58 protein-coding genes, 1 tRNA gene and 1 pseudogene (1 of these 60 running past the window's edge) are annotated in these 55235 nt (G+C 61.9%); 15 read left to right on the forward strand and 45 right to left on the reverse strand.

The window, feature by feature from the left end; translation table 11 throughout:
• Positions 1-162: 162 nt before the first annotated feature.
• Entirely contained in the window at positions 163-1269 is a 1107-nt protein-coding gene (locus NKJ23_RS23925) for an aldo/keto reductase (RefSeq protein ID WP_352682821.1), read from the reverse strand.
• 55 nt (positions 1270-1324) lie between these two features.
• A complete protein-coding gene (locus NKJ23_RS23930) occupies positions 1325-1753 on the reverse strand; it encodes a nuclear transport factor 2 family protein (protein WP_352624878.1) in 429 nt (142 codons plus the stop codon).
• A 114-nt stretch (positions 1754-1867) separates the two neighbouring features.
• Between NKJ23_RS23930 and NKJ23_RS23935 the strand changes: the two genes are divergently transcribed.
• Positions 1868-2806 (forward strand): LysR family transcriptional regulator, encoded by a 939-nt coding sequence (locus NKJ23_RS23935; protein WP_352682823.1) that lies wholly within the window; start codon positions 1868-1870, stop codon positions 2804-2806.
• On the opposite strand, the gene tsf is transcribed toward NKJ23_RS23935, so the two are convergent.
• The 5 genes from tsf to NKJ23_RS23960 form a co-directional block, all read right to left on the reverse strand.
• Positions 2807-3730, reverse strand: a complete 924-nt coding sequence (gene tsf, locus NKJ23_RS23940; RefSeq protein ID WP_352682825.1) for a translation elongation factor Ts — start codon at positions 3728-3730, stop codon at positions 2807-2809.
• Positions 3731-3849: 119 nt separating this feature from the next.
• Positions 3850-4647, reverse strand: a complete 798-nt coding sequence (rpsB, locus tag NKJ23_RS23945) for a 30S ribosomal protein S2 (protein WP_031211288.1) — start codon at positions 4645-4647, stop codon at positions 3850-3852.
• A gap of 204 nt (positions 4648-4851) precedes the next feature.
• On the reverse strand, positions 4852-5130 hold the full coding sequence (locus NKJ23_RS23950) for a DUF4031 domain-containing protein (protein WP_352620049.1): 279 nt from the start codon (positions 5128-5130) through the stop codon (positions 4852-4854).
• A 43-nt stretch (positions 5131-5173) separates the two neighbouring features.
• Positions 5174-6472, reverse strand: a complete 1299-nt coding sequence (locus NKJ23_RS23955; RefSeq protein WP_352682827.1) for a lysophospholipid acyltransferase family protein — start codon at positions 6470-6472, stop codon at positions 5174-5176.
• Between the two features lie 135 nt (positions 6473-6607).
• A complete protein-coding gene (locus NKJ23_RS23960; protein WP_023674927.1) occupies positions 6608-7435 on the reverse strand; it encodes a cell envelope integrity EipB family protein in 828 nt (275 codons plus the stop codon).
• Between the two features lie 138 nt (positions 7436-7573).
• On the opposite strand from NKJ23_RS23960, the gene NKJ23_RS23965 reads away from it, so the two are divergent.
• The 4 genes from NKJ23_RS23965 (at position 7574) to NKJ23_RS23980 (ending at position 10585) form a co-directional block, all read left to right on the forward strand.
• Entirely contained in the window at positions 7574-8038 is a 465-nt protein-coding gene (locus NKJ23_RS23965) for a RidA family protein (RefSeq protein WP_023674926.1), read from the forward strand.
• Positions 8039-8052: 14 nt separating this feature from the next.
• Complete coding sequence (locus NKJ23_RS23970; protein ID WP_352682829.1) at positions 8053-8781, forward strand: glycerophosphodiester phosphodiesterase; 729 nt, start codon at positions 8053-8055, stop codon at positions 8779-8781.
• Between the two features lie 40 nt (positions 8782-8821).
• Complete coding sequence (locus NKJ23_RS23975; RefSeq protein WP_352682831.1) at positions 8822-10036, forward strand: GNAT family N-acetyltransferase; 1215 nt, start codon at positions 8822-8824, stop codon at positions 10034-10036.
• Between the two features lie 117 nt (positions 10037-10153).
• Positions 10154-10585 (forward strand): HIT family protein, encoded by a 432-nt coding sequence (locus NKJ23_RS23980; RefSeq protein ID WP_023674923.1) that lies wholly within the window; start codon positions 10154-10156, stop codon positions 10583-10585.
• 93 nt (positions 10586-10678) lie between these two features.
• Here NKJ23_RS23980 and clpA read toward each other — a convergent pair whose 3' ends face one another.
• From clpA to NKJ23_RS23995, 3 genes are all read right to left on the reverse strand, one after another.
• Complete coding sequence (clpA, locus tag NKJ23_RS23985) at positions 10679-13147, reverse strand: ATP-dependent Clp protease ATP-binding subunit ClpA (RefSeq protein ID WP_023674922.1); 2469 nt, start codon at positions 13145-13147, stop codon at positions 10679-10681.
• 6 nt (positions 13148-13153) lie between these two features.
• Complete coding sequence (gene clpS / locus NKJ23_RS23990; RefSeq protein ID WP_023674921.1) at positions 13154-13480, reverse strand: ATP-dependent Clp protease adapter ClpS; 327 nt, start codon at positions 13478-13480, stop codon at positions 13154-13156.
• 274 nt (positions 13481-13754) lie between these two features.
• Complete coding sequence (locus NKJ23_RS23995; RefSeq protein WP_352682833.1) at positions 13755-14084, reverse strand: phasin family protein; 330 nt, start codon at positions 14082-14084, stop codon at positions 13755-13757.
• 298 nt (positions 14085-14382) lie between these two features.
• On the opposite strand from NKJ23_RS23995, the gene NKJ23_RS24000 reads away from it, so the two are divergent.
• Positions 14383-15771 carry an SPOR domain-containing protein gene (locus tag NKJ23_RS24000; protein WP_352682836.1) on the forward strand — a complete coding sequence of 463 codons (1389 nt, stop codon included), beginning with the start codon at positions 14383-14385 and terminating at the stop codon, positions 15769-15771.
• Positions 15772-15818: 47 nt separating this feature from the next.
• On the opposite strand, the gene NKJ23_RS24005 is transcribed toward NKJ23_RS24000, so the two are convergent.
• The 4 genes from NKJ23_RS24005 to NKJ23_RS24020 all read right to left on the reverse strand — a co-directional run bounded on the left by NKJ23_RS24005 (position 15819) and on the right by NKJ23_RS24020 (position 19299).
• Positions 15819-16517 carry a DnaJ domain-containing protein gene (locus NKJ23_RS24005; protein ID WP_352624895.1) on the reverse strand — a complete coding sequence of 233 codons (699 nt, stop codon included), beginning with the start codon at positions 16515-16517 and terminating at the stop codon, positions 15819-15821.
• On the reverse strand, positions 16517-17248 hold the full coding sequence (locus tag NKJ23_RS24010; RefSeq protein ID WP_352682839.1) for a vWA domain-containing protein: 732 nt from the start codon (positions 17246-17248) through the stop codon (positions 16517-16519). Before NKJ23_RS24010 ends, NKJ23_RS24005 begins: the two co-directional genes overlap by 1 nt.
• Positions 17249-17372: 124 nt before the next feature.
• Positions 17373-17810: a DUF1489 family protein gene (locus tag NKJ23_RS24015; RefSeq protein ID WP_352682841.1), complete on the reverse strand. Its 438-nt coding sequence runs from the start codon at positions 17808-17810 to the stop codon at positions 17373-17375.
• Positions 17811-17895: 85 nt separating this feature from the next.
• Positions 17896-19299: an L-serine ammonia-lyase gene (locus tag NKJ23_RS24020; protein ID WP_352448802.1), complete on the reverse strand. Its 1404-nt coding sequence runs from the start codon at positions 19297-19299 to the stop codon at positions 17896-17898.
• A 170-nt stretch (positions 19300-19469) separates the two neighbouring features.
• Here NKJ23_RS24020 and NKJ23_RS24025 point away from each other — a divergent pair, with 170 nt between their 5' ends.
• On the forward strand, positions 19470-20213 hold the full coding sequence (locus NKJ23_RS24025; RefSeq protein ID WP_352682844.1) for a DUF599 domain-containing protein: 744 nt from the start codon (positions 19470-19472) through the stop codon (positions 20211-20213).
• Here NKJ23_RS24025 and NKJ23_RS24030 read toward each other — a convergent pair.
• The 6 genes from NKJ23_RS24030 to NKJ23_RS24055 form a co-directional block, all read right to left on the reverse strand.
• Positions 20162-20956: a YdcF family protein gene (locus tag NKJ23_RS24030; RefSeq protein WP_352682846.1), complete on the reverse strand. Its 795-nt coding sequence runs from the start codon at positions 20954-20956 to the stop codon at positions 20162-20164. The two genes, NKJ23_RS24025 and NKJ23_RS24030, sit on opposite strands and share 52 nt — an antisense overlap.
• A 29-nt stretch (positions 20957-20985) precedes the next feature.
• Entirely contained in the window at positions 20986-22551 is a 1566-nt protein-coding gene (locus NKJ23_RS24035; protein WP_352682848.1) for an amidase, read from the reverse strand.
• Entirely contained in the window at positions 22551-23009 is a 459-nt protein-coding gene (locus NKJ23_RS24040) for a GNAT family N-acetyltransferase (protein ID WP_352682850.1), read from the reverse strand. The genes NKJ23_RS24035 and NKJ23_RS24040 overlap by 1 nt, the downstream gene beginning before the upstream one ends.
• Positions 23010-23016: 7 nt before the next feature.
• Positions 23017-23304 carry an Asp-tRNA(Asn)/Glu-tRNA(Gln) amidotransferase subunit GatC gene (gatC, locus tag NKJ23_RS24045; protein ID WP_352682852.1) on the reverse strand — a complete coding sequence of 96 codons (288 nt, stop codon included), beginning with the start codon at positions 23302-23304 and terminating at the stop codon, positions 23017-23019.
• Positions 23305-23380: 76 nt separating this feature from the next.
• Positions 23381-23797, reverse strand: coding sequence for a hypothetical protein (locus NKJ23_RS24050; RefSeq protein WP_352471669.1), 417 nt, complete (start codon positions 23795-23797; stop codon positions 23381-23383).
• Between the two features lie 24 nt (positions 23798-23821).
• Entirely contained in the window at positions 23822-24529 is a 708-nt protein-coding gene (locus tag NKJ23_RS24055) for a metal-dependent hydrolase (RefSeq protein WP_352448796.1), read from the reverse strand.
• A 116-nt stretch (positions 24530-24645) separates the two neighbouring features.
• On the opposite strand from NKJ23_RS24055, the gene ruvX reads away from it, so the two are divergent.
• The gene (gene ruvX / locus NKJ23_RS24060; protein ID WP_352448795.1) at positions 24646-25131 is read left to right on the forward strand and encodes a Holliday junction resolvase RuvX; all 486 of its coding nucleotides are present in this window, start codon (positions 24646-24648) and stop codon (positions 25129-25131) included.
• Here the strand turns inward: ruvX and NKJ23_RS24065 are convergent.
• From NKJ23_RS24065 to NKJ23_RS24075, 3 genes are all read right to left on the reverse strand, one after another.
• Positions 25098-25409, reverse strand: coding sequence for a DUF6105 family protein (locus NKJ23_RS24065; RefSeq protein ID WP_352455732.1), 312 nt, complete (start codon positions 25407-25409; stop codon positions 25098-25100). The two genes, ruvX and NKJ23_RS24065, sit on opposite strands and share 34 nt — an antisense overlap.
• Entirely contained in the window at positions 25409-25963 is a 555-nt protein-coding gene (locus NKJ23_RS24070; protein ID WP_352568709.1) for a hypothetical protein, read from the reverse strand. Before NKJ23_RS24070 ends, NKJ23_RS24065 begins: the two co-directional genes overlap by 1 nt.
• A gap of 158 nt (positions 25964-26121) precedes the next feature.
• On the reverse strand, positions 26122-27750 hold the full coding sequence (locus NKJ23_RS24075; RefSeq protein WP_352682856.1) for a DNA alkylation response protein: 1629 nt from the start codon (positions 27748-27750) through the stop codon (positions 26122-26124).
• A gap of 155 nt (positions 27751-27905) precedes the next feature.
• Between NKJ23_RS24075 and NKJ23_RS24080 the strand changes: the two genes are divergently transcribed.
• Genes NKJ23_RS24080 through NKJ23_RS24100 form a run of 5 tightly spaced genes read left to right on the forward strand, consistent with a single transcriptional unit; the run spans position 27906 to position 32363 of the window.
• Positions 27906-28868: an aspartate carbamoyltransferase catalytic subunit gene (locus NKJ23_RS24080; RefSeq protein ID WP_352448791.1), complete on the forward strand. Its 963-nt coding sequence runs from the start codon at positions 27906-27908 to the stop codon at positions 28866-28868.
• Complete coding sequence (locus NKJ23_RS24085; protein ID WP_352682858.1) at positions 28868-30154, forward strand: dihydroorotase; 1287 nt, start codon at positions 28868-28870, stop codon at positions 30152-30154. Before NKJ23_RS24080 ends, NKJ23_RS24085 begins: the two co-directional genes overlap by 1 nt.
• A gap of 58 nt (positions 30155-30212) precedes the next feature.
• Positions 30213-30800 (forward strand): glycerol-3-phosphate 1-O-acyltransferase PlsY, encoded by a 588-nt coding sequence (plsY, locus tag NKJ23_RS24090; RefSeq protein ID WP_352682860.1) that lies wholly within the window; start codon positions 30213-30215, stop codon positions 30798-30800.
• On the forward strand, positions 30797-31921 hold the full coding sequence (dprA, locus tag NKJ23_RS24095; protein WP_352682862.1) for a DNA-processing protein DprA: 1125 nt from the start codon (positions 30797-30799) through the stop codon (positions 31919-31921). The genes plsY and dprA overlap by 4 nt, the downstream gene beginning before the upstream one ends.
• A gap of 46 nt (positions 31922-31967) precedes the next feature.
• Positions 31968-32363, forward strand: coding sequence for a hypothetical protein (locus NKJ23_RS24100; protein ID WP_352682864.1), 396 nt, complete (start codon positions 31968-31970; stop codon positions 32361-32363).
• An 88-nt stretch (positions 32364-32451) separates the two neighbouring features.
• On the opposite strand, the gene NKJ23_RS24105 is transcribed toward NKJ23_RS24100, so the two are convergent.
• Positions 32452-32527, reverse strand: a tRNA-Lys gene (locus NKJ23_RS24105).
• A 308-nt stretch (positions 32528-32835) separates the two neighbouring features.
• Here NKJ23_RS24105 and NKJ23_RS24110 point away from each other — a divergent pair.
• Positions 32836-33309: a BA14K family protein gene (locus NKJ23_RS24110; RefSeq protein WP_023674898.1), complete on the forward strand. Its 474-nt coding sequence runs from the start codon at positions 32836-32838 to the stop codon at positions 33307-33309.
• Positions 33310-33387: 78 nt separating this feature from the next.
• On the opposite strand, the gene glpK is transcribed toward NKJ23_RS24110, so the two are convergent.
• The 15 genes from glpK to NKJ23_RS24185 form a co-directional block, all read right to left on the reverse strand.
• Positions 33388-34881, reverse strand: a complete 1494-nt coding sequence (gene glpK, locus NKJ23_RS24115; protein WP_352682866.1) for a glycerol kinase GlpK — start codon at positions 34879-34881, stop codon at positions 33388-33390.
• 146 nt (positions 34882-35027) lie between these two features.
• Positions 35028-36755 carry an ABC transporter substrate-binding protein gene (locus NKJ23_RS24120; protein ID WP_352682868.1) on the reverse strand — a complete coding sequence of 576 codons (1728 nt, stop codon included), beginning with the start codon at positions 36753-36755 and terminating at the stop codon, positions 35028-35030.
• Positions 36756-36833: 78 nt separating this feature from the next.
• Positions 36834-37100, reverse strand: coding sequence for a DUF2160 domain-containing protein (locus NKJ23_RS24125; protein WP_031193610.1), 267 nt, complete (start codon positions 37098-37100; stop codon positions 36834-36836).
• 173 nt (positions 37101-37273) lie between these two features.
• Positions 37274-38188: a carbohydrate ABC transporter permease gene (locus NKJ23_RS24130; RefSeq protein ID WP_352455723.1), complete on the reverse strand. Its 915-nt coding sequence runs from the start codon at positions 38186-38188 to the stop codon at positions 37274-37276.
• Position 38189: 1 nt separating this feature from the next.
• Complete coding sequence (locus NKJ23_RS24135; protein ID WP_023674893.1) at positions 38190-39056, reverse strand: carbohydrate ABC transporter permease; 867 nt, start codon at positions 39054-39056, stop codon at positions 38190-38192.
• Between the two features lies 1 nt (position 39057).
• The gene (locus NKJ23_RS24140) at positions 39058-40125 is read right to left on the reverse strand and encodes an ABC transporter ATP-binding protein (RefSeq protein ID WP_352455722.1); all 1068 of its coding nucleotides are present in this window, start codon (positions 40123-40125) and stop codon (positions 39058-39060) included.
• Positions 40126-40134: 9 nt separating this feature from the next.
• Positions 40135-41214, reverse strand: coding sequence for an ABC transporter ATP-binding protein (locus NKJ23_RS24145; RefSeq protein WP_254817350.1), 1080 nt, complete (start codon positions 41212-41214; stop codon positions 40135-40137).
• A 38-nt stretch (positions 41215-41252) separates the two neighbouring features.
• Positions 41253-42779 (reverse strand): glycerol-3-phosphate dehydrogenase, encoded by a 1527-nt coding sequence (gene glpD, locus NKJ23_RS24150; RefSeq protein WP_352682869.1) that lies wholly within the window; start codon positions 42777-42779, stop codon positions 41253-41255.
• A gap of 125 nt (positions 42780-42904) precedes the next feature.
• The gene (locus NKJ23_RS24155; protein WP_023674889.1) at positions 42905-43672 is read right to left on the reverse strand and encodes a DeoR/GlpR family DNA-binding transcription regulator; all 768 of its coding nucleotides are present in this window, start codon (positions 43670-43672) and stop codon (positions 42905-42907) included.
• Between the two features lie 128 nt (positions 43673-43800).
• Positions 43801-45213: a pyridoxal phosphate-dependent decarboxylase family protein gene (locus tag NKJ23_RS24160; RefSeq protein ID WP_352682871.1), complete on the reverse strand. Its 1413-nt coding sequence runs from the start codon at positions 45211-45213 to the stop codon at positions 43801-43803.
• Positions 45214-45274: 61 nt separating this feature from the next.
• Complete coding sequence (locus tag NKJ23_RS24165; protein WP_254817354.1) at positions 45275-46006, reverse strand: proteasome-type protease; 732 nt, start codon at positions 46004-46006, stop codon at positions 45275-45277.
• 31 nt (positions 46007-46037) lie between these two features.
• Positions 46038-46832, reverse strand: a complete 795-nt coding sequence (locus tag NKJ23_RS24170; protein ID WP_352620070.1) for a transglutaminase family protein — start codon at positions 46830-46832, stop codon at positions 46038-46040.
• A 61-nt stretch (positions 46833-46893) separates the two neighbouring features.
• Positions 46894-47835 carry an alpha-E domain-containing protein gene (locus tag NKJ23_RS24175; protein ID WP_023674885.1) on the reverse strand — a complete coding sequence of 314 codons (942 nt, stop codon included), beginning with the start codon at positions 47833-47835 and terminating at the stop codon, positions 46894-46896.
• A 178-nt stretch (positions 47836-48013) separates the two neighbouring features.
• Entirely contained in the window at positions 48014-49426 is a 1413-nt protein-coding gene (locus tag NKJ23_RS24180) for a circularly permuted type 2 ATP-grasp protein (RefSeq protein ID WP_352682874.1), read from the reverse strand.
• Between the two features lie 172 nt (positions 49427-49598).
• A complete protein-coding gene (locus tag NKJ23_RS24185; RefSeq protein WP_023674883.1) occupies positions 49599-49835 on the reverse strand; it encodes an Lrp/AsnC ligand binding domain-containing protein in 237 nt (78 codons plus the stop codon).
• 236 nt (positions 49836-50071) lie between these two features.
• Between NKJ23_RS24185 and NKJ23_RS24190 the strand changes: the two genes are divergently transcribed.
• Positions 50072-50491, forward strand: a complete 420-nt coding sequence (locus tag NKJ23_RS24190; protein WP_352455762.1) for a DUF4864 domain-containing protein — start codon at positions 50072-50074, stop codon at positions 50489-50491.
• 9 nt (positions 50492-50500) lie between these two features.
• Here the strand turns inward: NKJ23_RS24190 and NKJ23_RS24195 are convergent, their stop codons facing one another.
• From NKJ23_RS24195 to NKJ23_RS24220, 6 genes and pseudogenes are all read right to left on the reverse strand, one after another.
• On the reverse strand, positions 50501-51880 hold the full coding sequence (locus tag NKJ23_RS24195) for a glycosyltransferase family protein (RefSeq protein ID WP_352682876.1): 1380 nt from the start codon (positions 51878-51880) through the stop codon (positions 50501-50503).
• 215 nt (positions 51881-52095) lie between these two features.
• Positions 52096-53226 carry a tRNA guanosine(34) transglycosylase Tgt gene (gene tgt / locus NKJ23_RS24200; RefSeq protein ID WP_352682878.1) on the reverse strand — a complete coding sequence of 377 codons (1131 nt, stop codon included), beginning with the start codon at positions 53224-53226 and terminating at the stop codon, positions 52096-52098.
• A gap of 24 nt (positions 53227-53250) precedes the next feature.
• Positions 53251-53520: a hypothetical protein gene (locus NKJ23_RS24205; protein ID WP_023674879.1), complete on the reverse strand. Its 270-nt coding sequence runs from the start codon at positions 53518-53520 to the stop codon at positions 53251-53253.
• Positions 53516-54595 (reverse strand): annotated as a pseudogene (gene queA, locus NKJ23_RS24210) (tRNA preQ1(34) S-adenosylmethionine ribosyltransferase-isomerase QueA); the annotation flags it as partial. The pseudogene queA and the gene NKJ23_RS24205, both read right to left, overlap by 5 nt.
• Before the next feature lie 12 nt (positions 54596-54607).
• Positions 54608-55006, reverse strand: a complete 399-nt coding sequence (locus tag NKJ23_RS24215; protein ID WP_352682880.1) for a hypothetical protein — start codon at positions 55004-55006, stop codon at positions 54608-54610.
• Positions 55003-55235: the final stretch of a peptidylprolyl isomerase gene (locus NKJ23_RS24220; RefSeq protein WP_352682882.1), read on the reverse strand. It continues 280 nt past the right edge of the window; the window shows 233 of its 513 coding nt (coding positions 281-513); its start codon lies off the right edge, out of view; it ends in the stop codon at positions 55003-55005. The genes NKJ23_RS24215 and NKJ23_RS24220 overlap by 4 nt, the downstream gene beginning before the upstream one ends.

Below are 55235 nucleotides of genomic sequence, written 5' to 3' on the forward strand. Positions count from 1 at the left end.
CCACCGGGTCTTGGGGCCCACCACGAGATCGGGGCCGGGTCCTGGGGTGTGGGCCGTGGTGGGGGGCCCCCACAAACTTGGGGGGTTAACAAAACCCCCGGGCCCCGTTTTTCCCGGGCGCCCCCCGAGCCGGAAAGTTGAGATCGTGGACCGGGATAGCCGTCAGCTCACGCCGGCAAAAGTGCCTCGCATGAGCAGATCCGGCAGATAGCTTGCCGGCTTACCGCCAACCGCCTGCCCACCGGTCAGGCCGCCTTGTATTTCAGGGCCGAAGAACGAATACGGAAAGGGCGTGACCGGCCGGCTCACCGCATCGAGCCGTGCCCGAAGATCTTCGGGAATGTCGAAATCAAGCGCGCCGAGATTGTCCTTGAGCTGGTCAAGCCTGGTGGCGCCGACGATGACGGATGCAATGCCTGGCCTGTTTGCCGTCCAGTTCAAGGCGATCTGGGCCATGCTGCGGCCGAGCTGGCCGGCAACCCTCTCCAGTTCGGCGACGATTTGCCAGTTGCGATCGGTGAATTTCTGGAAACCGGGATTGGTCGAACCACGCATTGTCTCCAGCCGGCCACCATCCTCGACGATTGTATCGAAACGGTATTTTCCGCTGAGCAGGCCGCTGGCCAATGGACTCCAGACCATGATTCCGGCGCCATAGCGCGTGCCGAACGGAACGAACTCGTGCTCGATGTTGCGCTCGGCCAGCGAATATTCGAGCTGAAGCGCCGAAACCGGTTCATAGCCGCGATGCTCGGCGACGGCCTGCGCCCGGCTTGCGTACCAGGCCGGCACGTCGGACAGACCGACATGCCGGATCTTTCCGGCGCGCACCAGATCGTCCAGCGTCCGCATCACCTCCTCCGGCGGCGTCAGCCTGTCCCAGGTATGGAGGATATAGAGGTCGATGTAGTCGGTGCCGAGCCGCTTCAGCGAACCGTCTATCGCCCGCAGGATGTTCTTGCGGCCGTTGCCCCCGGCGTTCGGGTTGCCCGGTTCGGCGTTGTAGGTGAATTTGGTACTGATCACCGCCTTGTCGCGCAGCCCACGCTCGGCGATGAATTCGCCGAGCCAGGTTTCGGCCGTGCCACCGGTATAGAGATCGGCGGTATCGAAGAAATTGCCACCGGCTTCGACATAGGCATCAACCAAGGCGCGCGCGGTTTCCTTCTCCGCGCCCCAGCCCCATTCCGTGCCGAACGTCATGGTGCCGAGCGCCAGGCGGGTGACACGCAGCCCGCTGTTGCCGAGCGTGTAGTAGGACATGGTCATGGATTTTCTCCTGAAGTTTGAAAAGCGGGATTGAGGTCTTGCCTGGGATACGCAGTCAGGCCTTGGCCAGCGCATCGACCACCACCTGGAAGCGGCGCGGATCGAAATAATCGTGGTAGGCGCTGATCAGACCGCTCTTGAAGTGGAAAATCGCGATATTGCTGTTGGTGTATTCAGTGCCGCCGATCAGCACCGCGCGGTTCTTGTACTCAACGACGATCGCGTCCGAATCCGCTGCCGGATAGATGGCTGTCAGCTGCGAATCGAAGGATTCGAAATTACCGAAGAGGCCTCGGAAGGCCGCCAGGATCGCGGCCTTACCATCGATGCTGTTTCCAAATCCTGCCGGCGGGTAGAAGACAAGTATACGGCCATCTTCAGCCCAAAGGTCGCCCCATGCCTCAATGTCCTTGCGGTGCATCAGATCAAAGAATTTACGCACGGTCTCGAGATTACGGGTTCGTTCGGAATCGAGGTCGGTCATTAGACGTCTCCTTGGCTGCTCGGCGATTGCCGTGTGATGCAGCCAAAGATGCGCCCTCCTTTCCCCACCGATAGGATTGCATTATCCGAATGGACTATGCGATATCATGCATGAATGGACCGCGATCTGCTTAGCCACCTACCTATAATCGTTGCCGTCGCGCGGCGTGGCGGCTTCGCGCCGGCAGCCGCCGAGCTCGGCATGAGCCCGTCAGCGGTCAGCCATGCGGTTCGGCTGGTAGAGGAGCGAATCGGCCAGCCGTTGTTTGCCCGCACCACGCGCAGCGTCTCGCTGACCGAGGCTGGCACCGCGCTTGTCGCTGCGGCGGAGCCGGCGCTGGAAGACATTGCCGACCGGATCGAACGTATCCGCTCTGTCAAAGGCCGGGCAAGCGGACTGCTCAGGATCAACGCGCCGCGTTTGGCGCTGCCTCTGGCGCTGATGCCCATCCTGACGGCGATGGCGGAACGTTACCCTGACGTGACGGTGGAGATCGTCACCGACGAACGTCTGAGCGATATCGTCGGCGAGGGTTTCGACGCCGGCATCCGGCTGGGCGAGATGATCGCCGAGGATATGGTGACGGTGCGACTGACAGGGCCTTTCCGCAGCATCATCGTTGCCTCGCCGGCCTATGTCGGCCGGCGCGGGCGGCCATGGGCGTTGGCCGATCTCGCCGCGCACAACTGCATCGGCTATCGGCTGTTGCGATCACGTGCGCTCTATCGCTGGGATCTGTCCGATCAGGGCAAGGATATCAGCGTCGAGACACGCGGCAGCGTGGTCGTCAGCGATCCGCTGTCGGCAAGGGAAATGGCGCTTGCCGGCATCGGCCTCGCCTATCTGTTCGAGCCGCTTGTCAAGCCCGACATCGAGGCAGGCCGGCTGGTCGAAGTCCTTGGCGAGGCATCGATCGAGGAACCGGGACTGTTCCTCTATTTCCCGCGCCGCGCGGCGATGGCCCCGAAGCTCCGCGCCTTCATCGACACCGCGCAAGAAATCGGCCGGGCATCCTCGCGGATACCCGGCCGAAAAAGCCTTTCAAACGAATAGTTACTTCTTGACCGCTGCCGCGACTTCCGCCGCGAAATCGGTCTCTTCCTTCTCGATGCCCTCACCGAGCGCGAAGCGCAGATAGGCAGCGATTTTGGCTGGCGCGCCGATTTCGCTTTCGGCATCCTTCAGCGCCTTCTCGACGGTAATGTCGGGATTGAGCACGAAAGCCTGCTTGAGCAGCACGACCTCTTCATAGAACTTGCGCAAACGGCCTTCGACCATCTTCTCGATGATCGGTTCCGGCTTGCCGGACTGGCGCGCCTGGTCGGCGAAGATCGCCTTCTCGCGTTCCACTGCGGCCGGATCGAGCTCTTCGGTGGTCAGGGCCATCGGATTGGTGGCAGCGACATGCATGGCAACCTGACGGGCGAAGGCGTTGGCGGCATGCGCGTTGCCTGTCGTCTCGATGGCCACCAGCACGCCGAGCTTGCCAAGGCCGTCGGCGACCGCATTGTGAACGTAGGTTGCGACAGCGCCGTGCTCGACGGTGAGCTTGGCCGAGCGGCGGAAGCCCAGATTCTCGCCGATGGTGCCGACAGCGTCCTTGATGGTCTCGGCGACCGACTTGCCCGAGCCCGGATAGGGAGCGGCGGCAACGGCCTCGGTCTTGCCGCCATAGGCAAGCGCGACCTTCGCGACATTGGCGACGATCTCCTGGAACGCAGCATTGCGGGCAACGAAGTCCGTCTCGGAATTGACCTCGACGATCGCTGCCTCGCGGACGCCGGAATCTACGCCGATCAGGCCTTCGGCAGCGGTACGGCCAGCCTTCTTGTCGGCCTTGGAAATGCCCTTCTTGCGCAGCCAGTCGATGGCTTCTTCCATATTGCCGTTGGTCTCGTTCAACGCCGCCTTGCAGTCCATCATGCCCGCGCCGGTCAAGTCGCGGAGTTCTTTGACCTGTGCAGCCGAAATGCTCATTGTCGCCTCTTTGTCTAAATGCACTGACGCACCATCGATTTTCGATGATGCGCCTGGTGCCGGTAGCGCTTACCGCGCCAACATATTGGAAAGATGAAGGCCGCAGCCGGCCTTCGCTACTATGCTTCCGGGGTCTGGGCTGCCGGGCTCTCGGCGGCCGGGGTCTGATCGAGCGCCGGCTCGACCGGAGCCTCGACCGATGCGCCGATATCGACACCGAGCGCGCCCTGCTGACGGGCGATGCCGTCGATAGCTGCCTTGGCGATCAAATCGCAATACAGCTGGATGGCGCGGGCCGCGTCGTCATTGCCGGGGATCGGGAAGTCGATCTTGTCCGGGTCGCAGTTGGAATCGATGATGGCAACGACCGGGATGCCGAGACGCTTGGCCTCGAGAATGGCGATCGCTTCCTTGTTGGTGTCGATCACGAACATCAAATCGGGCGTCGAACCCATATCCTTGATGCCGCCCAGCGCCTTGTCGAGCTTCTCACGCTCGCGGTCGAGGTTGAGGCGCTCCTTCTTGGTCAGGCCCTGAGCCTCGCCGGCCAGCATTTCGTCGAGCTTGCGCAGGCGCTGGATGGAATTCGAGATCGTCTTCCAGTTGGTCAGCATGCCGCCGAGCCAGCGCGAGTTGACATAGTACTGGGCCGAGCGCTGCGCGGCATCGGCGACGATGTCGGAGGCCTGGCGCTTGGTGCCGACGAACAGCACGCGGCCGCCCTTGGCAACAGTGTCGGAAACCTGCTTCAGCGCCTGGTGCAGCAAAGGCACCGTCTGCGAGAGGTCGATGATGTGTATGTTGTTGCGGGCGCCGTAGATATAGGGCGCCATTTTCGGGTTCCAGCGGTGGGTCTGGTGGCCGAAGTGAATGCCAGCTTCCAATAGCTGGCGCATGCTGAAATCAGGCAGAGCCATTCTTATTTCCTTTCCGGTTAGCCTCCACGGACACAGGCATTTTTGGACTTTGTCCTCGAACACCACCGGAGGTTTCAGCCGGATTTCTCCCGGGCAGACACCAAAGTCCGTGTGTGGAATGAGCGCGCATATAGAGGGGAAGCGCGACAAACGCAAGCGTTGTGGCGTCTTGCGGCTCAGCGTGCGGCGATCAGCGCACCGGTATCATCGCCGCATCTTCCCCTTCGGCACCCGCACACGCCGGAAAACGGCGACGATCTCCTCGCGGCTGCATTCGATGGCGCCTAACCGCACTGCGCGGTCACGCTCGAACCCGGTTATGTCATAATGCGGCGCCGATGTCTTGGGCGGCCCTTGATAGGACGAGCGCTTGATGCCGAGCTGCGCGGCGAAGCGATGCAGCTCGTCAGTATCGTCTGCCAGCAGATGACACCAGCGGTGGCCGATCCATTTCCAGATCGCCGCATCGACATAGACCGCCATGAGATTTGCCGCACTCCTTCATCTTGCGCCGACCAACACGCCGCTAACGATGATAGAAGGGATTGGCATAGAAAATGAAGCCGCCGCCGGCCTCGAGTTGCGTCATCGTCCTGGTGACGGTCTCCTGCATCCGGTCGTGCAGTTCGGCGAGTGCCTCCTCGACGGAGCCTTGATAGGCGTGCAAGCCTAGCGGCTCCGGTACCCGGACATAGGCGCGGCGTGGGCCTGCCGGCTGCGGCACGAAACGGTTGATCGTATCGCGCAGCGTACCCTTGCAATAGTCGTTGCGGATCCGCTTCAAATGTTCGGCGATCTCCTCCTGCGTGATGCGCGGATTGGCTGAAGCCCACGGGCCGACACGCTGCAGGCGCTGGATTGTATCTGCCAGCGTTCGGACCTGCTTCTGGTTTTCGGTGCCGTCCATGTTCTCCCGCAGCCAGCGCCGCGACCGGCGCAAAAGCTCGGCAGTGTCGAGCGTGCCGGCGTCGACCGAGACAAGTTCGGCAAGGCGACGGCCGAGTTCGGTCAGCAGGTCCTTTTGACGTGCGTCGTACGAAGCCCGCCCATCGGACCGCAGGCCATATGCAGCCTCATCGCGCGACAGCAAGGTCGCATAGATATGATGGATGCGCTCCGGCAGCGAATCGGCGGCACGGCGTTCGATCTTCAGGCTGTGCTCGACATAGGCGCATTCCTTTGCCAGCGCTGCCTCGACATTCCCCGTGAAAGCAAGCTTCCAGATCACGGGCGCGATCCAAACCTTGAAGTCCGGATCCGTCAGGCGGCCGCGCTTCAGCGCCTCGAACCCCATTTCGACCGCGCCCGGCAGCAGCGGGGCAATGATGTTGGCATGCCAGCCGACACCGCCTTCGGGATGCAGGAGCACGCCGTGCCCCTTCAGCGCCCAGGCCACCGAATGTTCCTTGGCGGCCGCGCTGTTGCCCGGGATTTGCGCGATCAGATTGTTGGCCAACCAGAATTTCTGCATCAGCCGGCCAAGCCCGTTGACGACGCCGTGCGTGGCCCAGGATGCCGCCAGCGGGCTTACCCGCGAGACGACCTCCTTGTCGATCATCCAGTCGGTAAAGAATTCGGGATGGTTGGGCGTGATGAACGTCGCCTTGCCCGCGCCGCAACAAGCCTTCAGTCTTTGCCGGTCATTCTCCGGAAAATCGATGTGGCGGACATTGGCGACGCCGCGCAAACCGGCCAGACGGTTGAATGGCAACAGGTCGCGAAACCCCGGAACGCCGTGCAGCATGACAATCCGGTTGACGAATGTCATAGCGTTGATCAGCGTCGCATTGGGCCGCGGCGCCACAAAAACGTCGATCCTGCTCAACCTGCTCCCCCGCGGCGCATACCGTCATAAGACGTTGATAGGCAATTGCGGCATGCTCAAGTCGATGCGACTTGCCCCGCAAGATTAAGCGCTACCATCCCGGATAGCGGCCGGCGGCTTGCCGTTCACTCGAGCTTATTTAGACGGGCAGGTCTTTGGCTGATCGAACAGCGACAGATTGACCAATTTGCCGGTCATTGAGAACTCGCCATAGTCCATGACGAGATCGCGCGTGATGCCGTTCTTGTGCAGCTTGAAGCTGATCCGGTATTCCGGCACCTCCTCGCCGCCTTTGTCGGCATCATCGAAATAGGCGATGTCGACCGGCCAGTATTTGTCGGTGGCGAGCTTGGCCAGCGCCGGCGCTTCCGGATCGGCATTGTCGGCATCGGCTTGCTTGCCGACGACGACGGTGGTGGTCACCACCTTGTTGGCATCCTCAGAGCCGTCGAACAGGTTGGTTTCGTAGAAACGCTCGCCCTTTTCCGCCTTGCCGATCATTTCGACCATTTGCTGGGTCGGGAACTGGGTCGGCGCGAGTTCCAGGCTGTTCTTCTCGGGCTTGTCGATATCGACCTTGAGACCGTTGGCTTCCTTCGTTGCGGTACCCTTGACCTCCTTGTCGAGGTTCTGGTCGACAAAGGATTTGTTCACGAAGGAGAAGGTCTTGCCCTCGGCATCCTCGAAGGTGGTCATCTGCTGGTCGGTCAGCCTGGTGTTGTCGCTGGTTACGATCTGGGTCACCAAACGGAACTTTACTGTATAGCCCTCGCAAGGCGAGCCGTTGAACTCGTAGACCATGCGGCCGGTGATGCCGGTAATACCGGAACGGTCTGAAGCCTTGTCGAGTGAAATGTCGTAAACAGCACGATGCGCCTGCAGCGCAGGCACCGCAAAAGCGGGAGCCGCCCAGGAAGCCGCTGTCAAGAGAACGGCGTTGAATGCGAGGCGCGTTGCGCGCATGGGGTGCTCCGATCATCGCGGCTAATGGCAAGCCGCATGGAAAGATGGTCCAGCTTAAAAAAAGTCGTGGCGGAAGCGAGGCAAAAATAGCAATTTCGGCCCGGCCTGCGCGGCACCTTCAAGCAATAGGGAAATAGCATGAGCGAAACAATCGAAAAGCGGCTAAGCGATCTCGGCGTGACGCTGCCGGCCGCCGCCGCGCCCGCCGCCAATTACGTGCCCTATTGCCGGACCGGCAATCTGCTGTTCACCGCCGGGCAGTTGCCGCTCAAGGAGGGCAAGCTCCAGGCGAGCGGACTGCTTGGCCGCGATGTCGACACCGCGACCGGCAAGGAAGCCGCAAAATACTGTGCAATCAACATATTGGCCCAGGCTCACGCGGCACTTGGCGATCTCGAGAAAATCCGTCGCTTGGTGAAGATCACCGTCTTCGTCGCCTCGGCACCGGATTTTGTCGAACAGCATCTGGTTGCCAACGGCGCCTCGGATTTTCTCGCCGCCGTGCTCGGCGATCGTGGCAAGCACGCTCGCTCCGCCGTCGGCACCGCCTCCCTGCCGCTTAATGCCGCAGTGGAAATCGAAGCGATCTTCGAAGTCGAATGACCGGGACTGCAACCATGACCGATCTTTCCTGGCTGACCGCCCGGCCCGTCGCCCATCGCGGCCTCCACGACATGAACAAGACGCGCTGGGAGAACACCCTTTCCGCCTTCGCTGCGGCGGCCGAGCGCGGCTACGCGATCGAATGCGATGTGCACCTGTCATCCGACGGCGTCCCCGTCATCATCCACGATGGCGATCTGCGGCGGCTGACCGGCGAGGACGGCTTCGTCTGGCAGCGTACGGCTGCAGAGATCACGGCGCTGAAGGTCGGCGGCACCGCCGACCATTTGCCGACGCTGCAGCAGGCGCTTGATCTGGTCGACGGCCGTGTGCCGATGGTTGTCGAGCTGAAAGGTGCTGCCGGGCACGACGAAGGCCTGGTCGAAAGCGTCGGCAAGATGCTCAAGCATTACAAGGGCAAGACCGCGATCATGTCGTTCGACCATTGGCTGATCCGCGAGTTCCCGAAATATGCACCCGGCATACCCGGCGGGTTGACCGCCTACGGCAACGACAACCACCTGATCGAGGCGCATTTCGCCATGCTGGCGCATGACATCACCTTCACCTCCTACGCTGCCGGCGACCTGCCGAACCGGTTCGTCTCCTTCGTGCGAGAGAGACTCGGTATGCCGGTGATCACCTGGACCGTGCACGACCAGCCTGCCGTCGACCTGACCTTCAAATATGCCGACCAGATGACGTTCGAAGGATTCGAGCCCGATCTGGTACGGCTTGCCTGAGCGGGCTTGTATGGGTCCGCAGCGAGCTTAAGTAAGCCTCATGGATCAAGGGGACGACTGCGAAAGACAAACGGCGAATGCGGAGCTGTCGATCCGCATCGCCGCGGGCATCGGCGCCTTTACCAGCGCTGAATGGGACAGCCTCGGCGGCACTACACGCGGCGATGCAGAATACGGCTACAACCCGCTTGTCTCATTCGCTTTTTTGAGCGCGCTGGAAGATTCCGGCTGCGCTGTTCGGCGCACCGGCTGGCAAGGCCATCACCTCAGGCTGGAAACAGCGCGAGGCAAGTTGCTCGGAGCGGTCCCCTGCTATCTGAAGTCGCACAGCCAGGGCGAATATGTCTTCGACCATGGCTGGTCGGACGCGTTCGAACGCGCCGGCGGGCGCTACTATCCGAAGCTGCAATGCGCGGTGCCGTTCACGCCCGTCACCGGCCCTCGCCTGCTGGTCGGCAGGGGCGAGGACACCCCCGCCGTCAAGGCCGGTCTTGCGGCCGGCCTGAAGGCGGTGACGGATAAGCTCGGCGTGTCTTCCGCGCATGTTACTTTCGCGCCAGAGGACGACGTCCAGATATTGGCGGCGGCCGGCTTCCTGCATCGCACCGACCAGCAGTTTCACTTCTTCAACGAAGGCTTTTCGAGCTACGACGATTTTCTCGCTACGTTAGCCTCGCGCAAGCGCAAGGCAATGAAGAAAGAGCGGCGCGAGGCCCTCGCCGACGGCATCTCGATCGACTGGCTGACCGGCAAGGATCTGACCGAAAAGGCCTGGGACGACTTTTTCGCGTTCTACATGGATACCGGCAGCAGGAAATGGGGCCGGCCCTACCTAAACCGCGATTTCTTCTCGCTGATCGGCGAGCGCATGGCCGACGACATCCTGCTGGTCATGGCCAAACGCAACGGGCGCTACATTGCAGGTGCCATCAACTTCATCGGTTCAGACGCGCTCTACGGCCGCAATTGGGGCTGCATCGAGGACCACCCGTTCCTGCATTTCGAGGTCTGCTACCATCAGGCGATCGATTTCGCCATCTCGCGCAAGCTGAAGGTGGTTGAAGCCGGTGCGCAGGGCGAGCACAAGCTGACGCGCGGCTACCGGCCCGTGACGATGCATTCGGCGCACTACATCGCCCATCCAGGTCTGCGCAATGCAGTGGCCGACTACCTCCAGCGCGAGCGGCGCGAAGTCGAGCGGATGAGCGAATATCTGGAAGAGCACACCCCGTTCCGCAAGGACATGGCGGAGTAGGGTAGCGAGCCCAATCGCTCAGCCGCGCGGGCCCGCATGGCCGATGTCGATCGATCGTCTTGCCCGACCGGAACAGCTTCGCTACACGAGACAGCGAGCCAAGAACCGGAGCGCGCCATGGCCGAAGCAACCTACGACAGCAGCAACATCTTCGCCAAAATCCTGCGCGGAGAAATCCCTTCGCACCGCGTCTACGAAGATGACGCGGTCATCGTCTTCATGGATGTGATGCCGCAAGGGCAGGGTCACACGCTAGTGGTGCCGAAAGCGCCGTCGCGCAACCTGCTCGACGCGGATCCGGCGGTGCTTGGCCCGCTCTTCGTTCACGTCCAGAAAGTTGCGCGGGCCGTAAAGAAGGCCTTCGATGCCGATGGCGTCACGGTTATGCAGTTCAACGAACCAGCTTCGGGGCAGACCGTTTTCCACCTCCATGTCCATGTCATTCCGCGCTTCGATGGCATTCCCTTGAAGCCGCACAGCGGACAGATGGAAAAGCCTGAAGTCCTGGCCGAAAACGCCGGCAAGATACGGATGGCGCTGGCAAGCTGAACCGGTGCAACCGCTCTGGCGGGCGCCGGGCGGTTAACCGGAAGGTGTCACAAAAAAAGCCCCGTTTCCGGGGCTTTTTTACTGGCTGATTTGTCAGTTCTTACGCGGCAGTTGCGGCACAAGGCTGCGCTTGCCGCCGTCCTTACCTTTGGGCTCCGGCTTCTGCGCCACCGCCTTTTTCGCGGCGGGCTTCTTCGCCACCGCCTTCTTGGCCTTCGGCACGTCGTCCGGCTCTTCCTTCTTCGGCTTCACCGGCGCCTCGTCGGCGAGCGATTCGAGCTTCAGGCCGGTCTCGCCGGTTTCCTTCTTCTCGACGGTGACACGCACCGTGCCGCCCTTCTTGAGCTTGCCGAACAGCACCTCGTCGGCCAGCGGCTTCTTGATGTGCTCCTGGATGACACGGCCAAGCGGCCGGGCGCCCATGCGCTCGTCATAGCCCTTATCGGCCAGCCATGCGATTGCATCCTGCGACAAGTCGAAGGTCACGCCACGCTCGGAAAGCTGTGCTTCCAGCTGCATGACGAACTTCTGCACCACCTGATGGATGACCGGCACCGGCAGCGAGCCGAACGGAATGATCGCATCGAGACGGTTGCGGAACTCCGGCGTGAACAGCCGGTTGATCGCCTCGACATCGTCGCCTTCGCGCTTGGTCGAACCGAAACCGATGGCCGCGCGCTGCGCGTCGGACGCGCCCGCATTGGTGGTCATGATCAGGATGACATTGCGGAAGTCGATCTGCTTGCCGTTGTGGTCGGTCAGCTTGCCGTGATCCATGACCTGCAACAGGATGTTGAACAGATCCGGATGCGCCTTCTCCACTTCGTCCAGCAACAGCACGCAATGCGGATGCTGGTCGACGCCGTCGGTCAGAAGGCCGCCCTGGTCGAAGCCGACATAGCCGGGAGGCGCGCCGATCAGCCGTGAAACGGTGTGGCGTTCCATATATTCCGACATGTCGAAGCGGATCAGCTCCACGCCGAGCGAGGCGGCGAGCTGCTTGGCCACTTCCGTCTTGCCGACACCGGTCGGACCCGAGAACAGGTACGAGCCGATCGGCTTTTCCGGTTCCCGCAGGCCGGCCCGCGCCAGCTTGATGGCCGAAGTCAGCGCGGTGATCGCGGTGTCCTGGCCGTAGACGACGCGCTTCAACTCGATGTCGAGACCTTGCAGCACCTTCTCGTCGTCGGCGGAAACCGTCTTCGGCGGGATACGCGCCATCGTGGCGATCGTCGCTTCGATCTCCTTGATGCCGATGGTCTTCTTGCGCTTGGCTTCCGGCACGAGCATCTGCGAGGCGCCGGTCTCGTCGATCACGTCGATCGCCTTGTCCGGCAGCTTGCGGTCGTTGATGTAACGCGCCGAGAGCTCGACCGAAGCCTTGATCGCCTCGCTCGTGTAGCGAACCTTGTGGAACTCCTCGAAATAGGGCTTGAGGCCCTTCATGATCTCGATGGCGTCCTCGACGGTCGGCTCGTTGACGTCAATCTTCTGGAAGCGCCGCACCAGCGCGCGGTCCTTCTCGAAGAACTGCCGGAACTCCTTGTAGGTGGTCGAGCCGATGCAGCGGATCGCGCCGGACGACAGCGCCGGCTTCAACAGGTTCGACGCATCCATGGCGCCGCCAGAGGTGGCCCCTGCCCCGATCACGGTGTGGATCTCATCAATGAACAGCACGGCGCCGGGATAGTCCTCGAGCTCCTTGACGACCTGCTTCAGTCGCTCCTCGAAATCGCCGCGATAACGGGTGCCGGCCAGCAGCGTGCCCATGTCGAGCGCGAAGATGGTGGCATTGTGCAGCACTTCGGGAACGTCGCCCTCGACGATGCGCTTGGCGAGGCCCTCGGCGATCGCCGTCTTGCCGACGCCGGGATCACCGACATAGAGCGGGTTGTTCTTGGAGCGGCGGCACAGCACCTGGATGGTCCGGTTGATCTCGCTCTCGCGACCGATCAATGGATCGATCTTGCCGGCCTTGGCCTTGTTGTTCAGGTTGACGCAATAGGCAGTCAGCGCGTCCTGCTGCTGCTTCTTCTTGCCGCCTTCCTCTTGCGGCTCGGCCCCGCTCTGGCTGCCTTGCTCGTCGTCGGCGCCGCGCGGCGTCCGCGTCTCGGAAGCGCCGGGGCGCTTGGCGATGCCATGCGAGATGTAGTTGACCGCGTCGTAGCGGGTCATCTGCTGTTCCTGCAGGAAGTAAGCGGCGTGGCTCTCGCGCTCAGCGAAGATGGCGACGAGCACGTTGGCGCCGGACACCTCCTCGCGGCCTGACGACTGCACATGGATCACCGCGCGCTGGATGACGCGCTGGAAACCGGCAGTCGGCTTGGAATCTTCATCGTAGCCGGTGACGAGGTTGTCGAGCTCGGTGTCGATATAGGTGAGGACCGTATGCTTCAACTCGTCGAGATCGACGTTGCAGGCACGCATGACGGCCGCCGCCTCGGTGTCGTCGATCAGGGCGAGCAGCAAATGTTCAAGGGTTGCATATTCATGGTGCCGCTCATTGGCGAGCGTCAGCGCTTGGTGAAGCGCCTTTTCCAGGCCTTGGGAGAAAGCCGGCATGTTACCTCACTTCTTCTCCATCACGCATTGCAGCGGATGCTGATTCTGTCGGGCGAAATCCATGACCTGAGCCACTTTGGTCTCGGCCACCTCGAATGTATAGACCCCGCACTCGCCCACCCCATGATTGTGAACATGAAGCATTATGCGTGTGGCGGCTTCGCGGTCCTTCTGGAAAAAGCGCTCCAGGACGTGGACCACGAATTCCATGGGTGTGTAGTCGTCGTTAAGAATGAGGACCCGATACAGACTGGGCTTCTTGGTCTTGGTTTTTGTGCGCGTGATGACGGCCGTGCCGCGACCGGCCTCATTGCCGTTGCTGCCGTTCTGCATTCGCACCACGTAGCTCGTGGCAGTCAAACCTGTAATCACGTAGTCCTGCCTCTTTCGAATCCTCATGCATGCTCGACATGTAGGTGTTCGATGGACGATTTTAAGCCCTTCTGTTTAGCTGACAATATGGCTAGGTGGCCAAACTTGACCGATTTTTCAAATCGTGAAGACCGCAGGCCCCCGATTTCGAGCTGGCATGAAAAAACCCGGCCGCGCGTTCGCGACCGGGTCTGTCTTTGCAAGCCCAGGGGCCGGCTCGGAATGTTCGTCGAATTTACTTCGCCTTGGCGACGATCGATTCGAACGGCTTGCAAGCTTCCTTGGCGAGTTCGGCATAGAGATCGCCAAGCTTGGTGGCTTCGGTGACGAAGCTCTCATAGGACTGCTTGGCATAGTCGGACTGGATATCGATCGCCTTGTCCAGCGACTTGGCGGAAAAGAGCTTCTCAACAGCGGCGCTACCGGCTTCGAAGCTTTTCTTGGTGTACTCGCCCGCCTCGGCGGCGATAGCCTGCGCACCCTTGGACAGCGAGGCGAAGCTCTTCAATCCGGTGTCCGCAAATTCCTTGCCGTATTTGCTGAAATCTTCATAGGTCTGGGTCATTTCACGCATTCCCTTGAACGGTTGCCTTGGACGATAGACGCGGCTTGTCCGGGCCGCGTTGTGCAATGCGTGTAAATATATTGTGCAGTGCACAAAAATCAAGATTCCCGCGGCAATGCGGATCGTGAGCTGCCGGCAATCGCTAAGATTCGAATAAAGAGAAGCTCAATCCCACAGAAAATGGTGAACGCGGCGGTTACCATAAACGGATTGGTAACGCTGCCCGCGTTAGCGTGGCCGGAGGTGAGGCAGGACCCTTTGCCGCCTCCAAGGCAACGGAAATTCAAAGGAACTATCAGTGCGTAAGGCGTTGTCGGGCTTCGTTTCCAAATCCGCGTCCCCCCTCAAAACGATCATGATCCTCGCCATGGCGATGAGCTTCGTCGTCGCGGACGCGGCCTCATCCATGGCGGCCAAGTCGGCGGCCATCGTCATCGATGCCAAGACCGGCAAGGTGCTTTATTCGTCGGACGCCGATGACCGGCGCTATCCGGCGTCGCTTACCAAGATGATGACGCTCTATCTGACGTTCGAGGCATTGGCGAAGGGCAGGATCAGCAAGAATTCCCCGGTCGTGTTCTCGGCCAATGCCGCTGCCGAACCGCCGACGAAGCTCGGCGTCAAGCGGGGCGGCTCGGTCACGGTCGAGACCGCGATCCTGTCGATGGTGACCAAATCGGCAAACGATTCCGCAACGGCGCTTGGCGAGATGCTCGGCGGCAATGAAGCCAATTTCGCCCGCATGATGACCGCCAAGGCGCGGGCGCTGGGCATGAGGGGAACCGTTTTCCGCAACGCCAACGGCTTGCCTGATCCCGGCCAGTTCACGACCGCGCGCGACATGGCGATGCTCGGCATCGCCCTGAGAGAGCATTTTCCGCAATATTACGGCTATTTCTCGCAGCGCTCCTTTCTTTACGGGCGGCAGCGCATCAACGGCCACAATCGTCTGCTCGGACGCATCAAGGGCGTCGACGGCATCAAGACCGGTTACACCCGCGCCTCCGGTTACAATCTGGTCTCCTCGGTCTCGAATGGCGATCGGCGCATCGTAGCGGTGGTCATGGGCGGCAGGTCCGGCGGCAGCCGCGACAGCCAGATGGCCGGGTTGATCAATGCCTACATGCCGCAGGCGTCGTCGCGCGGCGGCGGCGTGCTGATTGCCAAGGCCGGCGGCGGCAATCCGATTTCAGCCTTGGCCAAGGTGCTTCTACCGAAGCATGACGCGCCGACACCGGACAGTAAGCCGGACGACGATGCCGTTGCCTCTCTTGTCGAGGAAAATGCGCCCGTCGTTGAAGAGACCGCTCCGGTCGTTCAGGCCAAGAGGGTCAAGACGACGGCTGTGTCGACGGTGGACGACGTGGCGACAGCCCGGGTCGCCGCAGCCTATGCCGAACCGGCGGCAGAGGTCGATCCTGTCAGCACGGCGTCGGTGCCATCCGGCTGGGCAATACAGGTCGCCTCTTCGCCAAAACAGGCCGAAGCGAAGGCTTTCCTCGACAAGGCGACGAAGCAGGCGCCCTCCGTTCTGACCGATGCCTCCGGTTTCACCGTCGCCTTCGACAAGGACGGTGTCACCTACTACCGCGCCCGGTTCGCTGGTTTCGGTTCGAAGACGGCTGCCTGGAAAGCCTGCAACGCTTTGAAAAAGAAGAAGATCGAGTGCTACGCCGTCCAGCAGTAAGCGGCGCGCGAAACGATATCTTTCCCGAAGTTCTGCGTCGAAGGAGACTAGTTGTGATTGGAGAGCAAGACGTCCTTGGCTTCATTGATCCGCGCCGCCAGGAAAGACGTGCCACCGATATCGGGGTGCAGGCGCTGCATCAGGCGGCGGTGCGCCTTGCGGACATCCGCCGCGGCAGCCCCCGCTTCAAGACCAAGGATCTTGTAGGCCTCCTCCTTAGTCATGGCGCCAGAACCTGGCGCAACACCCAGCCCTTCGCCACCATTCGCATCAGCGTCTTTGCGCCAGATGGGAAATCTGCCGTCAAGATACGTCTCTAGCAATTGGCGGCTCTCCGGATCGCCGGAGAGTTCGCGATAGAGTTGCTGCAATTCGGCAAGCCCCATCGAGCCAAGCATCTTGCCTTCATGGCGCCCGGCCAGCACAAGGCCTTCGAGGCCGCCGGTATCGTGATCGAGTTCCATCTCAAGCGCCGCCGTACGAACTGTCGAACGCTTGCCTGGTGCCAGTTTTGCCGCCGGCCGATTCATGCGCATGGAGCCGTACCAGGCGAGCGCAGCCGACAGGATCAAGCCGCCGATGCCCTCGCGCCCGACCAGCAGCACGGCGACGCCGACCAGCCCGAGCAGCACAGGTCCAAGCGTCCTCATGCCGCCTGCAAGCTTCGCCGGATCGGCGCGCAGGAAGATGGTGAGCATGCCGAGAAACACCAGAAGCAATGCTACAAAAGCGATAATCGCGCCCATCAGTTTCCGCCGCCCCGCAGATGCTCGATCATCAGCCGGTCCTCCGGCCTGCCCCGGTCCTCCAGTGCTTTCAGACCGCCGGTCGCAAACACGGCGACGGACGAAAGCAGTCCGGCCAAGGTCGCGGCAGCCCTCCGATCAAACCGGAACCAGGCCCCTTTCGACAGCCGCGCAATTTCCTTGAACGCCTTTTCCGCGGCGGCATCATGGCCCTCCTGAAAGACGAAGACAGGAACGCCGTGCAGACCGAGGCTGCCGGCCTTTTCGGCCAGATCATCTATGTTTTCTTCCATCGCGTCGCCGATATAGACCAGCGCGTTGACCTTGGCCGCCGCCGTCTGTTTCAGCGCATGGGCGAGCACCTTGCCGATCTGGGTATGGCCGCTGCGGCAGTCGATGCGCGTCATCAGTTGCTTCAGAGCTTCGGTATCGGTGACGAATGCGGATGAGCGGCACTCGCCAAGGCCGCGAAAATAGACAAGTTGAACCTTGAGCGCCCCGGCCTTGCCGACGGCGTCGAACATCTCGGCCTGCAGCGCACAGGCGAGATCCCAGGTCGGCTGGCGGCTCATCGTCGCGTCGAGGGACAGGATCAGCCTACCTGAACCGGTGGCGGATGCAGCGAGCGTCCTTGCCTGACGGAGAAACGCGTCGATCTCGCCGGTGCTCGATTGAGACTCGACCGGCGCAGGATTGGCCTTTGCAGACACGGGCTGCTTCTTGTCGCTCATGACATTCAAGATGTGGCGTTGTTCCCCGGCTTGCAAGCCCAGATGAGGCGACCTGGAGGACCTGTGATGATGGCACCTGCGGACAACGCTTCGGCTGGTGGTCTTGGCGTTGCGTTTCTTGGCGTCAGAGCAGGCCGAGATCGGCAAGCTCACGCCTGAGCTTCGGCGGCATCTCGATCAGCCCGGCTTTGCCCTTGCCGAGATCGGCCGGCGCGTCCGCCTGCTTCAGGTAGCGCCACCCCTGGAATGCACGGCGCGGTTGCCAGTCAGTGCGCACGACCTCGGGATCGAGGATCAGATGGCAACGGCCGATGCCCTCGTCATCGGTGAAGGGCTGGATTTCGGTGATCAACTGGCGGCATTGGACATTGCCCTTGATCACCCAGTAGAGCGAGCCGCCGTCGGCAATCTCGGCGCCACGCGTCGGCACCATGCGGGTGGTGTGGTAGTGCTCGGCCGGTTCGCCGGCGCGGCGCCGCTCGTCGAGACGGAAGGCAATCCACTCTTCCAGATCCTCGACGCTGTCACAGCCGACGCAAAGCTTTATGAGATTGAGAGACATCGTTTAAGGTTTAGTCCAGCACGCGAACGCGTCAACGGCCTGATCGACTTCTCCACAGTGGTGGTCCATGCCGCCAGATTGGCGCTCAGCACTCCACGACATTGACGGCCAATCCGCCAAGGCTGGTTTCCTTGTACTTTTCGTTCATGTCGAGGCCGGTCTGGCGCATCGTCTCGATCGCGGCATCGAGCGGCACGAAATGAACGCCGTCGCCCTTGATGGCCAGCGAAGCGGCGGTCACCGCCTTGACGGCACCAAGCGCGTTGCGCTCGATACACGGCACCTGCACCAGGCCGCCGACCGGATCGCAGGTCATGCCGAGATGATGTTCCAGCGCGATCTCGGCAGCATTCTCGACCTGCTCGGGCGTGCCGCCCATGACGGCGCACAATCCCGCCGCAGCCATTGCCGAAGCCGAACCGACCTCGCCTTGGCAGCCGACTTCCGCCCCCGAGATCGAAGCATTGGTTTTGATGATGCCGCCGACGGCCGCCGCCGTCAGCAGGAAATCGCGGATGCTGGGCTGGTCGGCTTCGGGATGGAAATGCAACCAGTAGCGCAGCACTGCGGGCAGAGTGCCGGCCGCCCCATTGGTTGGCGCGGTGACGACACGGCCGCCGGCAGCGTTCTCCTCATTGACCGCCATCGCATAGATCGACAGCCAGTCGTTGGCGAGCAGCGGGTTAGGCCGGTTCTGCTGCCATTGCTCCTGCAGCTTGTCATGCAGCATCCGGGCACGGCGGCGCACCTTGAGTCCGCCCGGCATGATGCCGTCTTGCGACAGGCCGCGCTCGATGCACCCCTTCATGGCGCTCCAGATGCCGTCGAGGCCGGCGTCGAGCTCCCCGCGCGACATCTGTGTCTCCTCGTTGACGCGCTTCATCTCGGCAATGGAAAGCCCGCTTTTCGCTGCCATGGACAGCATTTCGACGGCGTTCTTGAACGGATACGGAACCTTCTTGCCTTCGGTTGTCGCCGAGCCCCTTGCTTTCATCCGCTGCAGTTCTTCCTCGGACACTACGAAGCCGCCGCCGATCGAATAATAGACGCGCCTCAGCAGCAACCGGTCGCCGGCATCATGGGCAGAGAAGGCCATGCCGTTGGCGTGACCCGGCAGCGGCGTCTTGCGATCCAGCACAAGATCCGTTGCCGGGTCGAAACGGTAGGACGGATGGCCGGGCGGCGAAATCCGCTTCTCGGCGGCGATGCGAGCGACGATGCCGTCTGCTAGGTCGGGATCCACAGTCTGCGGCGTCTGGCCGGCGAGGCCGAGCACCACGGCACGATCGGAGCCATGGCCGATGCCGGTATAGGCGAGCGAGCCATGCAGGCTGGCCGCGATCCGGTCGACCTTGGCGCCGGCCGGGCGCGGCCAGTCGTCTCCCGCAATCTCGTCGAGAAACCGCCGCGCGGCCGTCATCGGCCCCATCGTGTGCGAACTCGATGGGCCGATGCCGATCTTGAACAAGTCGAAAACCGAAAGGAACACGTGGGCGTTTTCTCCTGGGACCCTGTTGAGATCTACATATAGGAATTCCCATGATGTTTTCCGCTGTTTTGAAGATTGCGGCGCTGCGCCTGCCGACCTTGTTTGCTCCGGCAGCGACATTCCAGCTTCGGCCATCGAAGCGTTACCGCCGCCTGTGGTAAAAGCAACGCATGAGCGATTCCTTTCACCTATCGACGTCCGACCTTGCGGCGCTGGGGTTCTTCCTTGCCGCGTGGGTGCTGCATACGCTCGCCGCCGACGGAATGCTGGTCAGCCGCATGTCGCTGACGAGGGCTATGAACGCGCAGCGCGAGGCCTGGATGCGGACCATGGCCGAACGCGAGATCCGCATCGTCGACACCGCTATCATGAGCGGGCTGCAACAGGGGACCGCCTTCTTTGCCTCCAGTTCGCTGATTGCGATCGGCGGCTGTTTTGCCCTGCTCGGCGCCTCCGATCAGGTTCTGACCGTGCTCAGCGACCTGCCGTTTGGCGCCACGTCCTCACGCGCGGCCTTCCAGACGAAGGTGTTCGGGCTGGTGCTGATCCTGGCCTTTTCCTTCTTCAAGTTCGGCTGGGCTTACCGGCTGTTCAACTATTGCTCGATCCTGATCGGCGCCGTGCCGATTCCACATGGCGAGGCGTCGCGCAATCCGGTCACCGAAACGGCGGTGTGGCGTGCCGCGCGCATGAACATGCTGGCCGGAAAGCATTTCAATTCGGGCCTGCGCGGCGTGTTCTTCTCGATCGGCTATCTCGGTTGGTTCGTCGATCCCACCGTCTTCGTGCTATCGACGCTGCTGCTTCTGGCGGTACTGGTGCGCCGCCAGTTTTTCTCGGCGGCACGGCAGGCGGTGCTCGGTCAGCCGCCCGGTCCGGGGAAAGGCCGATCGATGCGGCCCGACAGCCAATAGGCGGTGAGCCCTATCCATTCGCGGATCGCAACAGTGGTGACCTCCAGCCAGTCGCCGGGATAAGGCAAGGTGCCGATGCTTTCCTTGCCGGAAGTGCGATAGTCGACCGGCCACGGAACGGTCGAAAAGCCGGCTTTGTCGAACAGCGCCTTGGCGCGTGGCATATGGAAGGCCGAGGTCACCAGCAACCAGGTTTCGCCCGGTTTCGGCGTCGCCAGTTCCCTGGTAAAGACAGCGTTCTCGTAGGTGCTGCGGGACTTGTTCTCGAGGATCAGCCGATCGGCCGCCACGCCGAAAGCGGCAAAAAGACGCGGCGCGGTATCTGCATCGCCTTCGCCGCCGCGGAACGTTTCGATGCTGCCACCGGAGATAACGACTTTCGCTGTCGGAAAGCGCCGCGCCAGCACGACCGCCTCGACCATCCGGTCGCCGCTGGAGTTCATTTCATAGCCGCCACGCACCAAATTGACGGCGCCATCCAGACTGCCGCCAAGCACTATGATACCGTCAACCTTTTCCGGCAGCGGCGGCCTGGGGAAGCGTTCCTCCAGCCGATTGAGCATCATGGGGCCGAGCGGGCTCCATGTCGAAACCGCCAGAATGAGAAAGGCAAGAGCGCTGCCGGCGGTCGCCAACCGTCGCCGCCCGAACATCGCCGCGACCAGCCCCGCCAGCAGCAGGAAGATCGCGAGATTCAACGGCTCGACGAAGAACCCGAGAACCTTGGAGACATAGAAGAACATCCCTCACCCCCCTCAGATGAGAAACGATCTTACCACCATTTTTCCGGCTGAAATGTGCTGGCCGCCTTTTCGATGACATGGGCGGTCTGGAACAGCGTTTCCTCGTCGAAGGGCCGGCCGATCAGCTGCAGGCCGAGCGGCAGCCCCTTGGCGTCGAGCCCAGCCGGAACCGCTATGCCGGGCAGGCCGGCCATGTTCACCGTCACCGTAAAAATGTCGTTGAGATACATCTTGACCGGGTCGGCGGCCATGTCCTCGTCGGCGATGCCGAAGGCGGCGGAAGGCGTTGCCGGCGTCAGGATGACGTCGACGCCTGCTGCAAACACATTTTCGAAGTCACGCTTGATCAGGGTTCGAACCTTCTGCGCCTGTAGATAGTAGGCATCGTAGTAGCCGGCGGAAAGCACATAGGTGCCGATCATGATGCGGCGCTTGACCTCCCGCCCGAAGCCGGCGGCGCGGGTCTTTTCATACATATCGACAATGTCCTTGCCGGGCACGCGCAAGCCATAGCGGACGCCGTCGTAACGGGCGAGGTTGGACGAGGCTTCGGCCGGCGCCACGATGTAATAGGCCGGCAGCGCGTATTTGGTATGCGGCAGCGAGATATCGACGATCTCGGCACCAGCATCCCGCAGCCAGGCAATGCCTTTCTGCCACAGCGCCTCAATCTCCGCGGGCATGTCGTCGACACGATATTCCTTGGGAATGCCGACCTTCATGCCCCTGATCGGGCGGCCGATCGCCGCCTCGTAGTCCGGCACCGGCAGGTCGACGGACGTCGTGTCCTTCGGGTCGACCGAAGCCATCGACTTCAACAGGATCGCGGCGTCGCGGACGTCGCGCGCGATCGGCCCGGCCTGGTCGAGCGACGAGGCGAAGGCTACGATCCCCCAGCGCGAGCAGCGGCCATAGGTCGGCTTGATGCCGACTGTGCCAGTGAAGGCGGCGGGCTGGCGGATCGAGCCGCCGGTATCGGTGGCGGTGGCGCCGGCGCACAGGAAGGCCGAGACCGCTGATGCGGAGCCACCGGACGAACCGCCCGGCACCAGTTGGGCATTGTCCAACGTGCGCGCGGTCCTGGTGCCGCCCGCCGAAACGAAGCCGCCCTCGCCCTGATGCGTCGTCGGCATCACCACCGTGTCGAGGCGCGAACGCCGCCACGGGTTGATGACCGGCCCGTAATACGAGGTCTCGTTGGACGAGCCCATGGCGAACTCGTCCATGTTGAGTTTGCCGAGCATGACGGCACCATCCGCCCACAGATTGGCGGTGACCGTCGATTCGTAGCGCGGCTTGAAGCCGTCCAGCACATGGCTGCAGGCCTGGGTGTGGACGCCTTCGGTGCCGAACAAATCCTTGATGCCGAGCGGGATACCCTCGAGCGACCCGCCCTCGCCCTTGGCCAGTTTCGCGTCGGAGGCCTTGGCCATGTCGCGCGCCTTGTCGTCGGTGACCACCACGTAGGCATTGAGCGCCGGATTGGCTCGCTCGACCGCCGATAGATAAGCCTCGGTGATTTCGGTGGCGGTGATCTCCCTGGAGCGCAATTTGGCGCGGGCCTGCGAAATCGTCAGCTGGGTAAGGTCGCTCATCAGGCAAGGCTCTTTTCGTAAAACACCGACCACTCGGAATCGGGATAATCCAGTACCGGGCCGCAACGCGAAAAACCGGCGCGTTCGTAGACGGTCCAGGCGGCGGGATGACGGTCGCCCGTCTCCAGCACCAGACGCTTAAGCCCTTCTTGGCGCGCCAGCGCCTCGATACGCTCGACAATCTTCGCGCCGATCTTGTGGCCGCGATGCGAAGGTCGCGTATACATGCGCTTGACCTCGCCTACGACAGCATCGTGGCGCTTCAGTGCGCCGCAACCGATGGCAATGCCGTTGTCGCGGGCGATGAAGACGGTCGTGTCGCGGTCCGCCATCTGCTCGACCGTCAAATGGTAGCAATGCTCCGGCGGCGTCAGCTCCAGCAATGTGGCGTTGAGCTCCTCGACCAGCCCACGCACATCGTCCTGCAGCGGCGTCTCAGCCGCGATGTCGATTGCCATCGGCCTGCTACTCCACGACCTTCGGCACAACGAAGAAATTCTCTTCGGTCGCCGGTGCATTGGCGACGATGTCGGCTGCCTTGCCGCCGTCGGTGACGACGTCCTGGCGCTTTTTCATTGCCATCGGCGTGACTGAGGTCATCGGCTCGACGCCGGAAACATCGACCTCGTTCAACTGCTCGACAAAGCCCAAAATGGCATTCAATTCGCCGGTCATGCGCTCTGCATCCTCCTCGCTCACCGCAATGCGGGCAAGATGCGCGACGCGCTTCACGGTTTTTATATCAACGGACATGTTTGTGCCTCGGGGAAAACCAGCGCTATAGCGGCGCGGCGCGTGCCGCGCAACATGCATCGTGCCTTCAACTGCCCTATGGCATCGCCACGCCGTCGCAGAGGAAATAACTGCCGCCGTTGCCGCTCTGCTCGCCTTCGTCGGCGGCAGGCCGAACCGATACCAGGTCGATCTGCTTCGGACTCATCTGTGTCAGTGAGAGAACATCGGGAAAGACGTAGCCCGGCTCCTGGCATATAGCGGTCACCGCCCAGCTTGGTGAGCGTGTCGCTTTGGTGATCTGCAGGAATTCACAATTATATTCGATGCTCTCCAGGCCATTTGCCGACAGCACGATATTGCCGCCCTCGATCACCGTCTGCAGCGTATCCTTTTTGGCCTGCGCGCAGAGGTCCTCCGATTGCAGATAGACGCCCTCGATGAAATTTTCCGCGGCCAGCGTCGGCGACGCGGCAACCAGCATGGAAATGCAAAGAGAATTTCTCAAGCGCATCGTATCGTTCCGGACCGGCTTTCTTTACAGCGTAATCGTCTCGCCGATCTTCGGCAACGCAACTTTCACACCCGATCCATCCAGCCCGGCCACGAATTTGTCGGCGGTCTGATCGATCATCGGAAATGTGCCGAAATGAGCGGGAACGACCGTCTCGAACTTGAAGAAACGCTGGCAGGCAAGGGCTGCTACCGCGCCACCCATGGTGAAGCGGTCGCCGATCGGCACGATGCCGATCTTCGGTTCGTGCAACTCGTTGATCAGCGCCATGTCGGAAAAAATGTCGGTGTCGCCCATATGATAAAGCGTCTTGTCCTCGGGAAAGTGCAGGACGAGCCCACCCGGATTGCCGAGATAGGTATTCTGGCCACCCTCGCCCGGAAAGGACGATGAATGCAGAGCCTGAACGAAGGTGGTGGTGAAGCCGCCGCAATCGACGGTGCCGCCGATATTGCCGGGATTGATCTGCTTGTCACCGACGCCCTTGCCGACCAGGTACATGCAAATCTCGAAATTGGCGACCAGCATCGCGCCGCTCTTCTTGAGCACTTCGATGGCGCCGCTGATGTGGTCGCTGTGGCCATGGGTGAGCAACACGTGCGTGATCCCTTCGGCCGGCCCTTCCCAGCCGCCCGTCCATGACGGATTGCCGACCAGATAGGGGTCGATGAGGATTTTCGCGCCTTCGATTTCGATTCGGAATGCCGAATGTCCGTACCAGGTCAGTTTCATCAATGCTTTCCTCGATTTTTGCTTCGGTAGAGGATAGAACGCCGGCGGCGAAATTAAAGTGCCGCGCACGCTTTGCGCGTATAGGACTTGCGGCGTCGCGGTCAAAGGAAAAGCCGTTGGGCATCATCACCATCGAGGAGTTGCCGGCCCGGCTCGGCGGCGGCAAGACCCTGGCCGGTCTCGACCTCGGCGACAAGACAATCGGCATGGCGGTTTCCGACCGCGGCTTGTCGTTCGCCCACCCGCGCCCCGTCATCATGCGCAGGAAATTCTCGCTCGATGCCGCAGTGCTGCTCGCTCTGCTACAGAAGGAAAATGCCGGCGCCGTGGTGATCGGCCTCCCCATCAACATGGACGGCTCCGAAGGCCCGCGCGCCCAAAAATCCCGCGCTTTCGTGCGCAATATGGCTGGATTGACCGATCTGCCCTTCCTCTTTTGGGACGAACGACTGTCGACGGTGGCGGCCGAGCGGACGCTGATCGAGATGGATTTTTCCCGCAAGAAACGCGCCGGCAAGATCGACTCTGCGGCGGCCGCTTTTATCCTCCAAGGTGTTCTCGACCGGCTTCAGGCGCTCGGCGTCGATGCCTGGTCGAAATAGCGGTTGCGCATCGCCGTGATCCAGCCACCAATCGCCTTGCGGCGGCGAAATGCCCAGAACGCCACCAGCAGCAGCCCATCGAACACGCAAGCTTTCGCCACCATGCCCGGAATAAGCGCCGGATCAACGCCGAGCATCTGTCCATAGAGCTGGAAGACGAGATCGTGTAATTGGCGGCTCAGCATGACATAGCCGAAATTGATGTCGTTGAGCGACAGAAAGAACCAGCCCCAAAACAAGAGGAGCGGAGCCGCCCACAGCGCGAACAAGGTGCGCATCAGCGGTCATCCCTCGAATCCAGCCGGCCGGAAATGCGGGCAAGCGAGGAATTATGCGCCGCTGCCTTGGCCATGACATGCGCGGCCGCTCGGATTTCGCCGGTCCCTGGAACTGCCGCGGCAACGGTCGACCGCCGCTCCGCGAGCATCGCGACATAGGACGCCAGAAGTGCCGCCAATTGCACCGCGACAATCATGAACAGCCCATTGATGCCTTGCGCGGCGCCGCCGATGACGATCAGCGACAGCACGCCCAAGGCGGAAATGAAGGCGATTCGCGTGACGCTATCGGCGGAATCCGGGTTGGTCCTGTCGCTGGTCAGTGCTTCAACAAAGGCCCAGCAGAACAGCACCGCGACGACAAGCAGTGCCACGGCGAGCGGCGCCACAACGACGGCGTTTTCGAGATCGGCAAATCGAGTATTCTGGACGGGAACGCCCAGTACGCCAAGGGCCGTCGCCACGCCTCGATTCCCGTCGATGCAAATGAACGCCAGCAGGGCGAAAACGGCCGCCCAATGCAATGCCAGAAAAGAGCTCAGAATATGCCGCATGACGCTCCTGCTTCGCAGGGCAAAGCCGCTCAGCTGAACAATCCTTGCCTTAACCATAACATTGGGCTTTGCCACCGGCCGCCGCAATGGAAACCATTCGTTAAGGTTAACGGCCATCCACAGGGTCACGAGAGCGGCAGCGAATTGGGCGACGGCCCTTAGTTGATCGGCGGGTAGAGCGTATCGATGATCATGCGCGCATCATGGCGGGAATCGATCATGCCATAGGTATTGCGCCACTGGCCGGCGAGGCGCGTTTCGACGAAGGCGTCGGCGATCCGCCCTGCCCCCAGCCTGCGAAGCTCTGCCGCCGCCGCCGACAATGCCAATTGCTCGGTCAAGAGCCGCGCCGAGCCCTCGTCGGTTGCAGCGACCTGCATTGCCGCCTTGAGCACGCCGACGGTGCCGCGTCCGCCGGCGCCGAGATCGCGGTCGATGCCGGCCAGCACGTCATCGAACAGGCCGGGTGCACGCCCCAGCACACGTAGCACGTCGAGCGCCATGACGTTGCCGGATCCCTCCCAGATCGCGTTGACCGGAGCTTCGCGATAGTAGCGGGCGAGCGGCCCCTCCTCGACATAGCCATTGCCGCCGAGGCACTCCATCGCTTCATAGAGCAGCGGCGGCGCAATCTTGCAGACCCAGTATTTGACGACCGGCGTCATGGCGCGGGCGAAGGCCGCCTCGCCGCGGTCGCCGGCCGCCTCGTCGAAGGAGCGCGCCAGCCGGAACGACAGCGCGGTAGCGGCGGCAACGTCGAGCGCCATATCGGCCAGCACACGCTGCATCAGCGGCTGCTCGACCAGATTGGTTCCAAACACCTTGCGGTGGCGCGTGTGGTGGACGGCCTCGGCCAGTCCGGCTCGCATGATCGCCGATGAGGCGACGGCACAGTCGAGCCGCGTCAGGGTCACCATGTCCATGATCGTCTTCACGCCCGCGCCCGGCTCGCCGACCATCTCGCCGATGGCATTGACGAATTCCACCTCCGACGAGGCATTGGAGCGGTTGCCGAGCTTGTCCTTCAGCCGCTGAAAGCGGAAGCCGTTGCCGGATCCGTCGCCGAGCAGGCGGGGAACGAGAAAGCACGACAGTCCCTCCGGCGCCTGTCCGAGCACCAGGAAGGCATCCGACATCGGCGCCGACATGAACCATTTGTGGCCGGTCAGGCGATAAAACCCGCTGCCCGCGCGCTCGGCCCTGGTGACGTTGGCACGGACATCGGTGCCGCCTTGCTTCTCGGTCATGCCCATGCCGAGTGTCAGCCCGGCTTTTTCGACCGGAGGCTTTTGGCTTTGATCGTATTTGCGCGTCGTCACCCGAGGCGCCCATTCGCGAAACAGCTTCGGGCTGGCCATCAGCGCTGCCAGCGAAGCGCTGGTCATGGTGATCGGGCAGAGATGTCCGGTCTCGAGCTCAGCCGTGAGGTAAAAGCGTGCAGCGCGCACCTGGTGGCGGCGGCCGATCTCGGCGTCGCCATTCTCCCAGACCGACGAATGCAGCCCGTTGGCAACAGAGCGGCGCATGAGCGCGTGATAGGCGGGATGGAACTCGACCTGGTCGACGCGCCGGCCCTGGCGGTCATGGGTCCTGAGCTTCGGCATCTCGACATTGGCAAGACGGGCCAGTTCCTGCGCCTCATGGGTCAGAACGAAACGGCCAAGCCCGTCGAGGTCCTTGCGCACCGAATCGGAAAAGCGCTCGGCAAGCTGGATAAGCAACGGATCGCCCCGCCAGGCGTTGCCGCCGGCCAGCGGCGGCGGCTGGTTGGTCACGTCGTCAGTCACGCTTCGTCCTTATCACCTGAAGGCTGCGAATCCAAAGCCAAGGCGGTTTATAGCCTATGGCCAGCGGCGCGCGACGAAAATACCGGGGAGAACCAATCCAATCCCAAGCCGGTGCTTGCAGCCGCGGAGCCTCCCCCCTATAGCAGCGACTTGAGATGACCGACGCATCGTCCCTGCCGCTTTATCCCCACCGCCATCTTCTGGGCATCCGCGATCTTTCCCCTGCCGACATCGAGCTTCTGCTCGACCGGGCGGACAGGGCCGTTGCCATCTCGCGGCAGTCGGACAAGAAGACATCGACGCTGCGCGGCCGCACCCAGATCAATCTCTTCTACGAAGCCTCGACCCGTACGCAATCGTCATTCGAGCTGGCCGGCAAACGGCTCGGCGCCGACGTCATGAACATGTCCGTAGCGAGTTCGTCGGTGAAAAAGGGCGAGACGCTGATCGATACGGCGATGACGCTGAATGCCATGCGTCCCGACATATTGATCATCCGCCATCAATCGGCCGGCGCGGCAGCACTTCTTGCCCAAAAAGTCGGCTGTTCGGTGGTCAATGCCGGCGACGGCGCCCATGAGCACCCTACCCAGGCGCTGCTCGACGCACTGACCATCCGCCGCGTCAAGGGTCCGTTGTCGAAGCTGATCGTGGCGATCTGCGGCGACATCCTGCATTCGCGCGTGGCCCGCTCCAACATCATCCTGCTCAACGCGCTTGGTGCCCAGGTCAGGGTCGTCGCCCCTTCGACGCTTTTGCCCGCCGGCATCGAGAAGATGGGCGTCATCGTCACACGTTCCATGGCCGAGGGTCTGAAGGACGCCGACGTGGTAATGATGCTGCGCCTGCAGCGCGAACGCATGGAAGGCGCTTTCGTACCGTCGGTGCGCGAATATTTCCGCTATTTCGGCCTCGACGCGGAGAAGCTGAAGGCGGCCAAGGACGGTGCGCTGGTCATGCATCCCGGCCCGATGAACCGCGGCGTCGAGATCGCCTCCGAGATCGCCGACGGCCCGCAAAGCGTTATCCAGGAACAGGTTGAGATGGGCGTCGCCGTGCGCATGGCGGTTATGGAAGCGCTGCTCGACCCCCGTCGAAATCACGAGGGCCGCGCCTGATGAGCATTACGGTCTTCCGCCGGGCCCACATCGTCGACCCGTCGCGCGGCATCGATGAGGTCGGCACCGTCATCGTTGAAGGCCGCAAAATCGTTGCCGCCGGCAAGGCGGCCTTGAACCAGGGCGCGCCCGACGGCGCCACCATCATCGACTGCGCCGGCAAGACTATCATCCCCGGATTGATCGACGCGCGCGTCTTCATCGGCGAACCCGGCGGCGAACACCGGGAGACCATTGCTTCGGCGAGCATCGCTGCGGCGGCCGGCGGCGTCACCTCAATCGTCATGATGCCCGATACCGACCCGGTGATCGACAATGTCGCACTGGTCGAGTTCGTGCTGCGCACCGCCAAGGACACCGCAATCGTCAACATCTTGCCGGCAGCAGCGATCACCAAGGGGCTGGAAGGCCGCGAGATGACCGAATTCGGCCTGCTGCGCGAGGCCGGCGCGGTCGCCTTCACCGATGGCCGGCATTCTATTGCCAGCGCGCTGGTGATGCGCCGCGCGCTGACCTATGCGCGCGATTTCGGTGGCGTCATCGCGCATGAAACCCAAGACGCCGACCTCGCTTCGGCCGGCGTGATGAACGAAGGCCTTTACGCAAGCTGGCTTGGCCTTGCCGGCATTCCGCGCGAAGCCGAATCGGTCCCCTTGGAGCGCGATCTCGCGTTGGCTCGCCTGACCGGCGGCGCCTATCACGCTGCCAAGATTTCGACGGCTATGGCGGCAAGCGCGGTAGCACGCGCGAAAGCCGATGGCGCCAATGTCACATCAGGCGTGTCGATCCACAATCTGTCGCTCAACGAGAATGATGTCGGCGAGTACCGCACCTTCTTCCGGCTGACGCCGCCGCTGCGCGCCGAGGAAGACCGGCTGGCGATGATCGAAGCGATCAAGGACGGCACCATCGATCTCATCGTCTCCTCGCACGACCCGCAGGACGTCGACACCAAGCGCCTTCCCTTTGCCGATGCCGCGGCCGGCGCCATCGGCCTGGAAACGCTGCTAGGCGCAGCGCTGCGGCTCTATCACAATGGCGACGTGACGCTGCTCCGGCTGGTCGAGACACTGTCGACCGCGCCGGCAAGATTGTTCGGCCTGCCCGGCGGCACGCTGAAACCGGGGGCATTGGCCGACCTTTCGCTCGTCGATCTGGACGAGCCATGGGTCGTCAGCGAGAGCGGCATCCGCTCACGCTCGAAAAACACCTGTTTCGAAGGCGCACGACTGCAAGGCAAGGTCTTGCAAACGATGGTGGCGGGCCGCACAGTGTTTTCGGCCTAGGACGAAAACAGGTGTCACGGCTTAAAATCCGCTCAGCCAAGGAAAGTTCGGGGGAACAATGGCTTACAGTCCCGTCTTGGCATTGGTGTTCGGCTATCTTCTCGGCTCGATCCCGTTTGGCCTGCTGATCACCCGTGCCGCCGGCCTCGGCGACGTGCGCAACATCGGCTCCGGCAACATCGGCGCCACCAATGTGCTGCGCACCGGCAACAAGAGCTTGGCCGCGGCCACGCTTCTGCTCGACGCCCTTAAAGGCACCGCGGCGGTGCTGATCGCAGGCCGCTTTGCGCCCGAGTTCGGACTTTGGGCCGGCTTCGGCGCGTTTTTAGGTCATCTCTTTCCGGTCTGGCTCGGCTTCAAGGGGGGCAAGGGTGTCGCCACTTACCTTGGCGTGCTGATCGGCCTTGCCTGGCAGGCGGCGCTGATCTTCGCCGTCGTCTGGCTGGCGGTGGCCTTCCTGTTCCGCTTCTCCTCGCTTGCGGCACTGACGGCAGCAGTCGTGGTGCCCATGGCGCTGTATTTCCTGAGCACGCCGCAGATTGCCGGGCTTTTCGCGGCGATGAGCCTAATCGTCATCGTAAAGCACCGCGCCAACATTGCGCGGCTGCTTGCCGGCACCGAGGGTAAGATCGGGGCCAAGGAGTGAGCGAGCCCGACGCCGGGCCGCGCCTCAGCGACCGGCAGCGGCTGAGCTGGCTTCGTCTGATCCGCACGCCGAATGTCGGCCCGGCTTCCTTTCGCGACCTGATCAACCGGTTCGGTTCGGCCGAAGCAGCGCTATCGATGCTGCCCGAGCTGATGATTTCGGGTGGCGCCAAAAAAATCGTCCGCATCCCGTCCATTGCCGAGACCGAGGCGGAGCTGGAGACCGCCCGGCGGGCTGGCGCCCGCTTCGTCGGCATCGGCGAAGCGGATTATCCGCCGCTGATGAAAAGCATGGATCATCCGCCGCCGCTGCTCGCGGTCAGGGGCAATAGCGCGGTGTTCCGCTTGCCAGCGGTCGCCATCGTCGGCGCTCGCAACGCATCGCTGGCCGGCATCAAGATGGCGCGGATGCTGGCGGCGGATCTCGGCCGCGACGGCTATGGCATCGTCTCCGGCCTGGCGCGCGGCATCGATACGGCCGCGCACCATGGCAGCCTTGCGACTGGCACAATCGGCGTGCTCGCCGGCGGCCTCGATTTGCCCTACCCGCCCGAAAATGCCGGCCTGTGCGACGAGATTGCCGAGCGCGGCGGCGCCATCGTCTCCGAAATGCCGTTTGGCTGGCAGCCGCGCGCGCAGGATTTCCCGCGCCGCAACCGGCTTGTCGCGGGTGCTGCATTAGGGTTGGTGGTGGTCGAGGCCGCACAGCGCTCCGGCTCACTGATCAGCGCCCGGCTTGCCGGCGAGATGGGCCGCCTGGTCTTTGCCGTTCCCGGTTCGCCGCTCGATCCGCGCGCTGCCGGCGCCAATGGCCTGCTCAAGGACGGCGCAACCCTTGTCACCGAGGCCGCCGATATCACCAGTGCGATCGCCCCGCTGGTCGGCGCCTGGGCCCCAAGGACATCGCCGCTTGAGGAGCCGCCCGACTTTTCGGCAACGCCGCCGCCGCGCGAGGACGACCGCGACCGCGTCGTCGAGGCGCTCGGCCCGACGCCGGTAGCAGTCGACGAGATCATCCGCCACACCGGCCTGCATCCCGCCCAAGTGTTCATGGTGCTGCTGGAGCTCGACCTAGCCGGACGGCTCGAGCGCCATGCTGGCGGCAATGTCTCGCTGATTTGACCGAGAGCTTGCGCATGTCCCGGCACGCAATTCCGACGTGATCCCGATGGCCGATCCGAGCAACAAGCCAAAGCAGACGCTGTTCACTCGCACGACGGCCCTCGTCTGGTCAGCGCTGAGCGTCATGCCGGCGCTGCAATGGTCCGCCGATCTCGGCATGCTGGGTTCTCCTGATGGCTACATAACGCCCTTCGCAAGAGCGACCAGCACGCTTCGGGGCATTCTGACCGCAGCCTGCATGGCCCAGGGTCTCTACTTTTTCCTGGCCGGCGTGTTCGGCAGAAAGGTAAGCGCCGTCGGTCTTTGCCTGCAAATCCTTGCCGGAGCAGTTCTCACCGTGGCGCCAGTGCTTATCGTGAAGGATTGTCCGCATTCACAGCTGTGCAGCAGAGCCTATGAGGCGCTCACCGGCACGATGATGGACGATGGAGCGGGCGGCTAAAGCCACTGCATGCGTTCGGCACGAGGTTGTCACCCATGTCTTAGGTACAATCTGTTACCTATGTCTCCGGGTTGGACAATCTTGATTTTGGTGAGCGCGATGGGATTCGAACCCATGACCTACTGATTAAAAGTCAGTTGCTCTACCGGCTGAGCTACGCGCTCCCGCGGGCTCAGAAAGGCCGCCCTCGAAATTGCGCGGAACATAGGGAGAGTGCCTCTGCCGGTCAACCGGAAAAAGACGGCTCGCAAACCGGACTGTCCTGCAGTGTCATCATGCCTTGCGGAGCGCTTCGGCGTCGACGGAACGGCCTCCCTCTCGCGCAAGGCCGAAGCTCGCGCTTTGCGGGACAAGCGCAAGCAGCGAATCGAGAGAACCTTTGCAGATCAGCAACTTGGGATTTTTGGCGGAACAATTTGCGCAGCCTGTCCGTTTTTCCGCGACAAGGGACACGCGTTTCAAGGAGAAGATCATGAATAGGATCATGTCGGGCCTGCTGGCGACCACCCTTTCGATCTCATTCGCTGCCGCGGAGATCGTGCCAGTCAACGCTCAGCCCAGCTATGCGCCCCCTGCCCAGGGGCTCACCTCGAATGTCCAGACCGTCCAGTACGAGCCGTGGCGGAGGCACCGGAATTTCAATCGCGATTTCTCGCGTCGCGATTTCCGTCGCAATTTTTCGCGTGACGACGGCATGTACTGGCGTGGCCATCGCGGCTATCGCGAATATCGTCGCGGCTATCGCCGTCACGGCGATTTCTGGTTCCCGCTGGCTGCGTTTGCTACTGGAGCGCTGATTACCGGCGCGATCGTCAACCAGAATCGTGTCTATCGTGGCGATGCCCACGTGCAGTGGTGCTATGACCGTTATCGGAGCTATCGCGCTTCTGACAACACTTACCAGCCCAACTACGGTCCGCGCCGGCAGTGCCGGTCGCCTTACTGAGTCCCAGATTAGAGGCTGCAAGCCCGCGCCCGAAACGGCGCGGGTTTTTCATTAGTGCGAATCCGGCGGCATCCCTGCCTATTGCGTACTTAGCGTCCTGCGCACAGCGTGGCGCCAACCTGCCAGCTTGGCGGCACGTGTCGAAGCATCCATGTCCGGCTTGAACCGGCGCTCGAGCGCCCAACTCCTGGCGAATTCCGCGGCCTTCGGCCAGACACCCGCCTTCGAGCCGGCCAGCCAAGCCGCACCGAGTGCTGTTGTTTCGAGAATTGTCGGCCGGTCGACCGGCGCATCGAGAATGTCGGCCAGCCGCTGCATGGTCCAGTCCGACGCCACCATGCCGCCATCGACCCTGAGCACGGTCTTGGCCGAGGCGGCCTTCCAGTCCTTGCGCATGGCGTCAAGCAGGTCGCGTGTTTGGAACGCAACGGATTCCAGTGCCGCGCGGGCAAATTCCGCCGGCCCCGAATTGCGGGTCAGCCCGAAGATGGCGCCGCGCGCTTCGGCATCCCAATGGGGCGCGCCGAGCCCGACGAAAGCAGGCACCAAATAGACGTTCTGCGTCGGATCGGCTTCCGCTGCCAATTTGCCGCTATGCTCGGCCTTGCCGATTACCTTGATGCCGTCCCGCAGCCATTGCACGGCGGCGCCGGCGATAAAGATCGAGCCCTCCAGCGCATAGGTGGTCTTGCCGTTCAGCCTGTAGGCGATGGTGGTCAAAAGCCGGTTCTTCGAACGAACCAGATCGCTTCCGGTGTTGAGCAGCGCGAAGCAACCGGTGCCGTAGGTGGATTTCATCATGCCCGGTTCGAAACAGGCCTGGCCGATCGCCGCCGCATGCTGGTCGCCGGCCACACCGAGGATTCTAATCTCTGCACCAAACAGGCTTTTGTCGGTGATTCCAAAATCATCGGCACAATCTTTCACCTGCGGCAGCATTCTTGCAGGTATGCCGAAAATGGCCAGCAGCTCGTCGTCCCAGGCGTTTTGTTCGATGTTGTAGACCAGTGTGCGCGAGGCGTTGGTGGCGTCAGTGGCGTGGACCTTGCCGCCAGTCAGGCGCCAAATCAGGAAACTGTCGATGGTGCCGGCCAGCAGTTCGCCCTTCTCGGCGCGTTTTCTGGCGCCCTTCACCTTGTCCAGCATCCAGGCGATCTTGGTGCCGGAGAAATAGGGATCGAGCAGCAGGCCGGTCTTTTTCGTGAATTTCTTCTCCAGCCCCAGCTTCTTCAGTTTCTGGCATAGCGGCGCGGTGCGGCGGTCCTGCCAGACAATCGCGTTGTGGATCGGCTTGCCGGTCTCCTTGTCCCAGATGACGACGGTTTCGCGCTGGTTGGTGATGCCGATCGCGGCGACTTCCGCTGCGTTGCGGCCGGCTGTCTTCAGCGCGGCTTTCACCGTTTCCACGACGCTTGCCCATATCTCCTCGGGATCGTGCTCGACCCAGCCGGAGGCCGGATAATATTGGGTGAATTCCTTTTGCCCGCTGCCGACGACCTTCATCTTGTCGTCGAACAGGATCGCCCGGCTCGATGTCGTCCCCTGGTCGATTGCAAGGATATATCCGGTCATTCTCTCTCCCGTCGAAGCGAGTTCAAAGGTGCTGCGATTTCTCGACGCCGGATGGCGCGGAGCCGTTCACGCAAACAGGGGAGACGGCAACATGCCGCCTCCCCTGAGCATGGCGATGCGGGCGCGGACGCCCGCATCAAACGGTCCTATTGCTGCCAGCTCTTCACCAGCTCGTCGTAGTTGATGGTGACCGGCTTTTCCTTCTCGTTCTCGATCTTGAGCTGAGGAGCGAGATTGCCCTTCTTGACCGCGTCCGCATTCCAGTAGGCGAGGTCATGCTCTTCGGCCATCTTCGGGCCAATATCGCCCTGGACGCCCGACTTCTCGATGCGGCTCATCACCTTTTCCTGCTCGGCGCAGAGCGAGTCCATTGCTTCTTGCGCGCTCTTGGCGCCCGACGAAGCATCGCCGATCGCCTGCCACCAGAGCTGTGCCAGCTTCGGATAGTCCGGCACGTTGGTGCCGGTCGGCGACCACTGGACGCGCGCCGGCGAGCGGTAGAACTCGATCAAGCCGCCGAGCTTTGGCGCACGTTCGGTGAAGCTCTTGTCGTGGATCGTGCTCTCGCGGATGAAGGTCAGACCGACATGGCTCTTCTTCACGTCGACCGTCTTCGAGGTGACGAACTGCGCGTAGAGCCAGGCGGCCTTGGCGCGGTCGGTCGGCGTCGACTTCATCAGCGTCCAGGAACCGACGTCCTGATAGCCGAGCTTCATGCCGTCCTTCCAGTAGACGCCATGCGGCGACGGCGCCATGCGCCACTTCGGCGTGCCGTCGTCGTTCAGCACCGCCTTGGCGCTGGCGTCGACCATGCTGGCGGTGAAGGCGGTGTACCAGAAGATCTGCTGGGCAACCGCGCCCTGCGCCGGAACTGGCCCCGATTCGGAGAAGGTCATGCCTTGGGCTTCCGCCGGTGCATAGGCCTTCAGCCAATCGAGGTACTTCTGGATGGCATAGACGGAAGCCGGACCATTGGTGTCGCCGCCGCGCGCCGTGCAGGAACCGACCGGACGCGAATTCTCGTCGACCTTGATGCCCCATTCGTCGACGGGCAGACCGTTCGGAATGCCCTTGTCGCCGTTGCCGGCCATCGACAGCCAGGCGTCGGTGAACCGCCAGCCGAGCGACGGGTCCTTCTTGCCATAGTCCATATGGCCGTAGACCTTCTTGCCGTCGATCTCACGCCCGGTGAAGAACGCTGCAATGTCCTCATAGGCCGACCAGTTCACCGGCACGCCGAGGTCGTAGCCGTATTTGGCCTTGAAGTCCGCCTTGTTCTTCTCGTCGTTGAACCAGTCGTAACGGAACCAGTAGAGGTTGGCGAACTGCTGGTCGGGAAGTTGGTAGAGTTTCTTGTCGGGCGCGGTGGTGAACGAAGTGCCGATGAAATCCTTCAGGTCGAGATTCGGGTTGGTGACATCCTTGCCGTCGCCTGCCATCCAGTCGGTCAGGTTGCGCACCTGCTGGTAGCGCCAGTGCGTGCCGATCAGATCGGAATCGTTGACCCAGCCGTCATAGAGGTTCTGGCCGGTCTGCATCTGGGTCTGGATCTTCTCGACGACGTCGCCTTCCTGGATGACGTCATGCGTAACCTTGATGCCGGTGATGGCCGTAAAGGCCGGCGCCAGCACCTGCGATTCATACTGATGCGTGGCGATGGTTTCGGAAACCACCTTGATATCCATGCCGGCGAAAGGTTTCGCGGCATCGATGAACCATTGCATCTCGGCTTCCTGGTCGGCGCGCGAAAGCGTCGAAAGGGGCCCGATTTCCTTATCGAGGAAGGCCTTGGCCTCGTCCATTCCGGCATAGGCATTGCTTGCCCCGAGCAACAGGACAAGCGCAGTTGTTGATGTCAAGAATTGCCGTCGCATGTATTTCCTCCACTGTTAAAGTTCAAAGTGCGATCTGGATCGGCGGCCGGCACGCCGCCGTTCCAACAGTTTCCCCCTCTATACGTAGCGGAACACGCCGACGGCGTAGACCACGGAGAGAGCGAGAGCCCACCACAGATTGGGTCCGACTAGACCCAGCCAAGCGAGATGGATAAAGGCGCTGCCAAGCAGCGACAGGAACAGGCGGTCGCCACGCGTCGTTTCGAACCGCAGCACGCCGACGCGCGGATTGCCGCCCGGCGAGACGTATTCCCACACCGCCATGCCGCAAAGCAGCAGAAAGATGGTTCCAAAGAAGGCCGCGGTCGGCCACGTCCAGGCCATCCACGAAAAATCGAGGTTGGACGAGAGGTTAAATCCCCACAGGCGGATATTAGCCGGATCGCTGAAGCCTACCGTTATTGCCACGAAATCGATTTGAAGTGCCACCCAGGCCACGACGACCAGGGCGAGAAGCAGCACGGCCCACCACCATGGGCTTCTGTCGACCTGCTCCATCATACCCTCCCCAGGGCAAAGCCCTTGGCGATGTAGTTGCGCACAAACCAGATGACGAGCGCGCCGGGAATCAGCGTCAGCACGCCGGCTGCGGCGAGCAGCCCCCAATCCATGCCGGCGGCCGAAACGGTGCGGGTCATGGTCGCGGCGATCGGCTTGGCATCGGTTGTCGTCAGCGTACGGGCGATCAAGAGCTCCACCCACGAGAACATGAAGCAGAAGAAGCACGCGACGCCGATGCCGCTCGCAATCAGCGGCATGAAGATCTTGATGAAGAAGCGCGGGAACGAATAGCCGTCGATATAGGCGGTCTCGTCGATCTCCTTGGGTACGCCCGACATGAAGCCTTCGAGGATCCACACCGCCAGCGGCACGTTGAACAGGCAATGCGCCAGAGCCACGGCGATGTGGGTGTCGATAAGGCCGAAGGCCGAATAAAGCTGGAAGAATGGCAGCGCGAACACCGCCGGCGGCGCCATGCGGTTGGTCAGCAGCCAGAAGAACAGATGCTTGTCGCCGAGGAAGCGATAGCGCGAAAAGGCATAGGCAGCAGGCAGTGCCGCAGCCACCGAAATCACCATGTTCATAACCACATAGGTGATCGAGTTGATGTAGCCCGAATACCAGGACGCGTCGGTGAAGATGGTGCGGTAATTCGCCAATGTCGGTGCGTGCGGGTAGAGCGTCAGCGACGAGACGATCTCGCCATTGGTCTTGAAGCTCATATTGATGAGCCAGTAGATCGGCAAAAGCAGAACGATGATGTAGAGCGTCGGCACGATCCACCACCAGCGCGACTCCTCGCCGCGACGGCGCATCAGCCGTGCGATCTCGTCCTGCCGTAGCGGGCTGGCAAGCCCTTCCGAAGCTGTCGTCTCGCTCACTCTGTCGGCTCTTTCGTCAGCGCGGCTCATCTCAGCGCTCCGCGTCGTAATTGGTCATCACGGTGTAGAACACCCATGACAACAACAGGACGATAAGGAAGTAGACCAGCGACATCGCCGCCGCCGGGCCGAGGTCGAACTGGCCGAGCGCCGTCTTGACGAGATCGATCGAAAGAAAGGTCGTCGAGTTGCCGGGTCCGCCGCCGGTCACCACGAACGGTTCGGTGTAGATCATGAAGCTATCCATAAAGCGCAGCAGCACGGCGATCAGCAGCACGCGGTTCATCTTCGGCAGCTGGATGTAACGGAACACCGCCCAGCGCGAGGCACCGTCGATCTTGGCCGCCTGATAAAAGGCATCCGGGATCGAGACCAGGCCGGCATAGCAGAGCAGAACGACGAGGCTGGTCCAATGCCAGACGTCCATGATGATGACCGTGACCCAGGCGTCATATGGGTCTTGCACATAATTATAGTCGATGCCGAGCGCGTTGACGTAATAGCCGAGCAGGCCAATGTCGTTGCGCCCGAACACCTGCCAGATGGTGCCGACGACGTTCCACGGGATCAGCAGCGGCAACGCCATCAAAACAAGGCAAACAGGCACGCCCCAACCCTTCTTCGGCATATTGAGCGCAATGAAGATGCCGAGCGGCACTTCGATCGCCAGGATGATGAAGGAGAAGACAAGGTTGCGGATCATCGCCTGCCAGAAGCGGCTGGAGGAAAGCAGTTCCTCGAACCATTCCGTGCCGGCCCAGAAGAAGACGTTATTGCCGAAAGTGTCCTGCACCGAATAATTGACGACCGTCATCAGCGGTATGACCGCCGAGAACGCCACCAGCAGCAGCACCGGCAGCACTAGGAACCAGGCTCTGTTGTTCCAGGTCTTTTCCACTTCAGGCTCCCATCTCGACGCGCCAGGAATCGGCATAGATGTTGATGCCGGCCGGGTCGAACCGCACCTTCGGATCAGCCGGAACTGTCTCGTCCTCGCCGATGACGGCGGCGATCTCGCGTCCTTCGAGATTGGCACGGACCACCTTGTGGCGGCCGACGTCCTCGACCTTGCTGACCCGGACGGCCATGCCCTGGCTGCCCAGGCGCACATATTCGGGACGGATGCCGAGCTCGATGGCGCCGCCGCCCGCCTTGGGCACGCCCGGCAGTTCGATCTGCTGCGAGCCCAGCTTCGCTGTCTTGCCGTCAATCGCCACCGGCATGACATTCATGCCGGGCGAGCCGATGAAATAGCCGACAAAGGTGTGGCGCGGGCGCTCGAACAGCTCCGCCGGTGTGCCGATCTGCACGATTTCGCCGTCATACATGACGACCACCCTGTCGGCGAAGGTCAAGGCCTCGGTCTGGTCGTGCGTGACATAGACCATGGTGTAGCCGAAGCGGCGGTGAAGCTGCTTCAACTGCGAGCGCAGCACCCATTTCATATGCGGGTCGATGACGGTCAAAGGCTCGTCGAACAGGATGGCATTGACGTCGGAGCGCACCAGCCCGCGTCCGAGCGAGATTTTCTGCTTCTGGTCGGCGGTCAGTCCGCGCGCCTTTCGTTTGGCCATATCGGCCAGCCCGGTCATCTCCAGCGTCTCGCGCACCTTGCGGTCGACGTCGGCCTCCGGCACGCCGCGATTGCGCAGCGGGAATGCCAGATTGTCGTAGACGGTCATCGTGTCGTAGATCACCGGGAACTGGAAGACCTGGGCAATGTTGCGCTCTTGGGTCGACAGATTGGTCACGTCCCTGCCGTTGAACAGCAGCTGGCCATGCGAGGGATGCAGCAATCCCGAAATGATGTTGAGCAGCGTGGTCTTGCCGCAGCCGGATGGGCCGAGCAGCGCATAAGCGCCGCCATCCTCGAACGTGTGGTGCACTTCCTTCAGCGCGAAATCGGCATCCGTGCGCGGGTTCTGCAGATAGGAGTGGCGGATATGATTGACATCGATGCGCGCCATCGCTTCCTCCTAAGCCGCCAGCTTCGGCGCGGCCACGGCGCGGCCGTGCTCGTCGAAGACCATGATGTGGCGCGGGTCGATGAACACCTCGACCTCCTCGTCCGGCTCGAAGTCGCGAATGCCGTGGGTCAGCATGACCCAGCGCGCATCGGCAAAATCGAGATGGATGAAGCTTTCCGATCCGGTGATCTCAGTGATCGTCACCTTTGCGCGCACCGGCACTGCGGCGGCGTTGGGCCGATCGAGGGACAGATGATGCGGCTGGAAGCCGATCGTATAGATCGCATCGGCAATGCCGAAGAGTTCCGCCGGCACCGGCAATTTCACGCCGCCCTCGAGCAGGAAATCCAGGCCCTTCTTGGCAAGCACGATGGTGTTGAGCGGCGGATCGGCGAAGGTTCTCGCCGTCACCAGATCGACCGGTTTGCGGAACACTTCGATGGTCGGCCCGAACTGGGTGATGCTGCCCTCGGAAAGCGTTGCTGTGTTGCCGCCGAGCAGCAAGGCCTCGTGCGGCTCGGTCGTGGCATAAACAAAGATTGTACCGGCGGCCGCGAAGACTTTCGGCAGTTCCGCGCGTAATTCTTCACGCAGCTTGTAGTCGAGATTGGCGAGCGGCTCGTCGAGCAGCACGAGGCTGGCATTCTTGACGATGGCGCGGGCCAGCGCGGTGCGCTGCTGCTGGCCGCCCGACAGACTGAGAGGCGTCCGGTCGAGATAGGGCGTTAGTTTGAGAAGGGCGGCGGCATTGCGCACCTCCCTGTCGATCGTTGCCTGATCCGTGCCGGCCACCCGCAGCGGTGAGGCGATGTTTTCGTAGACCGTCATCGCCGGATAATTGATGAATTGCTGGTAGACCATGGCGACGTTGCGCTTTTGCACCGGCATGCCGGTGACATCCTTGCCATCGAACCAGACCGAGCCCGAGGTCGGCACGTCGAGGCCCGCCATCAGCCGCATCAGGCTGGTCTTGCCGGAGAGCGTCGGCCCGAGCAGGACGTTGAGCGAGCCGTGCTGAAGCGTCAGCGAGACGTCGCGGATATGTTCCGCCGCACCCACCGTCTTCGTCACGTTTCTCAGTTCAAGCATGATGCCTCCTCCCAGGCTTTCTGCAAAGTCGGCCGTTCCTATTCGGCAGCCGCTACGTGCTGCCGGCTTATTCCGCGCATGAACTCGTCGAGCACTGCCGCCTGCTCACGGCTGAGACGCAGGCCGCGCTTGGTCCGGCGCCACAATACATCCTCGGCAGTCATCGCCCATTCGTTTTCGACGAGGTAGCGCACCTCGGCTTCGTAGAGATCGGCGCCGAAGTTACGGCCAAGATCGACGTTCGACTTGGCGAGGCCCAGCAGCTTCCTTGCGCGGGTGCCGTAGAGCCGGGTCAACCGGCGGGCCAGCCGGGCGTCGAGGAACGGGTACGCCGTTTTCAGTTTCGCCACCTCGGCATCGAAGCCGGTGACGGGAAAGTCACCGCCGGGCAGCGGCGCGTTTGCCGTCCATGGTTTGCCGCGCTTGCCGAGAAAACCCTCGATCTTCTCGAGCATCGATTCCGACAATCGGCGGTAGGTCGTGATCTTGCCGCCAAAGGCGTTGACGATCGGGGCGGCACCCTCGCCTCCATCGGCCTTCAGCACATAGTCTCGGGTGGCTTCCTGCGCCTTTGAGGCGCCATCGTCGTAGAGCGGTCGCACCGCGGAATAGGTCCAGACGATATCCGACGGCTTGACCGCCTGCGCGAAATATTCGCTTGCCGCAGCGCAGAGATAGTCGATCTCGGCGTCATTGATCCTGACGTTGTGCGGATCGCCGGGATGGTCACGGTCGGTGGTGCCGATGAGCGTGAACTCGTCTTCGTACGGAATGGCGAAAATGATGCGCCCGTCCTTGTTCTGAAAGAAATAGGCGCGTGGGTCGTCGAATTTCTTGCCCACGACGATATGGCTGCCTTGTACGAGGCGGACGTTGTGCACGTCGTTCAAGCCGACGGTGGCCGACAGCACCTGATCGACCCACGGGCCGGCGGCATTGACCAGCAGCCGCGCCTTGACCTCCTCGGAATCGCCGGTCCGCACATTTTCAAGCCTGACCGTCCAGAGATTGCCTTCGCGGCGTGCGCTGACGACCTTTGTTCGGGTTCGAATGGTTGCGCCGCGCTCGGCAGCGTCGCGGGCGTTCAACACAACCAGCCGGGCATCGTTGACCCAACCGTCCGAATATTCGAACGCCTTTCGAAACAGCGGCTTCAGCGGCTTGCCGGCCGGATCCTTGGCCATGTCCAGCGTTTTCGTCGGCGGCAGCAATTTGCGCCCGCCAATATGGTCGTAGAGGAAAAGCCCGAGCCGGATGAGCCAGGCCGGACGCAGTCCCTTGGCGTATGGCAGCACGAAGCGCATCGGCCAGATGATATGCGGCGCGTTCCTCCACAGGACCTCGCGTTCCATCAGCGCTTCGCGCACCAGACGGAATTCGTAGAATTCGAGATAGCGCAAGCCGCCGTGGATCAGTTTGGTCGAGCCGGAAGAGGTCCCGCTGGCCAGATCGTTCATCTCGGCAAGAAAAACCGAAAAGCCACGTCCAACGGCATCGCGGGCGATGCCGCAGCCATTGATGCCGCCACCGATGACGAAAATGTCATGAATCGGTGATGCGCTCAAAGAATCCTCCCTCGACTTCGCATTGCAGCATTTTTGGGTTCTTGCGAAACCGTAGCGGAATTATTTCGAAATGATAACGAATGTCAAACGAAATATGATGGGCGGAAGATGCCGCTACGGCGTCTCTAGGAGAGCGACGTTTCGATCAGCTGAACTTCTGCCTCCTGGCAGATCTTACGCACCGACGGGATGTCGCAACGATCGGTGATAAAGGTGTTGACCTGCGACAGATGGCCGATGCGGACGGGCGCGGTGCGCTCGAATTTGGTCTGGTCCGACACCAGGATCACATGTCGGGCGTTGGCGATGATCGCCTGAGCCACCTTCACCTCGCGAAAATCGAAGTCGAGCAGTGCGCCGTCATGGTCGATGGCCGAGGCGCCGATCACCGCAAAATCGACCTTGAACTGCCTGATGAAATCGACCGCGGCCTCGCCGACCACACCGCCGTCGGAACCGCGCACGACACCGCCGGCGATCACCACCTCGATCGAAGGATATATGCGCATCCTGTTGGCAACATTGATGTTATTGGTGATGACCATCAGGCCGCTGTGATCGAGCAGCGACTTGCTGACAGCTTCCGTCGTTGTCCCGATATTGATGAACAGAGACGCGTTATCGGGGATCAGCCGGGCTGCTGCGCGGCCGATCGCCTCCTTCTCCTCGGCGGCGATCTTGCGCCGAGCCTCATATTCCATGTTCTCGATGCCGGAGGGGAACAATGCCCCGCCATGGATGCGGGACAAAAGCCGCTGGTCGCAGAGATCGTTGAGATCCTTGCGGATCGTCTGCGGCGTCACGTTGAAATGCGTCGCCAGCTCCTCGACCAGTACGCGGCCATGGTCCTTGGCCATCTGGATGATTTCGGAATGACGCGGCGACAGATACATCTAGCAACCTCTCATTTTCGTTTTTCTCGTCTATAGCTGAAAACGAAAGCCATGAACAGGTATGGGCCGGCTAATGAAAATCGGGCGACTGCAGAGAGAAAAGCTCCGGCGCAATCTCGACGAGGGTATCAACTCAGCCCCCGCGCGATCTCAGTGACGACCTCGAAAGCAGTATCGACGTCCGCCGCAGTCGTTTCGAACTGCCCGACCTGAAAGCGGATCGCCACCTGCCCGTCCACCCGGGTCTGCGTCAGGTAAATGCGGCCGTCATCGTTGATCGCGTTGACCAACCGCAAATTGTGCTCGTCAGAGTCGATGGCCGCAGCCGCGAGATGGCGGAATGAGAATAGCGACAGCATCGGTTCCGTGACGATCTCGAAATCCGGTTCCCGAGCCAGCCGCGCGGCGAGGCTCTCGCTCCAGGCGACATGGTTGCGGATCATGTTCCGCAGATTTTCCAAGCCATGCGCACGCAGCAGGAACCAAAGTTTCAGAGCGCGGAACCTCCGTCCGAGCGGCACCGACCATTCGGAGTAGTTGATGACCCCGTCGCGGCCATGCGTTTTCAGGAATTCGGGCTTGATCGCCAGCGTGCGGACCAGGTCTTTCGGCTGGCGAATGAACTGCATCGAGCAATCGAACTGTGCCCCCAACCATTTATGCGGGTTGAAGACGATGGAATCGGCATTTTCGGCGCCGGTCCAGAAATGCCGGAACTCGGGGCAGATCATGGCGGAGCCGGCCCATGCGGCATCGACATGCAGGTAGAGCCCGTGCCGCTTCGCCACCTCGGCAACAGCCGCCACATTGTCGGTGCCGCCGGTACTTGTGCCGCCGACGCTGGCGATGATGCCCGCCGGCAGCATGCCGTTTTCGCGGTCGGTAACGATCGCGGCTTCCAGAGCCGCCGTCTGCATGGCGCGGAAGCGTCCGGCGACCGGAATGCGCACGAGGTTCGCCTCGCCGATGCCCGACACCCAGATCGCCCGGTCGATGGAAGTATGGACTTGGTCGGAAGAATAGATCCGCATGACCGGCTGCCCTTGCAAGCCGTTCTTGTTGCCTTGCCAGTCGAGCGCGCGCTCGCGCATGGTCAGCACGGCGGCAAGCGTCGCCGATGAAGCCGAATCCTGCATGACGCCGGAAAATCCCTCCGGCAAACCAAGCGCCTGCCGCATCCAATCGACGACCCGCGTCTCGAGTTCGGTTGCCGCTGGCGAGGTCTGCCAGAGCATGCATTGCGCGGCCATCGCGGAAACCAGATACTCGGCCACGACGGAGACCGGTGCCGCATTGGCCGGGAAATAGGCGAAGAAACGCGGATGCTGCCAGTGCGTCATGCCAGGCAGGATCTTTTGTTCGAAATCGGCGAAGATTGCCTGCATCGTTTCACCGTCTTCCGGCGGCGCGGCATCGACGCTTTTGAAGATTTCGCCCGGCTCGACAAGCGGCCGCACCGGTCTCTCGCGAAGGCTGTTTCTGTAGTCGACGCCCCATTCAGCCGCTCGCAGCGACCACTCGCGGAATTCGTTGCTATTCATCTTCTTCGCCTCCGTGGCGCCTCATCGAGCCGCGATCAAAGAGCACGAAAAACGAAGGTTTTCATTCGGGAAAATCAGGCAGACTGGCAAAGGCGGTCTTCAGCGCGTTCGACCAGCTATCCGAGATCGTACGATAATATTGATCGTCCTGGGTTATTCGCTTTTTGAGGCCGACCTTGAAAGTGTCCTTTTCATAGAACAGCAGGTCGAGCGGCAGGCCGACCGACAGGTTCGACTTCAGCGTCGAGTCGAACGACACCAGCAGCAGTTTCACCGTCTCGGCGAAACTCATCGTCCTTTCATAAGCGCGGATAATGATCGGCTTGCCGTATTTGGTCTCACCGATCTGGAAGAACGGCGTGTCGTCGGTCGATTCGATGAAATTGCCTTCCGGATAGATCATGAACAGGCGCGGCGCGCTGCCCTTGATCTGACCGCCGAGGATGAAGGAGGCGTTGAAGTAGGAATCCGCCTTTTCGCCAGCCGGCGACGAACTGGCGATGACCTCCTTGACGGTGTCTCCGACCAACCGGACTGTCTGGTACATGGAGGGCGTTTCGAGCAGCGTGGCACGGCGCTCCGCCACTGCCTTGGTGCGTTCGTCGAGCAGGCTGACCACGGCCTGCGTCGTCGCCAGATTGCCGGCCGACATCAAAACGATGACGCGCTCGCCCGGCTCTTCCCAGACATGCATCTTCCTGAAGGTCGAGATCGAATCCATGCCGGCGTTGGTGCGCGTGTCCGACATGAACACGAGCCCGCGATCGATCTTCAGGCCGACGCAATAGGTCATCGAATCTCTTTGGCAACAATCTTGCCGGGGATTACTGCTCCACGGTGACGGTGACCGCAAGCTGTTCTTCCGCCTGTCCCAGCCGAATTCCAGATACCGGCATGGCGTCGCGATAATCGCGGCCGGTCGCCACCTTCACATAACGCTCGTCCGGAGAAATGCCGTTGGCGACATCGAAGGCGACCCAGCCGAGGCCCGAGACATGCGCCTCGGCCCAGGCGTGGCTTGCCACCTGCTCGATGGCCGCATCCATCATCAGGTAGCCGCTGATATAGCGGGCCGGAAAATCCATGGCACGCGCCGCGGCAACGAAGATGTGGCTGTGGTCCTGGCAAACGCCGGTCTTGAGCGCCAGGGCCTCTTCGGCCGGCGTCGTCACGTTGGTGGTGTCCGGCGTATAAGCGACGCGCTCGCCGATCACCGCCATCAACCGGTGCAGCCTTTCGATGTCGGTACCCTTGCCGACCGAGGCAGCAAGCTCGCGAATGCCGCTGCCGATCGTCGTCAGCGGCGTTTCCTGGCCGAACAGCCAGAGCGGCGCGAAGCCCTGGTGCGGTCCGCAGACGCCAGCGGTGTCGCGCGTCACCACTTCGCCGGCTGCTTCGACGGTGATGAAGTCGCGCTCGCCCTCGACGCTCAACAGCCGGGTATCATTGCCGAAATGGTCGGTGAAGCGCACTTCCTCGCGTGCGCCTTCGATCTTCAGCGCCCAGGACAGTACCGTCTGGGTGCGCCCGTTCACCGGGAGCAGCCGCAAACGCTGCAACAGATAGTGCACCGGCGCATCGTAGCGGTATTCGGTTCGGTGGGTGATCTTCAGCCGCATCGCTCTCGTCCCTGGAGCATGAGCTTTTCCGAAAACCGATCTCCGCTTTTTTGGATCATGCTCAATAGAACCTGTAATCCTGCGCGATCTCGTCGCCGAGCCTGGTGTTGTCGCGGATGAAATTGGCCAGGAATTCGTGCAGGCCGGCGTCGAAAATATCCTTGATCGACCCGGCCGTCAGCATGGCCTGGGTCTTGGCAGCCGTCGCATGACAGGCGTGGCGCTCCCCATAGTCGTCACCCAGGAATTTGAGATGCTCCGTCAGGAAGCGGTAGCAAAAGGTCAGCGAGCGCGGCATGCGGACGTTGAGGATCAGATAATCGGCGATGTTGCTAGGCTTGTAGTCGGCATCATAGACCCAGCGATAGGAACGGTGCGCCGACACCGAGCGCAGGATCGATTCCCATTGGTAGTTGTCGAGCGTCGAGCCGACCCAGGAGATCGACGGCAACAGCACGTAGTATTTCACATCCAGGATGCGCGCGGTGTTGTCGGCGCGTTCGACATACGTGCCGAGCTGCGAAAAATCGAAAATCTCGTTGCGCAGCATCGTGCCGTAGAACGAGCCGCGGATCAGCGCCGTCTCGCGTTTGATTGCGTCGAGCGCGTTGGGCAGGTCGCGCTCGTCGATCGGCTTGGCCAGCATCCGCTTCAGCGACATCCAGGCTTCGTTGATGCTTTCCCAGGTTTCACGCGTCAGTGCGGTACGCACCATGCGGGCATTGTTACGGGCCGTTTCGATAGACGACATCGTGCTCGACGGGTTCGATGTGTCGCGCAGCAGATAGTCGGCGACATTGGCGGCGGTGTAGTCGGAATATTTCTGCGTGAAGCTGGCGTCCGAACCGGCGCTGAGCAGCACCGAATTCCACTCCTCCGAAGCGTTCTGAGTACGAGTCAGCGCCATGCGCAGGCCGGCATCCACCAATCGCGCCATGTTTTCCGCCCGCTCGATGTAGCGGTTCATCCAGTAGAGCCCGTTGGCGGTGCGGCCGAGAAGCATGTCAGGGGGTCCTGTGGTGAATAGTGAAAGGTGAATGGTGAATGGTGACTATCCAGATTCCAGGGCACGATTCCGCGCGCTTCACTTCAGGGCATTTCACCAACATCAACGACCCATATCCTTATCTATTCACTATTCACTATTCACTATTCACTATTCCCTACTCGCTACTTCCACTCTAATCATCCAACACCCACGTATCCTTCGTGCCCCCGCCTTGCGAGGAATTGACGACCAGCGAGCCTTCCTTGAGCGCTACTCGGGTCAGCCCGCCGGGCACGATCTGGATACGGTCGGAAACCAGCACATAGGGGCGCAGATCGACATGGCGCGGCGCCAGCCCCTTGTCCGTCAGGATCGGGCAGGTCGACAGCGCCAGCGTCGGTTGAGCAATGTAGTTCGACGGTTTTGCCGCGAGCTTTTTGGAAAAATCCTCGCATTCCTTCTTGGTCGCCGCCGGACCGACCAGCATGCCGTAACCGCCGGACCCGTGGACCTCTTTGATAACCAATTCGTCGATGTGCTCGAGCACGTATTTCAGGCTGTCCGGCTCCGAGCAGCGCCAGGTCGGGATGTTGCCGAGCATCGCCTTGCGGCCGGTGTAGAATTCGACGATCTCGGGCATGTACGAATAGATCGCCTTGTCGTCGGCGATGCCGGTTCCCGGCGCATTGGCGATCGTGATGTTGCCGGCGCGGTAGACGTCCATAATGCCCGGCACGCCAAGTGCCGAGTCGGGGCGGAAGGTCAGCGGATCGATGAACGAGTCGTCGACACGCCGGTAAAGCACGTCGATCTGCTTGTAGCCCTCGGTGGTGCGCATCGCGACATGGCCATCGACGACGCGCAGATCCTGCCCCTCGACAAGCTGCACGCCCATCTGGTCGGCAAGGAAAGCATGTTCGAAATAGGCTGAGTTGAAGCTGCCCGGCGTCAGCACGGCAATGGTCGGCGCGCCCTTGGTGCTTTGCGGCCGCACTGCCGCCAGCGACTGGCGCAAGAGCTGCGGGTAATTCTCAACCGGCCGCACCTTGATCTGCTGGAACAGCTCGGGAAAGAGCTGCATCATCGTCTCGCGGTTCTCCAGCATGTAGGAGACGCCGGACGGCGTGCGCGCGTTGTCCTCCAGCACGTAGAACTCGTTCTCGCTAATGCGTACGATGTCGACGCCGATGATGTGGGTATAGACGCCGGCCGGCGGCCGCACCCCGATCATCTCGGGCAGGAACGCCTCGTTCTTGGCGATCAACTCCTTCGGCACCCGGCCGGCGCGCAAGATCTCCTGGCGATGGTAGATGTCGTCGAGAAAGGCGTTCAGCGCCTGGACGCGCTGCTCGATGCCTTGCGTCAGCCGTCGCCATTCATTGCCCGAAATGATGCGCGGAACGATATCGAAGGGTATCAGCCGCTCCGATGCTTCCTGCTCGCCGTAGACGGCGAAAGTGATGCCTGTCTTGCGAAAGACGCGTTCGGCGTCCTGCATCTTCTCGGTAAGTCTGGCCGGGTCCTGTTCCTTCAGCCAGCGATCGTAAGCCGAATACGGTTTTCTCAGCCCGGAAACTTCCGGAAGCATTTCATCGAACGCTGCCAATCGCATACTCCCCTGTGGCGCCATTTCACTGGCCTGGCTGGAGAAAATCAAGCGCAATCGGTGATTTGTTGGGCGCCGGCGATCAGTATATCGCACTTGCCTAAAATTAAGGCAGCACCAATAGGGCCTTGATCAGGCTTTGCCTGGTGTCCGGGCAGATGCCGGATGCGGATCAAAACGCGCGAAAGGTGACGACCGTGAACGTGTCCTTGATGCCGGGAAGAATCTGCACTTTCTCGTTGACAAAGTGGCCGATGTCTTCCTCGTCGTCGACATAGAATTTGGCGAGCAGGTCGTAGTTTCCGGCTGTCGAGTAGATTTCCGAAGCGATCTCGGCATCGGCCAGGGCGCTGGCAACGTCGTAGGCCTTGCCCAGATCGCATTTTATCTGCACGAAAAATGCCTTCATTGCCTGGTCCTGCTCACATCGCACGCTCTAATCGAGCGGCCCTTGTGGCAGACTGCCGCCCGGCTTTCAAGCATCGGCAATCGCTCAGGCTGTTCTCGCCTCGACAATGCTTTCTCGGCTCGGACACGGACTGCCACGCCGAATGTTTGCGCTCGGCTGAAACCCTGAAGCACTGCAAAGCGTATGGTATCATGTACCTTCAGGCAGCGATTTCTCAGGGACAACGGAGACAGGCCATGCGCCGCGCGTTTTTCGCATTCGCAGTCGTTCCATTCATTTTCGCATCCCAGGCCTTTGCTGGCGACGCCGAAGTCAAAGCGGCGCAGACAGTCATCGATGGGCAGTTGAGGGCCTTCATCGCCAATGACGGAATGACGGCCTACAGCTTTGCCGCACCGAATGTGAAACGCATCTTTCCGACCGTCGATACCTTCATGAACATGGTGACAAAAGGCTATCCGCCGGTGCGCCAACCGCAGACCTACTCCTTCGGCAAGGTTCGCGAGACGAGCCCGACCTCGATCATCCAGCAAGTGCTGATCGTCGGCCCGGATGGCAAGGACTACGAGGCGGTCTACACGCTCGAACTACAGCCTGACGGCAGCTTTCGGATCACCGGCTGCAGCCTGCGTGCGTCCACGTCGCTCAGCACCTAAAGGGGTGTTTCAATCCTGTCGCCGGTAGAGCGTCCAGCTCAGGCCTGAAAACCCCCAATGCCTCGACGCATCGGCCCGTTCATACGCCAGAGCGCATGCGGCCGTCGGTTGGACATGTTCGGCTTGTTTGTCCACGTCCCCCTCGAGGACCAGCCAGGCGGGCCGTTCGGTGCACATCCCGTCGTCTGGAACCAGCAATGCCCGACGATCCATTCGCGCCGCAAAATAGTTGACGACAATGGGGGTGCGGAAATTACCGTCGCTGGCATAGGTGGTTGCGCCCTTCCTGGTCATTTCATCAACGATAGCGGCGTAGGAGCCGCGTCCATATTGATAGAACTGAAGCAGCGACGAAATGCTTCCACTCACCACGATCGCCAGCGCTCCCATCGCAAGCAGCCTGACAGTCCCGCGAGCATCCAGGCCGCGGCCAATCATCTCGCCGGCCCAGAGCAGCAGCAATGTTCCGCTGATGATGAAATAGCGCGGGAACTCGAGGTTGGGCAGATGCGCCGCCGTCATGAGCAAAGGCAGTCCGATAATCCCGATGGCATAAAGGCTGGCTCGGCGACCGCGCCAGACACCGGCGGAGAGGCCGACAAGACCGCAGGCGACAACGACATAGGGCCCGTCGCCGAACCAGGGTGGCAGCCCGAACAGAGAGCGGATCATCCCGCCATAGCCCTGCGCGAAGGCGGCAATCGAGAATGGCGAAACACCACCGACACTGAAGCCGAACAGCCTGCAGCCGACAAACACGCCGACAGCCAGCGGCAGCACGGCAAGCAAGCCCGGCAGGAAGATCGACGCCAGGTCCGCAACGACACGGCCGACCTTCGCCGTACGCTGCCAGGCGAGCCAGGCGGTCCAGATTGCGAGGACCGCCACCATTCCGATCATTGTGAGATGGCACAGGAAGCCGAAAAGGATCGCCGCTGCCAAGGCCGCGCCAGACCACCGTCTATTGTCGAGCCGGCGCTCCAGAAAAACCACCGAAAGCAGCGTGAACAGCACAAGGCCGGCATAGCCGCGCGCCTCCGAGCCGTAATGGACCATTGGGTAGCTCACGGCAAACAACAGGCTTGTGGCAATCATCGCCTGTCGTCCGCGCGATGCGGCGCTCACTGCCGCCGCACCGATCGTGGCAACACCAAATGCTATCGACAGACCTCGCTGCATCAGCGGCGAAGCATCGGGGCCAATGAGATAGAGATAGACCGAGTTGAGGAAATGATTGTTGTCGTGATTGACGTGCCAGAATATCTGGTCGATCGACGTCAGCGGCTCGATCAGCGCAAAGCTCCAGATCTCGTCCAGCCAAAGGTCGCCGCGCGCGCCAAGCAAGCGCAAGACCAGACCGGTCACGGCGATCATCAGAGCGGCAAGCAACGACCCCGCCGACCATTGCTGGACAGCCATGGAGGGCGAAGGCGAAGCGATGCCGTTCGTCCGCACCGTCGTGCCAGGAACTGAAACTTGCCGCGAAACGAACAGGTTCTTGATCCTCGCCCGATGTCGTCCGGCAATGCTTATTGGGCAGTCGTTTCAAAACAGTTCATGGCAGGGGCAACTCCTCCCTGGAGCCGGATTCCTGGCGAGCATGCCTACCGGACGGCGAGGTCACCGTTTGCCCATTGCTGCGTGATGATCTCGGCTTGTTCGGCGAACCTGCCAGCCTTGATCGCTTCACGAATGTCGCGCATCAGCTGCTGGTAATAGGACAGATTGTTCCAGGTCAGGAGCATCGCCCCAAGCGCCTCTTGCGAGCGCACCAGATGGTGCAAATAGGCCCGCGAATAGTCGCGTGCGGCCGGGCAGTCGCTTTCCTCATCGAGCGGACGCGGATCGTCGGCATGGCGGGCGTTGCGCAGATTGACCTTGCCGCGCCGTGTGTAGGCAAGGCCGTGGCGCCCTGCCCGCGTCGGCATCACGCAGTCGAACATGTCGATGCCGCGCGCCACCGACTTCAAAATGTCGTCCGGGGTGCCGACGCCCATCAGGTAGCGCGGCCGATCAGCCGGCAGCTCCGGGCAAGTGATGTCGAGCATCTCCAGCATCACCGCTTGCGGCTCGCCGACAGCCAGCCCGCCGATCGCGTAGCCCTTCAGCTCCATTGCCTTCAGCGCCTGCGCCGAGCGCAGCCGCAGATCCGGCACGTCGCCGCCTTGCACAATGCCGAACATCGCCTTGCCGGGCTGCTCGCCGAATGCCGTCTTGCAACGCTCGGCCCAGCGCAACGACAACTCCATGGCACGCTCGATCTCGTTCTGCTTGGCCGGCAGAGCCGTGCATTCGTCGAGCTGCATCTGGATGTCGGAATCGAGCAGCCCCTGGATCTCTATCGAACGCTCCGGCGACATCTCGTAGGCGCCGCCGTCGATATGCGAACGGAAGGTAACGCCGTTCTCGGTCAGTTTCCGCAGCTTCGACAGCGACATCACCTGGAAGCCGCCGCTGTCGGTCAGGATTGGATGCGGCCACCGGGCGAATTCATGCAGGCCGCCGAGCCGCGCCACGCGCTCGGCGCCGGGTCTCAGCATCAGGTGGTAGGTGTTGCCGAGGATAATGTCCGAGCCGACGCCGCGCACCTGATCCATATACATGGCCTTCACCGTGCCGCCGGTGCCGACCGGCATGAAGGCAGGCGTGCGGATTTCGCCGCGCGGCATGGTGATTACACCACGCCGCGCCCTGCCGTCGGTCGCCAGCACCTTGAAGGTGAATGCGTTAGTCATTGAATGCGTTAGTCATTGAATTCCCTAGCCATCGAACTCTTTGTCGAATACCGGCGCGTCCGGAGCCTGCTTATCGAGCGATTGCCGGTAGCGGATGCAGCCGCGCATGAATTTTGGCCACGGCGGCACGGCAATCGCCGGCTCGGTCTTTTCGGGCAAAAGCGACCAGAGGTCGGGATGATGCCAGCACAGATCATGGCCGGTCGCGTCGCGGTGTTGGCGGATGCCGGCGCGCAGTTTCCTGACCTCGGCGATCAAGGCTTCGCGGCCGAAGGTTTCCAGGTCGTCGTCCATCGGTATCCTCCCTGAACAGAAGACTTGCGTCTCCATAGGAATAAAACCTGTAGCGGTTCTCGATCGCATGAGCATAGGCCGCGCGCATCGTCTGCAAACCGCAGAAGGCCGAAACCAGCATGAACAGCGTCGAACGCGGCAGATGGAAATTGGTCATCAGCATGTCTGCGGTCTTGAAACGATAGCCGGGCGTGATGAAGATGTCTGTCGGGCCTGACCATGCGGCCAGCCTGCCGTCCTCGCCAGCCGCGCTCTCCAATAAGCGCAGCGATGTCGTGCCGACAGCGATAATGCGCCCGCCTTTTGCTTTCGCCGCATTCAGCGCCTCGGCGGTTTCCGGGCTGACCGAACCGGTTTCGGCGTGCATCTTGTGGTCGGTGGTGTCGTCCGCCTTCACCGGCAGGAACGTACCGGCGCCGACATGCAGCGTGACGAAACGGCGCTCTATGCCCTTGGCGTCGAGCGTCGCAAACAGCTCCGGCGTGAAATGCAGCCCTGCCGTCGGCGCGGCAACCGCGCCCTCCTCCTTGGCATAAATGGTCTGATAATCGCTGCGGTCGCGTTCGTCGTCGTCACGCTTGGAGGCGATGTAAGGCGGCAGCGGGATGTGGCCGACAGCGTGCAGCGCCTCGTCGAGGAACGGACCTGACAGGTCGAAGCCGAGCAGCACCTCGCCGCCTTCCCCCTTCTCGATCACGGTCGCATCGAGTTGGCCGAGAAAGCAGGAATTGGCGTCATGACCGAAATGGATGCGATCGCCGGCGGCGATGCGCTTGCCCGGACGCATGAAGGCGAGCCACCGGTCGGGCGCCATCCGCATATGCAGCGTGGCTTCGACCTGCGCTGCTGCTTCGCCGCGCCGCCTGATGCCCTTCAATTGTGCCGGAATGACCTTGGTGTCGTTGAAGACCAGCACATCACCGGCCTTGAGCAGGGCCGGCAGGTCGCGCATCGTCCGGTCTTCGAGCCTCTCACCCGGCCTGACCACCAGCATCCCGGCACTATCGCGCGGCTCGGCTGGGCGAAGCGCGATGCGCTCCTCCGGCAGATCGAAGTCGAAAAGGTCGACGCGCAAGAAATCCCCGCCTCAAGGTTCCGGGCAGGTCACCGCCCAGGCGCCGACACCGTCCATGCTCAATGTGCCGCCCATTGCGAAGCTGGACTGCTCGCTGGCCTTGACCAGCCGCAATTTGGCGACGATCGAGCTGAGGCCCTCATCAGTGAGATCGATCAGCATGCGCTCGTCGTCTTCGAATGCCTGTCCAACGATGACTTTCGTTGAGCCTGCCTGTCCGTCCGTGGTCCATGTCTTGCCGCCAGCATCCAGCCACACACGAGCTACCGCAATGACGGCCGTGTGTCCCATCAAAACATCAATCGATGCCGCGCCGCCGTCGGCGCTGCAGACGATCGATTCCGTCGCCAGCGCCGGGGTGGCCGCCGCGACGAGCACAAATGCGATGGCCGCGGCAGCCCGGCCGGTCATTTCACGTCGGCCGCGACCTTGAGCGACACGATCTTGTCAGGATCCTCCACCGGTTCGCCGCGCTTGATCTTGTCGACGTTGTCCATGCCTTCGATGACCTGGCCCCATACCGTGTACTGGCGGTTGAGGAAGGCGGCATCGTCGAAGCAGATGAAGAACTGCGAATTGGCCGAGTTCGGGTTCTGCGAGCGCGCCATCGAGCAGGTGCCGCGGCCGTGGTTGGCGTTGG

Source organism: Mesorhizobium sp. M0184 (assembly GCF_040322215.1).
GTDB lineage: Bacteria > Pseudomonadota > Alphaproteobacteria > Rhizobiales > Rhizobiaceae > Mesorhizobium.

Bases quoted from the DNA above. Each gene is read 5' to 3' on its own strand.
- NKJ23_RS23925 (WP_352682821.1), bottom strand. From the start codon at position 1,269: ATGACCATGTCCTACTACACGCTCGGCAACAGCGGGCTGCGTGTCACC.
- NKJ23_RS23930 (WP_352624878.1), bottom strand. From the start codon at position 1,753: ATGACCGACCTCGATTCCGAACGAACCCGTAATCTCGAGACCGTGCGT.
- NKJ23_RS23935 (WP_352682823.1), top strand. From the start codon at position 1,868: ATGGACCGCGATCTGCTTAGCCACCTACCTATAATCGTTGCCGTCGCG.
- tsf (WP_352682825.1), bottom strand. From the start codon at position 3,730: ATGAGCATTTCGGCTGCACAGGTCAAAGAACTCCGCGACTTGACCGGC.
- rpsB (WP_031211288.1), bottom strand. From the start codon at position 4,647: ATGGCTCTGCCTGATTTCAGCATGCGCCAGCTATTGGAAGCTGGCATT.
- NKJ23_RS23950 (WP_352620049.1), bottom strand. From the start codon at position 5,130: ATGGCGGTCTATGTCGATGCGGCGATCTGGAAATGGATCGGCCACCGC.
- NKJ23_RS23960 (WP_023674927.1), bottom strand. From the start codon at position 7,435: ATGCGCGCAACGCGCCTCGCATTCAACGCCGTTCTCTTGACAGCGGCT.
- NKJ23_RS23965 (WP_023674926.1), top strand. From the start codon at position 7,574: ATGAGCGAAACAATCGAAAAGCGGCTAAGCGATCTCGGCGTGACGCTG.
- NKJ23_RS23970 (WP_352682829.1), top strand. From the start codon at position 8,053: ATGACCGATCTTTCCTGGCTGACCGCCCGGCCCGTCGCCCATCGCGGC.
- NKJ23_RS23975 (WP_352682831.1), top strand. From the start codon at position 8,822: ATGGATCAAGGGGACGACTGCGAAAGACAAACGGCGAATGCGGAGCTG.
- NKJ23_RS23980 (WP_023674923.1), top strand. From the start codon at position 10,154: ATGGCCGAAGCAACCTACGACAGCAGCAACATCTTCGCCAAAATCCTG.
- clpA (WP_023674922.1), bottom strand. From the start codon at position 13,147: ATGCCGGCTTTCTCCCAAGGCCTGGAAAAGGCGCTTCACCAAGCGCTG.
- clpS (WP_023674921.1), bottom strand. From the start codon at position 13,480: ATGCAGAACGGCAGCAACGGCAATGAGGCCGGTCGCGGCACGGCCGTC.
- NKJ23_RS23995 (WP_352682833.1), bottom strand. From the start codon at position 14,084: ATGACCCAGACCTATGAAGATTTCAGCAAATACGGCAAGGAATTTGCG.
- NKJ23_RS24005 (WP_352624895.1), bottom strand. From the start codon at position 16,517: ATGGGCGCGATTATCGCTTTTGTAGCATTGCTTCTGGTGTTTCTCGGC.
- NKJ23_RS24010 (WP_352682839.1), bottom strand. From the start codon at position 17,248: ATGAGCGACAAGAAGCAGCCCGTGTCTGCAAAGGCCAATCCTGCGCCG.
- NKJ23_RS24015 (WP_352682841.1), bottom strand. From the start codon at position 17,810: ATGTCTCTCAATCTCATAAAGCTTTGCGTCGGCTGTGACAGCGTCGAG.
- NKJ23_RS24025 (WP_352682844.1), top strand. From the start codon at position 19,470: ATGAGCGATTCCTTTCACCTATCGACGTCCGACCTTGCGGCGCTGGGG.
- NKJ23_RS24030 (WP_352682846.1), bottom strand. From the start codon at position 20,956: ATGTTCTTCTATGTCTCCAAGGTTCTCGGGTTCTTCGTCGAGCCGTTG.
- NKJ23_RS24035 (WP_352682848.1), bottom strand. From the start codon at position 22,551: ATGAGCGACCTTACCCAGCTGACGATTTCGCAGGCCCGCGCCAAATTG.
- NKJ23_RS24040 (WP_352682850.1), bottom strand. From the start codon at position 23,009: ATGGCAATCGACATCGCGGCTGAGACGCCGCTGCAGGACGATGTGCGT.
- gatC (WP_352682852.1), bottom strand. From the start codon at position 23,304: ATGTCCGTTGATATAAAAACCGTGAAGCGCGTCGCGCATCTTGCCCGC.
- NKJ23_RS24050 (WP_352471669.1), bottom strand. From the start codon at position 23,797: ATGCGCTTGAGAAATTCTCTTTGCATTTCCATGCTGGTTGCCGCGTCG.
- NKJ23_RS24055 (WP_352448796.1), bottom strand. From the start codon at position 24,529: ATGAAACTGACCTGGTACGGACATTCGGCATTCCGAATCGAAATCGAA.
- NKJ23_RS24065 (WP_352455732.1), bottom strand. From the start codon at position 25,409: ATGCGCACCTTGTTCGCGCTGTGGGCGGCTCCGCTCCTCTTGTTTTGG.
- NKJ23_RS24070 (WP_352568709.1), bottom strand. From the start codon at position 25,963: ATGCGGCATATTCTGAGCTCTTTTCTGGCATTGCATTGGGCGGCCGTT.
- NKJ23_RS24080 (WP_352448791.1), top strand. From the start codon at position 27,906: ATGACCGACGCATCGTCCCTGCCGCTTTATCCCCACCGCCATCTTCTG.
- NKJ23_RS24085 (WP_352682858.1), top strand. From the start codon at position 28,868: ATGAGCATTACGGTCTTCCGCCGGGCCCACATCGTCGACCCGTCGCGC.
- plsY (WP_352682860.1), top strand. From the start codon at position 30,213: ATGGCTTACAGTCCCGTCTTGGCATTGGTGTTCGGCTATCTTCTCGGC.
- NKJ23_RS24100 (WP_352682864.1), top strand. From the start codon at position 31,968: ATGGCCGATCCGAGCAACAAGCCAAAGCAGACGCTGTTCACTCGCACG.
- NKJ23_RS24110 (WP_023674898.1), top strand. From the start codon at position 32,836: ATGAATAGGATCATGTCGGGCCTGCTGGCGACCACCCTTTCGATCTCA.
- glpK (WP_352682866.1), bottom strand. From the start codon at position 34,881: ATGACCGGATATATCCTTGCAATCGACCAGGGGACGACATCGAGCCGG.
- NKJ23_RS24120 (WP_352682868.1), bottom strand. From the start codon at position 36,755: ATGCGACGGCAATTCTTGACATCAACAACTGCGCTTGTCCTGTTGCTC.
- NKJ23_RS24125 (WP_031193610.1), bottom strand. From the start codon at position 37,100: ATGGCCTGGACGTGGCCGACCGCGGCCTTCTTTGGAACCATCTTTCTG.
- NKJ23_RS24130 (WP_352455723.1), bottom strand. From the start codon at position 38,188: ATGAGCCGCGCTGACGAAAGAGCCGACAGAGTGAGCGAGACGACAGCT.
- NKJ23_RS24140 (WP_352455722.1), bottom strand. From the start codon at position 40,125: ATGGCGCGCATCGATGTCAATCATATCCGCCACTCCTATCTGCAGAAC.
- NKJ23_RS24145 (WP_254817350.1), bottom strand. From the start codon at position 41,214: ATGCTTGAACTGAGAAACGTGACGAAGACGGTGGGTGCGGCGGAACAT.
- NKJ23_RS24155 (WP_023674889.1), bottom strand. From the start codon at position 43,672: ATGTATCTGTCGCCGCGTCATTCCGAAATCATCCAGATGGCCAAGGAC.
- NKJ23_RS24160 (WP_352682871.1), bottom strand. From the start codon at position 45,213: ATGAATAGCAACGAATTCCGCGAGTGGTCGCTGCGAGCGGCTGAATGG.
- NKJ23_RS24165 (WP_254817354.1), bottom strand. From the start codon at position 46,006: ATGACCTATTGCGTCGGCCTGAAGATCGATCGCGGGCTCGTGTTCATG.
- NKJ23_RS24170 (WP_352620070.1), bottom strand. From the start codon at position 46,832: ATGCGGCTGAAGATCACCCACCGAACCGAATACCGCTACGATGCGCCG.
- NKJ23_RS24175 (WP_023674885.1), bottom strand. From the start codon at position 47,835: ATGCTTCTCGGCCGCACCGCCAACGGGCTCTACTGGATGAACCGCTAC.
- NKJ23_RS24185 (WP_023674883.1), bottom strand. From the start codon at position 49,835: ATGAAGGCATTTTTCGTGCAGATAAAATGCGATCTGGGCAAGGCCTAC.
- NKJ23_RS24190 (WP_352455762.1), top strand. From the start codon at position 50,072: ATGCGCCGCGCGTTTTTCGCATTCGCAGTCGTTCCATTCATTTTCGCA.
- tgt (WP_352682878.1), bottom strand. From the start codon at position 53,226: ATGACTAACGCATTCACCTTCAAGGTGCTGGCGACCGACGGCAGGGCG.
- NKJ23_RS24205 (WP_023674879.1), bottom strand. From the start codon at position 53,520: ATGGACGACGACCTGGAAACCTTCGGCCGCGAAGCCTTGATCGCCGAG.
- NKJ23_RS24215 (WP_352682880.1), bottom strand. From the start codon at position 55,006: ATGACCGGCCGGGCTGCCGCGGCCATCGCATTTGTGCTCGTCGCGGCG.